The 57,262-nt window shown below is 58.6% G+C and carries 59 protein-coding genes (1 of these 59 cut by a window edge); 46 read left to right on the top strand and 13 right to left on the bottom strand.

Translation table 11 applies throughout. From position 1 onward, the window contains the following. From K341_RS12925 to K341_RS0104740, 13 genes are all read left to right on the top strand, one after another. A protein-coding gene (locus tag K341_RS12925; protein WP_248676874.1) for a radical SAM protein crosses the window boundary here: on the top strand, positions 1-474 show its 3' portion. 132 nt of this gene lie to the left of the window's left edge; 474 of the gene's 606 nt are visible here — the last part of the coding sequence; its start codon lies off the left edge, out of view; it ends in the stop codon at positions 472-474. Further along, positions 464-625 carry a hypothetical protein gene (locus K341_RS12920; RefSeq protein WP_248676873.1) on the top strand — a complete coding sequence of 54 codons (162 nt, stop codon included), beginning with the start codon at positions 464-466 and terminating at the stop codon, positions 623-625. The genes K341_RS12925 and K341_RS12920 overlap by 11 nt, the downstream gene beginning before the upstream one ends. 45 nt (positions 626-670) lie before the next feature. Beyond that, entirely contained in the window at positions 671-955 is a 285-nt protein-coding gene (locus tag K341_RS12915) for an SPASM domain-containing protein (protein ID WP_248676872.1), read from the top strand. Beyond that, positions 930-2,021 (top strand): NAD-dependent epimerase/dehydratase family protein, encoded by a 1,092-nt coding sequence (locus K341_RS0104780; protein ID WP_248676871.1) that lies wholly within the window; start codon positions 930-932, stop codon positions 2,019-2,021. The genes K341_RS12915 and K341_RS0104780 overlap by 26 nt, the downstream gene beginning before the upstream one ends. A gap of 47 nt (positions 2,022-2,068) precedes the next feature. Next, positions 2,069-3,127, top strand: coding sequence for an AroB-related putative sugar phosphate phospholyase (cyclizing) (locus K341_RS0104775; RefSeq protein ID WP_026762034.1), 1,059 nt, complete (start codon positions 2,069-2,071; stop codon positions 3,125-3,127). Between the two features lie 78 nt (positions 3,128-3,205). Further along, the gene (locus K341_RS13000) at positions 3,206-4,195 is read left to right on the top strand and encodes a CatB-related O-acetyltransferase (RefSeq protein ID WP_282705185.1); all 990 of its coding nucleotides are present in this window, start codon (positions 3,206-3,208) and stop codon (positions 4,193-4,195) included. Between the two features lie 140 nt (positions 4,196-4,335). Further along, on the top strand, positions 4,336-4,866 hold the full coding sequence (ilvN, locus tag K341_RS0104765; RefSeq protein ID WP_026762032.1) for an acetolactate synthase small subunit: 531 nt from the start codon (positions 4,336-4,338) through the stop codon (positions 4,864-4,866). Then, positions 4,847-5,863 carry a ketol-acid reductoisomerase gene (gene ilvC, locus K341_RS0104760; RefSeq protein WP_009439526.1) on the top strand — a complete coding sequence of 339 codons (1,017 nt, stop codon included), beginning with the start codon at positions 4,847-4,849 and terminating at the stop codon, positions 5,861-5,863. The genes ilvN and ilvC overlap by 20 nt, the downstream gene beginning before the upstream one ends. Positions 5,864-5,963: 100 nt before the next feature. After that, on the top strand, positions 5,964-7,226 hold the full coding sequence (leuC, locus tag K341_RS0104755) for a 3-isopropylmalate dehydratase large subunit (protein ID WP_026762031.1): 1,263 nt from the start codon (positions 5,964-5,966) through the stop codon (positions 7,224-7,226). Further along, positions 7,226-7,729, top strand: coding sequence for a 3-isopropylmalate dehydratase small subunit (locus K341_RS0104750; protein WP_009439384.1), 504 nt, complete (start codon positions 7,226-7,228; stop codon positions 7,727-7,729). Before leuC ends, K341_RS0104750 begins: the two co-directional genes overlap by 1 nt. Continuing rightward, positions 7,719-8,792 (top strand): 3-isopropylmalate dehydrogenase, encoded by a 1,074-nt coding sequence (gene leuB / locus K341_RS0104745; RefSeq protein ID WP_026762030.1) that lies wholly within the window; start codon positions 7,719-7,721, stop codon positions 8,790-8,792. The genes K341_RS0104750 and leuB overlap by 11 nt, the downstream gene beginning before the upstream one ends. Before the next feature lie 106 nt (positions 8,793-8,898). Next, a complete protein-coding gene (locus K341_RS12270) occupies positions 8,899-9,099 on the top strand; it encodes a type II toxin-antitoxin system HicA family toxin (RefSeq protein ID WP_071604397.1) in 201 nt (66 codons plus the stop codon). 20 nt (positions 9,100-9,119) lie between these two features. Then, entirely contained in the window at positions 9,120-9,539 is a 420-nt protein-coding gene (locus K341_RS0104740; RefSeq protein WP_009350340.1) for a type II toxin-antitoxin system HicB family antitoxin, read from the top strand. Positions 9,540-9,589: 50 nt separating this feature from the next. On the opposite strand, the gene K341_RS0104735 is transcribed toward K341_RS0104740, so the two are convergent. From K341_RS0104735 to K341_RS0104725, 3 genes are read right to left on the bottom strand one after another with little or no spacing between them, the layout of a single operon-like run. Continuing rightward, positions 9,590-10,873 (bottom strand): glucosaminidase domain-containing protein, encoded by a 1,284-nt coding sequence (locus K341_RS0104735; protein ID WP_026762029.1) that lies wholly within the window; start codon positions 10,871-10,873, stop codon positions 9,590-9,592. 31 nt (positions 10,874-10,904) lie between these two features. Then, the gene (locus K341_RS0104730; RefSeq protein WP_026762028.1) at positions 10,905-11,681 is read right to left on the bottom strand and encodes a class I SAM-dependent methyltransferase; all 777 of its coding nucleotides are present in this window, start codon (positions 11,679-11,681) and stop codon (positions 10,905-10,907) included. 14 nt (positions 11,682-11,695) lie between these two features. Further along, entirely contained in the window at positions 11,696-12,271 is a 576-nt protein-coding gene (locus K341_RS0104725; protein ID WP_026762027.1) for an HD domain-containing protein, read from the bottom strand. Between the two features lie 154 nt (positions 12,272-12,425). Between K341_RS0104725 and pheA the strand changes: the two genes are divergently transcribed. From pheA to hpf, 31 genes are all read left to right on the top strand, one after another. Then, on the top strand, positions 12,426-13,295 hold the full coding sequence (gene pheA, locus K341_RS0104720; protein WP_026762026.1) for a prephenate dehydratase: 870 nt from the start codon (positions 12,426-12,428) through the stop codon (positions 13,293-13,295). A gap of 301 nt (positions 13,296-13,596) precedes the next feature. Then, entirely contained in the window at positions 13,597-14,631 is a 1,035-nt protein-coding gene (aroF, locus tag K341_RS0104715; RefSeq protein WP_026762025.1) for a 3-deoxy-7-phosphoheptulonate synthase, read from the top strand. A 302-nt stretch (positions 14,632-14,933) separates the two neighbouring features. Continuing rightward, complete coding sequence (locus K341_RS0104710; RefSeq protein ID WP_009350333.1) at positions 14,934-15,134, top strand: Z-ring associated ZapG family protein; 201 nt, start codon at positions 14,934-14,936, stop codon at positions 15,132-15,134. Between the two features lie 80 nt (positions 15,135-15,214). Continuing rightward, complete coding sequence (locus tag K341_RS0104705) at positions 15,215-15,523, top strand: HMA2 domain-containing protein (RefSeq protein WP_009439465.1); 309 nt, start codon at positions 15,215-15,217, stop codon at positions 15,521-15,523. Next, on the top strand, positions 15,523-16,173 hold the full coding sequence (locus K341_RS0104700; RefSeq protein ID WP_026762024.1) for an HMA2 domain-containing protein: 651 nt from the start codon (positions 15,523-15,525) through the stop codon (positions 16,171-16,173). The genes K341_RS0104705 and K341_RS0104700 overlap by 1 nt, the downstream gene beginning before the upstream one ends. Next, entirely contained in the window at positions 16,170-18,278 is a 2,109-nt protein-coding gene (locus tag K341_RS0104695) for a heavy metal translocating P-type ATPase (protein WP_026762023.1), read from the top strand. The genes K341_RS0104700 and K341_RS0104695 overlap by 4 nt, the downstream gene beginning before the upstream one ends. A 111-nt stretch (positions 18,279-18,389) precedes the next feature. Further along, complete coding sequence (locus tag K341_RS0104690) at positions 18,390-18,803, top strand: flagellar protein (protein ID WP_009350328.1); 414 nt, start codon at positions 18,390-18,392, stop codon at positions 18,801-18,803. A 123-nt stretch (positions 18,804-18,926) separates the two neighbouring features. Continuing rightward, on the top strand, positions 18,927-19,208 hold the full coding sequence (locus tag K341_RS0104685) for a flagellar biosynthesis anti-sigma factor FlgM (RefSeq protein ID WP_026762022.1): 282 nt from the start codon (positions 18,927-18,929) through the stop codon (positions 19,206-19,208). Between the two features lie 16 nt (positions 19,209-19,224). Continuing rightward, positions 19,225-19,713: a flagellar protein FlgN gene (locus tag K341_RS0104680; protein WP_026762021.1), complete on the top strand. Its 489-nt coding sequence runs from the start codon at positions 19,225-19,227 to the stop codon at positions 19,711-19,713. A 6-nt stretch (positions 19,714-19,719) separates the two neighbouring features. Beyond that, positions 19,720-20,211 carry a flagellar export chaperone FlgN gene (flgN, locus tag K341_RS0104675; protein WP_026762020.1) on the top strand — a complete coding sequence of 164 codons (492 nt, stop codon included), beginning with the start codon at positions 19,720-19,722 and terminating at the stop codon, positions 20,209-20,211. A gap of 21 nt (positions 20,212-20,232) precedes the next feature. Then, complete coding sequence (gene flgK / locus K341_RS0104670; RefSeq protein ID WP_026762019.1) at positions 20,233-21,981, top strand: flagellar hook-associated protein FlgK; 1,749 nt, start codon at positions 20,233-20,235, stop codon at positions 21,979-21,981. 10 nt (positions 21,982-21,991) lie between these two features. Further along, the gene (locus K341_RS0104665) at positions 21,992-23,338 is read left to right on the top strand and encodes a flagellin N-terminal helical domain-containing protein (RefSeq protein ID WP_026762018.1); all 1,347 of its coding nucleotides are present in this window, start codon (positions 21,992-21,994) and stop codon (positions 23,336-23,338) included. A 39-nt stretch (positions 23,339-23,377) separates the two neighbouring features. Further along, on the top strand, positions 23,378-23,962 hold the full coding sequence (locus tag K341_RS0104660; RefSeq protein WP_026762017.1) for a DUF6470 family protein: 585 nt from the start codon (positions 23,378-23,380) through the stop codon (positions 23,960-23,962). A 12-nt stretch (positions 23,963-23,974) separates the two neighbouring features. Further along, positions 23,975-24,421 carry a flagellar assembly protein FliW gene (fliW, locus tag K341_RS0104655; protein ID WP_026762016.1) on the top strand — a complete coding sequence of 149 codons (447 nt, stop codon included), beginning with the start codon at positions 23,975-23,977 and terminating at the stop codon, positions 24,419-24,421. Further along, a complete protein-coding gene (gene csrA / locus K341_RS0104650; RefSeq protein WP_009350320.1) occupies positions 24,421-24,642 on the top strand; it encodes a carbon storage regulator CsrA in 222 nt (73 codons plus the stop codon). The genes fliW and csrA overlap by 1 nt, the downstream gene beginning before the upstream one ends. 72 nt (positions 24,643-24,714) lie before the next feature. Then, complete coding sequence (locus tag K341_RS0104645) at positions 24,715-25,137, top strand: flagellar protein FlaG (RefSeq protein WP_009350319.1); 423 nt, start codon at positions 24,715-24,717, stop codon at positions 25,135-25,137. 32 nt (positions 25,138-25,169) lie between these two features. Further along, positions 25,170-26,828 carry a flagellar filament capping protein FliD gene (gene fliD / locus K341_RS0104640; RefSeq protein ID WP_026762015.1) on the top strand — a complete coding sequence of 553 codons (1,659 nt, stop codon included), beginning with the start codon at positions 25,170-25,172 and terminating at the stop codon, positions 26,826-26,828. Between the two features lie 15 nt (positions 26,829-26,843). Then, entirely contained in the window at positions 26,844-27,260 is a 417-nt protein-coding gene (fliS, locus tag K341_RS0104635) for a flagellar export chaperone FliS (protein WP_026762014.1), read from the top strand. Then, complete coding sequence (locus tag K341_RS0104630; protein WP_009439372.1) at positions 27,250-27,594, top strand: hypothetical protein; 345 nt, start codon at positions 27,250-27,252, stop codon at positions 27,592-27,594. Before fliS ends, K341_RS0104630 begins: the two co-directional genes overlap by 11 nt. A 260-nt stretch (positions 27,595-27,854) precedes the next feature. Further along, entirely contained in the window at positions 27,855-29,186 is a 1,332-nt protein-coding gene (locus K341_RS0104625) for a flagellin N-terminal helical domain-containing protein (protein WP_026762013.1), read from the top strand. Positions 29,187-29,733: 547 nt separating this feature from the next. After that, complete coding sequence (locus K341_RS0104620) at positions 29,734-33,678, top strand: glycosyltransferase (protein WP_026762012.1); 3,945 nt, start codon at positions 29,734-29,736, stop codon at positions 33,676-33,678. Then, positions 33,675-35,153 carry a glycosyltransferase family 2 protein gene (locus tag K341_RS0104615; protein ID WP_026762011.1) on the top strand — a complete coding sequence of 493 codons (1,479 nt, stop codon included), beginning with the start codon at positions 33,675-33,677 and terminating at the stop codon, positions 35,151-35,153. The genes K341_RS0104620 and K341_RS0104615 overlap by 4 nt, the downstream gene beginning before the upstream one ends. Next, positions 35,150-36,817, top strand: coding sequence for an O-linked N-acetylglucosamine transferase, SPINDLY family protein (locus K341_RS0104610; RefSeq protein ID WP_026762010.1), 1,668 nt, complete (start codon positions 35,150-35,152; stop codon positions 36,815-36,817). Before K341_RS0104615 ends, K341_RS0104610 begins: the two co-directional genes overlap by 4 nt. 31 nt (positions 36,818-36,848) lie before the next feature. Continuing rightward, entirely contained in the window at positions 36,849-37,706 is an 858-nt protein-coding gene (locus tag K341_RS12905; protein WP_248676870.1) for an O-linked N-acetylglucosamine transferase family protein, read from the top strand. Next, a complete protein-coding gene (locus K341_RS12900; RefSeq protein WP_248676869.1) occupies positions 37,654-38,391 on the top strand; it encodes an O-linked N-acetylglucosamine transferase family protein in 738 nt (245 codons plus the stop codon). The genes K341_RS12905 and K341_RS12900 overlap by 53 nt, the downstream gene beginning before the upstream one ends. After that, positions 38,388-41,138, top strand: a complete 2,751-nt coding sequence (locus tag K341_RS0104600) for an O-linked N-acetylglucosamine transferase family protein (RefSeq protein WP_026762009.1) — start codon at positions 38,388-38,390, stop codon at positions 41,136-41,138. The genes K341_RS12900 and K341_RS0104600 overlap by 4 nt, the downstream gene beginning before the upstream one ends. Next, positions 41,095-42,588 (top strand): O-linked N-acetylglucosamine transferase, SPINDLY family protein, encoded by a 1,494-nt coding sequence (locus K341_RS0104595; RefSeq protein WP_026762008.1) that lies wholly within the window; start codon positions 41,095-41,097, stop codon positions 42,586-42,588. Before K341_RS0104600 ends, K341_RS0104595 begins: the two co-directional genes overlap by 44 nt. Further along, positions 42,575-43,525: a tetratricopeptide repeat protein gene (locus K341_RS0104590; protein ID WP_026762007.1), complete on the top strand. Its 951-nt coding sequence runs from the start codon at positions 42,575-42,577 to the stop codon at positions 43,523-43,525. The genes K341_RS0104595 and K341_RS0104590 overlap by 14 nt, the downstream gene beginning before the upstream one ends. A 29-nt stretch (positions 43,526-43,554) precedes the next feature. After that, positions 43,555-44,646, top strand: a complete 1,092-nt coding sequence (locus K341_RS0104585; RefSeq protein WP_026762006.1) for a glycosyltransferase family protein — start codon at positions 43,555-43,557, stop codon at positions 44,644-44,646. 173 nt (positions 44,647-44,819) lie between these two features. Then, on the top strand, positions 44,820-45,020 hold the full coding sequence (locus K341_RS0104580) for a cold shock domain-containing protein (RefSeq protein ID WP_009350303.1): 201 nt from the start codon (positions 44,820-44,822) through the stop codon (positions 45,018-45,020). Between the two features lie 194 nt (positions 45,021-45,214). Next, on the top strand, positions 45,215-45,760 hold the full coding sequence (hpf, locus tag K341_RS0104575; protein WP_009350302.1) for a ribosome hibernation-promoting factor, HPF/YfiA family: 546 nt from the start codon (positions 45,215-45,217) through the stop codon (positions 45,758-45,760). A gap of 105 nt (positions 45,761-45,865) precedes the next feature. Here hpf and K341_RS11615 read toward each other — a convergent pair whose 3' ends face one another. From K341_RS11615 to K341_RS0104550, 3 genes are all read right to left on the bottom strand, one after another. Continuing rightward, complete coding sequence (locus tag K341_RS11615; RefSeq protein ID WP_037349446.1) at positions 45,866-46,759, bottom strand: radical SAM protein; 894 nt, start codon at positions 46,757-46,759, stop codon at positions 45,866-45,868. 115 nt (positions 46,760-46,874) lie between these two features. After that, positions 46,875-47,642 (bottom strand): DeoR/GlpR family DNA-binding transcription regulator, encoded by a 768-nt coding sequence (locus tag K341_RS0104555; protein ID WP_026762003.1) that lies wholly within the window; start codon positions 47,640-47,642, stop codon positions 46,875-46,877. Between the two features lie 489 nt (positions 47,643-48,131). Continuing rightward, positions 48,132-48,524 (bottom strand): GtrA family protein, encoded by a 393-nt coding sequence (locus tag K341_RS0104550; protein WP_009658558.1) that lies wholly within the window; start codon positions 48,522-48,524, stop codon positions 48,132-48,134. Positions 48,525-48,592: 68 nt separating this feature from the next. Between K341_RS0104550 and K341_RS0104545 the strand changes: the two genes are divergently transcribed. Further along, complete coding sequence (locus K341_RS0104545; RefSeq protein ID WP_026762002.1) at positions 48,593-49,669, top strand: FAD:protein FMN transferase; 1,077 nt, start codon at positions 48,593-48,595, stop codon at positions 49,667-49,669. Positions 49,670-49,827: 158 nt separating this feature from the next. Here K341_RS0104545 and K341_RS0104540 read toward each other — a convergent pair whose 3' ends face one another. The 6 genes from K341_RS0104540 to K341_RS0104515 all read right to left on the bottom strand — a co-directional run bounded on the left by K341_RS0104540 (position 49,828) and on the right by K341_RS0104515 (position 55,179). Continuing rightward, positions 49,828-50,472 (bottom strand): CBS domain-containing protein, encoded by a 645-nt coding sequence (locus K341_RS0104540; RefSeq protein WP_026762001.1) that lies wholly within the window; start codon positions 50,470-50,472, stop codon positions 49,828-49,830. Between the two features lie 98 nt (positions 50,473-50,570). After that, the gene (locus K341_RS0104535) at positions 50,571-51,305 is read right to left on the bottom strand and encodes an ABC transporter ATP-binding protein (RefSeq protein WP_026762000.1); all 735 of its coding nucleotides are present in this window, start codon (positions 51,303-51,305) and stop codon (positions 50,571-50,573) included. 2 nt (positions 51,306-51,307) lie between these two features. Then, positions 51,308-52,078, bottom strand: a complete 771-nt coding sequence (locus K341_RS0104530; protein WP_026761999.1) for an ABC transporter ATP-binding protein — start codon at positions 52,076-52,078, stop codon at positions 51,308-51,310. Continuing rightward, positions 52,078-53,028 (bottom strand): branched-chain amino acid ABC transporter permease, encoded by a 951-nt coding sequence (locus K341_RS0104525; protein WP_026761998.1) that lies wholly within the window; start codon positions 53,026-53,028, stop codon positions 52,078-52,080. The genes K341_RS0104530 and K341_RS0104525 overlap by 1 nt, the downstream gene beginning before the upstream one ends. A 12-nt stretch (positions 53,029-53,040) precedes the next feature. Further along, positions 53,041-53,925 carry a branched-chain amino acid ABC transporter permease gene (locus tag K341_RS0104520; protein ID WP_026761997.1) on the bottom strand — a complete coding sequence of 295 codons (885 nt, stop codon included), beginning with the start codon at positions 53,923-53,925 and terminating at the stop codon, positions 53,041-53,043. Between the two features lie 81 nt (positions 53,926-54,006). Beyond that, on the bottom strand, positions 54,007-55,179 hold the full coding sequence (locus K341_RS0104515) for an ABC transporter substrate-binding protein (RefSeq protein ID WP_026761996.1): 1,173 nt from the start codon (positions 55,177-55,179) through the stop codon (positions 54,007-54,009). A gap of 146 nt (positions 55,180-55,325) precedes the next feature. On the opposite strand from K341_RS0104515, the gene K341_RS0104510 reads away from it, so the two are divergent. Next, positions 55,326-56,603: a diaminopimelate decarboxylase family protein gene (locus K341_RS0104510; RefSeq protein WP_026761995.1), complete on the top strand. Its 1,278-nt coding sequence runs from the start codon at positions 55,326-55,328 to the stop codon at positions 56,601-56,603. 92 nt (positions 56,604-56,695) lie between these two features. Here K341_RS0104510 and K341_RS12715 read toward each other — a convergent pair. Next, positions 56,696-57,262, bottom strand: a 567-nt coding sequence (locus tag K341_RS12715) for a hypothetical protein (RefSeq protein WP_037349445.1), incomplete at its 5' end; no start/stop codon positions are given.

Genomic DNA, 57,262 nt, shown 5'->3' with positions numbered 1-57,262 from the left:
ATGTGCTGGCAGAGTACAACGGAATATACAAAACACGGTGGGCCTTTCGGCAATATGACGGACGAACTCTTTGATAAGCTTTTGGAGGATATGAAGGAGTTTTGCCGACACCAAGGCAAGAAGATTAAGCTCATCAAACTCTATTCGACGGGAGAGCCGCTCCTGCATAAGGGCATTTGCCGCATGGTTCAAAAAATCAAGGGCGCGGATATTTGTCATGAGATGGAGATTACGACAAATGCCTCACTCCTCACGAAGGAGGTTGCGAAAGAACTGGTCGACCTCGAGCTGGACTACCTACGAGCATCGATATATTCCGTACGCGCAGATGGGCAGGCACGTATCACGCAGTCGCGCGTTGCGCCCCAGGAGATTCGGGAAAATATTGCATATCTGAAAGAGTATCGCGACAGAAAAGGGGCGAAAAAACCGTTTATCTGCGCGAAAATCATGGATACACACGGTGAGGAATAATGAAGAATTTTATCGTATATATAAGGATGTTTCCGACGAGCAGTTGATTGATACGCCGTGGATATTACCGAAGCTCGAGGAGAATGCGCTCGACCGCCTTTACGGCAGTGAGAAAAAAGGGGAAGAGGCGCAGGCAGCGTATTTGGCGTAGGCACTCTATAAGGAACGCAAGGTCTGCCGCTACCCGTTCACACACATGACGGTGCGCAGCAATGGCGACGTTGTCGTATGCTGTACCGACTGGTCGCGCGATACATTGGTCGGCAGTATCTGCGAAAACTCTCTTGAAGAGATATGGAATTCCAAGCGGCTCTATGCGTTTCGCTGCATGCAGCTCAAGACAAAGGGGGCACGGCATTCCCTTTGCGCGACATGTGAAATCCCGCTGAAGGATACAAGCGAGGACAATCTCGATGATTTCCCCGTGGAAAAGCTCCATTATTGGGGGGAGGACGATGAAAAAAAGTCCGTTTCTAAATAGCCGCATCATTGAAGAAGACATGCAGGATATTTACGGGCGCGGTATGGACTGGCAACGGCTCTATGGAAAGACGGTTCTTATCACCGGGGCAGCGGGGATGCTTGCCTCATATGTTGTATTCTTCCTGATATACTTAAATGAATATTATGGTGCAGATATACGGATGCTGCTTCATGTGCGCAGCGGGGAAAAGGCGCGTGCACGCTTTGACTCCTATTTGGAGAAATCATATACCTCGCTGATGTATCATGACCTATGCGAATCATGGAGAATAGAGGAGAACATTGACTTCATCATTCATACTGCGAGCCTTGCCAGTCCACAGTATTATGGAACAATTCCTGTGGAAGTGGCCGCGCCGAATGTACTCGGCACCTACTATCTCCTGCAGTTGGCACAGGAAAAAAATATAGAATCGTTCCTCTTCTTCAGCAGCGGAGATGTGTATGGCAAGCTGCAAGAGGGAATGGGGGAGATTCGTGAGAGCGATTTTGGTGCCTCTGACCCGATGGAACTGCATAGCTGCTATGGAGAGAGCAAGCGCATGGGAGAGACATGGTGCAAGCTTTTCTGCGCTGAATACAGTGTTCCTGCAAAGGTTGTGCGTATCGCACATACCTATGCGCCGACGATGGATATTGAGAGAGACCCGCGTGTATTCGCCTCCTTTATGCGGTGTGTACGGGATGGGACAGATATTTTGATGTATAGTGACGGCAGTGCATGCAGGCCTTTTTGCTATATCACGGATGCCGTTGCGGGTTTTTTCCTTGTCCTCTTTGCAGGGACAGCGGGGCAGGCTTACAACGTGTCGAATGACCAAGCATTCCTCAGCATCTATGAACTAGCTCAAACGCTGCTGAAATTGCGGCCGGAGCTTGACTGCAAGGTTATTGCAGAGAAACGGTCGAAAGATACTGCATATCTAGAAAACCGCCTTAATCGGGCAAATCTTCCCTCAGCAGATAAACTACGAACACTTGGCTGGCAGTGTCATTATGGTGTGGAAGAGGGGTTTAGTCGTGTTTGGCACTATTTGCAGGAGCTGCCGGTGCAGACGGGATAATTGTTCCGATGCGGGATTCGATGCATGAGGAGAAGAGGTGCTGATATATGGAAATCAAATCGCGGTTCAAAACATATCGTGTGGAGTTTGTTGAATCTCTCTCGCTGCTTGGGGAGCTTGCGGCGGAGGACGATACGTTTTTTGTCATAGATCGAGCGGTGTATGAGCGTTATCGGGAACAGCTGCCGGCGGGTTCGGCGGGGCGGCTCTTCCTTATGGAGGCGGCGGAGGAGCATAAGACGATTGCGACCGCGCTTGCCATCTGCGAGCAGATGACGGCGATGCCGGCGAAGCGCAATACGCATCTCGTGTCGATCGGCGGCGGCATCGTGCAGGATGTGACGGGCTTTGTCGCGACGAGCCTTTACCGCGGCATTCGCTGGACGTTCCTGCCGACGACGCTTCTCGCGGCGTGTGACAGCTGCATCGGCGGGAAATCGTCGCTCAACTACAAGGGCTTTAAGAATCTGCTCGGCTCGTTCTATCCGCCGGATCAGATTTATATTTATCAGCCGTTCTTTCGCAGTCTTTCTCCGCGCGACTACTGCAGCGGCTTGGGAGAAGTTGTGAAGTTCAACGTCATCGCAGGCAAGGAGGGGCTCGCGCATATCGAGGCGGATGTCGACGCGCTGCTCGCGCACGATTACGAAAAACTAGAACAATATATTCAATCATCACTCGAATTTAAGAAGAAATTTATCGAAGCGGACGAATTTGACCGCGGCGAGCGTATCCTGCTGAATTTTGCCCATACGTTTGGTCACGCCTATGAAACGGTGAGCCGGTACGCCGTCCCGCACGGGTCGGCGGTGGCGCTCGGTATGATGACTGCGAATGCGATCTCCGTGCGCCGCGGGATGATCCCGCAGGACTATGCGGATCGGATTGCCGCCGTTTGCAGGAAGATATTGACGCATGTCGAGATCAAGAAAGAGTATTTTGATTTGAAAGCAGTCGTGTCCGCCATTCGGAAGGATAAAAAGCAGACGGATCGGAATATCACGGCGGTGCTCATCAACGAAAAATACGAGCTGAGTGTTTTTAGGGATGTTGAGGAGGAAGAGATTGCTTTTGCGATCAATCACCTACTGAGCAGTATGGAATAAGCTGCATCTTGCAGAGAAAGACAGAGGGGATGAACTCTCTTGATTAAGGAATATAATTTTACGGAATTTTCACCGCGTGTGAAAAAACTCCACATGGATGATGAGCAGCGGCACACGGCGATGACGTTCGGCTCCGGTTCCTATATGGTGAACGGACGCTTCGAGTGTGGCGTATGGGAAGGGCATGTACTCGTGGGACGTTACTGTGCTCTGGGACATCGGCTGACCTTTGAGCTGGGGCTCAACCATGACTATCGGCAGGTGACTACCTATCCGTTTGAGGATTTGGCGGACGGCAAAGAGCCGCAGATAAATCATTACAATCATGTGAATCGCAAGCAGATCATCATCGGAAATGACGTTTGGATCGGATGTGACGTAACGATCCTCGGCGGTGTGCGTATCGGCAACGGTGCGGTGATCGGCGCGCGCTCCGTCGTTGCGAAGGACGTGCCGCCTTATGCCGTTGTGGTAGGTAATCCGGCGCGCGTCATTAAATATCGCTTTGATGAGGAGACGATCCGTGCGCTGCAGGAGATCAAGTGGTGGAACTGGCCGGAGAAGAAGATCAAAGCGAATCTGCCGCTGCTGAAAGATCCGGTGCGTTTTATTGCGGAATTTGCTGCACCGCGCGAAGACGAGCCGGCGGATGAGACGGTCGCTATGATGCGGGCGCTCCGGGCAGACAGATACAAGATCTATTATTTTGTTCCGGATTTTGACGCGGAGGAAGCCGTTTGGCAGCATGTGATTGATTCGTATATTGAGACGTACTGCGCTGCGGATAAAACGGCGCTGCTGCTCCATCGCGCGGCATCAATGTCACAGGGGACGGCGTGGGCGGCGATTGCAGCGCGGCTTGAGGAGCAGGGGGAGGAGACACCGCTCCTCCTTGCCCACGATGCCGAGGAGGCGTTTTCGATTCCTGTGTTGCGGGAGGCAGACGTATTCGTTACGACCAAAGAGGATATTTCCTCGCAGTGTGTGGACTATGCGGCGGATACGGGCGTTATCATTCGCTATGGGCTGGATCACTGCACGCTTTTATTTGATTCGTGCTGTGATTGAGAATATGAAAGAAAATTTGGTGATATCCGAATCTATATCGCGCCTAAAAAATCATTGACAAATGCCGGCGGCGGGGCGATAATGAAGGAGTTTTCCCAGGGGTGAAGGTCGATGCGGCAGGCAGGGAGGAATCCGGCGTGATGAAGCATATTCTGTCTGTTTTTGTAGAGAATCAGACGGGTGTTCTCGTGCGCGTAGCGAGCATGTTCTCGCGGCGCGAGTTCAACATCGACAGTCTGTCGGTGGGGGTCACGGAGTCGCCGGAATTCTCGCGCATCACGGTGGTGGTGCACGGGGATGAGAATCTCGTGGAGCAGATGATCAAGCAGCTCGAGAAGATGCCTGTCGTGCGCGCCGTTCAGCGGCTCGATGAAAAGAGCGCGGCGTGCCGCGGCATGACGATGATCAAGGTGCACGCGGACGATACGAACCGTCTCGACGTGCTGAAGATGGGGGAACTCTTCCGCGCGCACGTCGTGGATGTGGACGCGGGCTCGATCATCTTTGAGATCACGGGCGGCGACGACAAGGTGACGGCATTCTTGAAGGTGCTCCGTCCCTACGGCATCGTCGAGATCATCCGCACGGGCCTGATTGCGCTCGAGCGCGGGGAACACACAATTTACGAACACTGTGAGGAGCGTGAGTACTATGGCAAAAACTTACTATGATCAGGATGTCAACTGGAGCGTACTTGAGGGAAAGACGGTTGCGATCATCGGCTACGGCAGCCAGGGGCACGCGCACGCGCTGAACCTGAAGGACAGCGGCGTGAATGTCGTCGTCGGTCTCTACGCTGGGTCAAAATCGGCGAAGATCGCCGAGGAAGACGGGCTGAAGGTACTCCCCGTGGCGGATGCCGTGAAGTCGGCGGACGTCACGATGATCCTCATTCCGGATGAAAAGCAGGCGGCACTCTACCGCAGCGAGATCGCGCCGAATCTGAAGTCCGGCAGCGCGCTCGCGTTTGCGCACGGCTTCAATATCCATTTCAACCAGATTGTTCCGGCGGATGACATCGACGTGTTCATGGTCGCGCCGAAGGGCCCCGGGCATCTCGTGCGCCGCACGTTCCGCGAGGGCGGCGGCGTGCCGGATGTGTTCGCTGTGGGGCAGGATGCGACGGGGCGCTGCTTTGACCTCGCGCTCGCGTATGCGCGCGGCATCGGCGGCACGCGTGCGGGCGTCATTCAAACGACGTTCAAGGAGGAGACGGAGACCGATCTCTTCGGCGAGCAGGTCGTCCTTTGCGGCGGTGTGACGCACCTCATCCAGAAGGGCTTTGAGACGCTCTGCGAGGCAGGCTATCAGCCGGAGATTGCGTATTTCGAGTGTTTCCACGAGATGAAGCTCATCGTCGACCTCATGTATGAGGGCGGCATGGCGAAGATGCGCAAATCCATCTCCGACACGGCGGAGTACGGAGACTACACGCGCGGGCCGCGCATCATCACGGACGAGACGAAGGCGGAGATGAAGCGCGTCCTCGGCGAGATCCAGGACGGCACGTTCGCGCGTCAGTGGCTCACGGAGAACAACGCTGCGGGGCGTGCGAACTTCCTCGCGGAGCGCCGTATTCACGCGGAGCATCCGATCGAGACGGTTGGCAAGGAGCTGCGCGGCATGATGTCGTGGCTGAAGGATGGCGCCGATCTGCGCAAGGACTAAGGAAATCACCGAACCTCTTCTGCGAGGCAACACGGCGGTCATATCAGAGGGGACGGCTTTTGCCGCACCCCTCTTTCTGTATTATTTTTGGAGGTAATCCATGGGGATGAATATGAGCGAGAAGATTCTCGCACGCCATGCTGGGCTCGATGCGGTGGAGGGGGGACAGCTCGTCACCTGCCGGCTCGACATGGTGCTCGCAAACGATGTGACGGGGCCGCCGTCCATCAAGGAGTTTGAAAAGACGGGACGTCCCATCTTTGACCGGGAGAAAATCGCGCTGATTCCCGATCATTTCCAGCCCGCAAAGGACATCAAGTCCTCGGAGCTGGCGAAGATCATGCGCGATTTTGCGCGCAGGCACAACATTCTGCACTACTATGAGCAGGGGCGTGTCGGCATCGAGCATGTGCTCCTGCCGGAAAAGGGGATCGTGGGTCCCGGGATGCTCACGATCGGCGCGGACTCGCATACCTGTACCTACGGCGCGGTGAACGGGTTCTCGACGGGCGTCGGCACGACCGATCTCGCGGTTGGTATGGCGACGGGCGAGGCGTGGTTCAAGGTGCCCGAGGCGATCAATGTGCATCTGACGGGGAAAAAACCTGCGGACATCAGCGGCAAGGACGTGATTTTGACGCTCATCGGGATGATCGGCGTGGACGGCGCGCTCTATCGGAGTCTTGAGTTCACGGGCGGGGGCGTCGCGGCGCTCACGATGACCGACCGTCTGACGATTGCGAATATGGCGATCGAGGCGGGCGCGAAGAACGGCATTTTCCCGTATGACGATGTGTGCAGGGACTATGTGGCGGGGCGCATGACGGCGGACTTCACGCCTGCCGCAGCCGATCCCGACGCCGTGTATGCGCAGACGGTGGAGATTGATCTCGGTGTGCTGCGCCCCGTCGTTGCGTTCCCGCATCTGCCGGAGAATACGCGGCGCGTGATGGATCTCGCCGAACCCGTCGCGATCGATCAGGTCGTCATCGGCTCATGCACGAACGGACGGCTTGAGGACATGGAGATCGCGGCTGAGATTTTGAGGGGACATACGGTGCATCCGAATGTGCGGTGCATCGTCATCCCCGGGTCGCCGTGGGTCTATCAAGAGTCGATGAAACGCGGCTATCTTGAGATTTTCATGGATGCGGGCGCGGCGGTTTCGACGCCGACCTGCGGCCCCTGCCTCGGCGGCTATATGGGTATCCTCGCGGCGGGGGAACGCTGCGTCTCGACGACGAATCGGAATTTTCGCGGGCGCATGGGGCATGTGGACAGCGAGGTCTATCTCGCGGGCCCGCATGTCGCAGCGGCAAGCGCAATATTGGGGCGGATTGCCGCGCCCGAGGAGGTGCTCTGATGCAGGAGGGAAAGGTCTGGCGCTACGGCGACAACATCGACACGGACGTCATCATCCCGGCGCGCTATCTCAACACGTTCGAACCGAAGGCGCTCGCGGCGCACTGCATGGAGGACATCGACACGACGTTTGCGAAAAATGTCGCGGCGGGGGACATCATCGTCGGCGGGCGGAATTTTGGCTGCGGTTCCTCGCGCGAGCACGCGCCGATTGCGATTGCGGCATCGGGCGTTCCCGTCGTCATTGCGGCGAGCTTTGCGCGCATCTTCTACCGCAACGGCATCAACATCGGACTGCCCCTGCTCGAGATCGGTGACGACGTGGAGAAGATCCATGCGGGCGACCGCCTGAGCGTCGATACGGCGACGGGCGAGATCCGCGATCTCACGACGGGCGACACGTTCCGCGCGCATCCCCTTCCGGGCTTCGTGCAGGAGATTGCGGCGGCGGGCGGACTGCTGAACTATATCAAGGAGAACGGGGGATTCCGCCATGGCGTATAAAATTGCGGTTGTGCCGGGCGACGGCATCGGCGCCGAGATCACGGCGGCGGCGGTCGAGGTATTGAAGGCCGTCGACGCGAAGTTCGCGCTCGGTCTCTCCTACGAAGTGCGCGACGCGGGCGGAACGGCATACGATAAGTACGGCACGCCGCTCCCGGAGGAGACGCTCGCCGTATGCAAAGCGTCGGACGGCGTGCTTTTCGGCGCGGTCGGAGGCCCGAAATGGGACGATATTTCTCCGGAACTGCGCCCCGAGCGCGCGATCCTAGGGCTCAGAAAAGGGCTTGGACTGTACGCGAATCTGCGCCCGGTCAAGGTGGCTGACGCCCTCGTCGAACATTCGCCGCTAAAACCCGAACTCGTGCGCGGCGTCGATCTCGTGATCGTGCGCGAGCTGATCGGCGGAATCTATTTCGGTGAGAAATGCGAGTCGGAGCAGGTGGACGGCGCGGAGCGCGCGTGGGACATGGAGAACTACTCCGTCCCCGAGGTGGAGCGCATCGCGCGGCTCGCATTCGAGACGGCGCGTCTGCGGCGCGGCGCGGTCACGTCCGTGGACAAGGCAAATGTGCTCGCGACCTCGCGCCTTTGGCGGCGCACGGTGACGGCGCTCGCATCGGAATACGGCGACGTCGCGCTCTCGCATCTCTATGTGGACAACTGCGCGATGCAGCTTGCCGTGCGCCCGACGCAGTTTGACGTCATCGTGACAGGGAACCTCTTCGGCGATATTTTATCGGATGAGGCGGCGGTGATCGGCGGCTCGATCGGGCTCATGCCGTCGGCGTCCATCGGCACGGGGACGAGCCTCTTTGAACCGATCCACGGCAGCGCACCCGACATCGCCGGGCGCGGCATCGCCAACCCGCTCGGCACGATCCTCTCCGCGGCGATGCTCCTGCGCTACGCACTGCATGAGCAAGCCGCCGCAGCAGCGATCGAGACCGCCGTCGACGCCGCCCTCGCGGACGGACTGCGCACGGGCGACCTATACACCGAGGGCAACGACCTCAAAAAGGTCGGAACGGAGGAAATGACGGGCGCTGTGCTGGCACATATTTAACATGAAAAAGGGGGGCGGTGTCGACGTGTGAAAGCGTTGGCAGTGCATACTATTTACAAATGTTATAACATGTGTTAGAGTGAGTATGCTTGAGGGGACTATATTTATGAAATCCTATTCATCTAGAGAGCTGCTCGAAATACTCAAAAAAGACGGTTGGTATGAAGTACATTGCACGGGCGATCACCATCAGTACAAGCATCCTGTTAAGAAGGGACGTGTTACACTGACGCATCCAAGGAAGGATGTTCCGGAAGGGACTGCAAGAAATATTTTGAGGCAGGCAGGAATTGACGTCCGTGATTGATTTGCAAGGCGGTGTAGAATATGAAAGACCGATATATATATCCTGCCGTTTTTACGGAGGAAGAAGGCGGAATTTCCATCGTGTTTCCGGATCTGCCGGGGTGCTGCCCGTGCGCAGATACGCCGGAGGAAGCGTTTAAGAACGCGAAGGAAGCACTCCAACTGCATCTATACGGTATGGAGGAGGATGGCGAAGACATCCCGATCCCCTCGAAGGTCGCATCTCTTCGTACCAAAGAGGGGACATCCCTTGCGATGATCGATGCATGGATGCCGCCGTTTCGTGAGAAGATGCTCAATAAATCTACGAATAAAACGGTAACGATTCCGCGTTGGCTCGACATTGCGGCACGCAAGGAAAAGGTGAATTTGTCACATCTCCTGCAGGAATCACTCAAGCAGTATCTAGGGATTACGGATCACAGACCACAGTATCTATAAAACAAAAAAGGCTGCCGCACGAAGGTATTGACCTATGTGCGACAGCTTTTTTATTTACGCTTCTTTTTCTCCTTCTTTTCCGCCGCGTCTTTGCAGGAGGCGGCGAGGAGGATTTGGTTGATGAGGATGTCCGCGTTCTCGGGGGCGATGCGCGCGGCATCCGCCCATGTGTGCCATGCGCCCCGATAGTCTTTGCTGCGGAGCTGCGCGAGTCCGAGGGCGTTCATGGCATCGGCGTTCTGTGGATTTGCCGCGAGCGCTCCACGCAGGGCTGCGGCGGCTTTATCGTCTGCGCCTGTCTCGAGGAGGACGAGTCCATAGTTATAGCGTGCCGTGGCATCGTCGGGAGCGAGTTTTAGATAGCGTTCGTAGGCAGCGTGTGCCTCTTTGCTGTGTCCTGCCGCCGCATGTACGAGGGCGATTCCGAGGTAGGGGGCAGGGCGCTTCATATCGCGCTTTTGCGCGGCTGTAAAGTCGGCGAGGGCGTCATCGTAGGCGCTCCGATGCAGGTACACAAGTCCGCGATAGATGTAGGCGTCGGCATCTGCCGCCTGCATGAGCCGGAGGTTCGCGGCGTGCAGGGCGGCGTCGGAGCCGTCGGGGGCGCGTGCGGCGTCGCGGATGAGGAGGATTTCCTGTCCGTAGGTCTTGCCAGGGACAGCCCATACGCCGTTCAGATCCGTCCAGCGCGTGAGCCGTCCGTAGACGTCGGGGCGGTTCGTTCGGATGTGGCTGTAGCGCGGGTCGACGATGGGGACGGTCGGGAGGTCTTTGCTCGCGTAGGCGAGGAGGTGCTGGATGTGCGCGCGGACACCCGTGCGGATGTCGGGGAAGGAGAGACCCCTAACCCCGCCGCCCGTTGCGCCCAGTCCGCAGAAATTGTTCTGCCGCCAGTCTACGTCGCCGCCGTATGCGAAAAAGCCCGTTTCCTTGAACGCCTGTGCGAGCGCGACGTCGGGGCGGATGCCTTCGCGCTCGGCTTCTTCATAGTAGGCATGCACGAGCTCTGCGGGCGTGCCGGTGAGTTTTGGCTGCGGGTTGCGCCGCAGGAGGTAGGAAAGCATCTGCTCCTCGGTTGCCGCCGCGTCGCCCATGATGGTGATCTCTGTCGGATTTTGTACGGGCGTCTTGAGTGCGTCGGCGGGCGGCGGCACGGCAAAGCGCAGTCCCGCGATCAATTTCTCATCGACGGTGCGTCCCTCGGGGAGCTGCGCCGGGAATGCGGGACGGCGAACGAGGGGCAGCTGCTCGGTCGTAATGGGCGGCGCGGGTACTGCCGTCGCGGCGGGGGCGGCGAGGGAGAGACTGAGTGCGAGGAGGGCGGCGAGGCGCATAGGTGTCTTCATCTTCCTTTCGTCGGGGCTTTTATTTCCTGCCGTAGATGAGTCCGCAGTCGCGCAGCATGAACCGCACGAGGAATGGCATGGGGATGTGCCGCGCGATGTTCGGGACGTAGGTGATGTCGTCGATGTCGTCGTGCTCTTTGAGGTAGTCGAGGAACTCCTCCATTTTGCCGTAGCGATCCTTGTCGCCGAAGGTGTCCTGCAGGGCGAAGGAGCCGCCCTTTTTCAGCGTGCGCAGGGTCTCCTCGACGAGCATGAATTTATCCTTTTGCGTGCGGACTTCGTGATAGACAAAATTGCTGATGACGGCGTCAAAGGATCTGCTCGGAAAGTCGATCTTTGCGGCGTCTCCGGGCATGAATGTGCAGCGCGCGCCGACGCCCTCGATCTCTGCGTTGCGGTCGCACTGATCTTTGCTGTAGTCCCACATGGCGCCCCACGCGTCGATGCCCTGCACCTTTGCCGCAGGAAATTGTTTTGCGGCGGCGATGGAGAGTGCGCCCGATCCGCAGCCGACGTCGAGCAGCGTGCCTTTGCCGTTCCACGCGAGGTGTTCGAGGAGATAATTGTGGATGCGGCGCATGAGTCCGCCGCCGCCGAAGGAAAAGACATAGTGGCAGTAACTCATGTAGAGCGCGGCAGCTGTGGCAAAGGTACAGAGGATGCAGGCGACATAGTAATAGGTTTCCTTGCCAAGGGTGAAGGCGAGCGCCTGCGAGACGGCGAAAAGTCCGAAAGCGACGCCGAAGAAGGTTTTCAGCATGGAGTTCGAGATCCAGTTGCCATAGCTTGGTTTCATTTATCTTGCTCCTTTTATTCGGTCGATGCATTTTGCGCCGCGATGAGGGCGTCGACCTCGCGGGTGACGGCGGCGCGGATGTCTGCGAGGATGTCCGAGAACGCGGCTTCGGGTACGCCGTAGGTGCGCTGGAGGTCATATTCGAGAGGCAGCCATGTACACGGGTCACCCTCGTTGTGCGTGAGCACCGCCTCCATGCGGTCGAGGGCGCGGACGAGCCGGGCTTCTTCGGTTTCTCTTGCGTCCATCTCTCTAAAAAGTTCCTGCAGTTCCTCGGCATAGGGCGGCGGCAGCGCGTTGATCCAATCGTCGCGCAGTGCGTGCTCGCGTGCGCGGTCAGCGTCGGTTTTTTCAAACGTCGGGATGTCTCCGGTAAAGACTTCGCCGATGTCGTGCAGGAGGCACATGAGGAGGACGCGCGTGAGGTCGGTGCCCGGGAAGCGGTCGCGGAGGAAATATGCCATGAGCGCGAGCCGCCAGCTGTGCTCGGCGACGCTCTCCTGCCGTCCGTCCCGCGTCCATGCGTGGCGCGTGCGTTCCTTGAGTCCCGCGATGCAGCGGATGATGCCGAGATATTCATCTGTTGTCATAGGGCGTCCTTTTCAATTTGATTTATTCAGAAAACGTCCTCATTATAACACAGCGGCGGGGCAAGATAAATGAGGATGAAATGAAAGTCTTTCCGTCATCCTTGTCAACGGTATGTCCATATAGTATGATAGAATCTTACTAGGAGGAATGCGTGTGATCAGGAAAATGGGCATCCTTGGCCCCGTGGGGACGCACAGCGAGGCGGCGGCGCTCTATCTGAAGGTGTGGCGGCATCGCGCGGCGGAGCTCGTCCGGTTCGCGGACATCGGCGAGTGCATTCATGCGGTCGAGACGGGGGAGGTGGATACGGCGTTCGTGCCGGTGGAGAACTCGCTCGAGGGCGCGATCACTGTGACGCTTGACGTGCTCGCCCATGCGGATATGCTGCGCGTACGGCGCGAGGTGATCTGGCCGGTGCACAACTACCTGATGGCGCGTACAGCAGAGGGCGAGATTCGTGTGGTCTACTCTCACGCGCAGCCCATCGCCCAATGCCGTGATTTCCTCCTGAGGTATTGTCCGCGCGCGGAGATCATCAAGACGTCGAGCACGGCGCGCGCGGCCGAGATCGTCGGCACGGCGCCGCCGGATGCCGGACTTGCGGCGATCTGTACGCGGCGTGCGGGGGAGCTGAACGGGCTTGTTGAACGTGCAGGGAAAATAGAGGATCGCGGGTCGAACTGTACGCGGTTCTTTGAGATCGCCCGCGAAGGGACGATCCCGCCTCCTGCCGAGCCGCCCGATACCGTGCTCGTCATCTGTCGGATCGACGGCACGCGCCCTGGAGCGCTCTATGAGGTGCTCGGGGAGTTCGCTCGGCGCGGGGTGAATCTGACGCGGATCGAGTCGCGGCCGGCACGGACGGAGCTCGGGGCGTATATTTTCTATTTTGATCTCGACGCACACTGCGATCCCGATATGCTGCGCGATGCGATCGATGCGGTTGCGGAAAAAAGTGTGTGGTTGAAAATAGCGGGGGCGTTTCCTGTTCATAGAGACGTGACGCACGATCTTGGCGCATAGCTGTGTCACTGCGAAAAATCCTGCGGTCGACGTAGCTTTTAACTACGCCTTCCCTTGAATTTTTCTAGTTCCTTGCTCTGCATCCAAGCTTGTGCGTCACTCACTATACGGTATTTTATTTATCTGCACCGCTTTGGCATCCGCCTTGCCAAAAAGCGGGGCTTAAAAATGGCTGCGGCGGACGCCGACGCGGTACGAAGTGGCGCGTTAGCTCCGGGGGGAGTATCACACATACGGTATGAGGCGGGATTTTCACGCTTAGGGGCATCATATTTTATAAATTTACAAAGGAGAAAATACTATGGTTGTCATTATGAATGTGGATGCTTCGCAGGAGGATATCGAGGGCGTCATTCACGCCATTGAGGAAAAGGGGCTCGAAGCGAAGGTGATGGAGGGCGCGCGGCAGAAGATTGTCGGCGTCATCGGGGACAAGACGCTGCTCGCCGCGACGCCGCTTGATGCGATGCGCGGCGTGGAGACGACGGTCGCGATCTCAAAGAGCTATAAACTTGCGAGTCGTGAGTTCCATCCCGCGCCGAGCGTGATCGATGTCGCCGGAGTGCAGATCGGCGGCGGGAATCCTGTGGTGATGGCGGGTCCCTGCTCGGTCGAGTCGCGTTCACAGCTGCTCGAGACGGCGGAGATCATCAAGTCGGGCGGGGCGCAGTTCATCCGCGGCGGCGCGTACAAGCCGCGCACCTCGCCCTATGCGTTCCAAGGGCTTGAGGAGGAGGGGCTGAAATATCTCGCGGAGGCGCGCGAGCGCACCCGGCTGCGCGTCGTCACAGAGGTGACGGTCGTCGAGGCGGTGGACACGGTCGCCGCCTATGCCGATCTGCTCCAAATCGGCGCGCGCAACATGCAGAACTTTGGACTCCTCAAGGCAGTCGGGCGTACGGGCAAACCCGTCATGCTGAAACGCGGACTCGCGGCGACGATTGACGAGTGGCTGAATGCGGCAGAGTACATCATGAACGAGGGTAATCCGAACGTCATTCTCTGCGAGCGCGGTATCCGCACCTATGAGACGTACACGCGCAATACGTTTGACATCAGTGCGATTGCGGCGATCAAGCACCTCTCGCATCTGCCGATCATTGCCGATCCAAGTCACGGCACGGGTAAGTGGCGCATGATCAAACCGATGTCCCTTGCCTCCATCGCGGCGGGCGCGGATGGTCTCATCATCGAGGTGCACCCGAACCCTGCAAAGGCACTCTCCGATGGACCGCAGTCCCTGACGCCCGTGCATTACAGTGACCTCATGCGCGACGTCCGGAAACTCAGCGCGTTCATGAAGGAGTCGCATATCATCCCCATGGATTTAGGATGATCGTGTGCAGGTTGAGAATGGAAACGCGTATGATTCCTAATTACGCGGTTTCTATTGACAAGCGGGACTTTGTGCCTTATACTCAGGGCAATGGAACGGTTCCGGAGAGGGATGCGGCGCTGCCGCTGCCTCACGGCGCAGGAACCGTTGCCGCTCACGGGAATCCTTCAAGGCTGCCAACAGAGGCAGCCTTTATTTGTCGTAGGGATTGCGGTGGGGGGGATTCACTCAGTGGTGAGTCAAGGCGCCAAGGAGCGAACATGCCCTCATGCAAGGGGCGAAGTGGCAAAGGAGGAACTACTATGTTCTCGAAGACGGATTTTTGGATCGGGCTTGCGGTCGGCGCGGTGGCGGGCATTTTCGGCTATCGCTTCATGCAGGAGCGTTCGCAGCAGCTTGCGGCGCTTGAGTCCGGTCAGGCGGAGCTGTCAGTTGCGGAACTGCAGCGGCAGAAGGAGGAGCTTGAGGATCTGATCGCGGCACAGTCTGCGCTCGATAAGTAAGGCTCGGTGTTTTCCGGAGGGGCTGTCGCGCGGGTGTCGCGCGCAGCCCTTTTTTGAAAAGGAAAGGGGGCTGCCGGACTTTGGATATTTTTGAAGCCGTCCGGGCGGCGATTCCCGCATCCGCACTCGAGCTCTTCCTGCGCTCAACTGAGGTTGCGTCCTATATGCCGGGGCGCGTGCGCCTCTACAGCAGGCAGATGATCGGCAATCCGGCGCTGGAGGAAGAGGTGCGGCGGCGTCTCGGTGCGCTCGCAGAGCTGGAGTCCGTGACGACGAATACGGAGACGGGATCGATCCTAATCACCTATCTGCCGGAGCGGCTGCGCGCGAATGCGGAGCTGCGCCGCGCGGAGGAATATATTGTAAAGCACGCGAGGAGGCGGGCATAATGTCATATGTTTCGGGATTTATGCTGGGAGCGTCGCTCGCGAAGTATCTGCGGCAGTATATGAGCGGGGGGGGTACGGCGCCGACCTCCTTTTTCGCGGCGAGCCGGGGCGAGCGGGGCAAGCGTCCGCGCGGGCGTCTGCCGCGCACGGGTGATCTGCTCCTGCCGTTTTCCTGCGTACATGCGTCAGCGGGGCGGCGGCGGTATCGGACGCCGTATTTGACGGAGGAGACGGCACAGCTCCTCACGGCGGGCATCCGCACGCTTTCGTTTGTGCGTGAGATCGAGGTGAACGCGGACTCCGGGAGCATTCTGCTCATCTATCATCCGGAGGATGAGGCGCACATCCTCGTGCTCGCGGAGGAACTGGAAAAGATCTTTTCGAAAGGGCACGCTGCGCCGCATGTCGGGACGCTCGCGCAGAGCATCCGCAGCTCGGTGCACGCGTTCAGCGGGTGGATTCAGTCGCATTCGGGCGGCGCGCTCGATCTGAACTCGCTCGCGGCGGGCGTGTTCTTCCTCATCGGCATCCGCCAACTCGTGCTCGCCAATGCGGCGGGCGCCGCAGGGGCGGGGACACGCACGTCGCCCTCGGGATTCCAGATGCTGTGGTGGGGGCTGACGCTCATGAGAGGATGGCGGACGGTATGAGTACGTTGAAAAATACACGCATCCGTATGAAATGCGCGCTCCCGCGCGAAGAGGCGGCGCGCCTTGCGGCGCGTCTGCGCCGCTTTCCGGCGGTGGCGGCCGCCGAGGTGCGCGAGGATCATGTGAATCTCTGGCATGAAGGGCGTCTCCCGGCGGATCGTGTTCTTGCGGCGGCCTCACGCGCGGTACGCACGGCGGAGGAGGCGTCGGTGACTCCCGCACAGCGGCTCGCAGAGTTCCGCCGGGACGCGCTGATTTCTCTCGCGAGCTTTGCGGCGATGGAGATATTGAAACGCACCGCGCCCGAGATGTTCGCGTCGATGAAGGTTCTGCGCGCCCTGCTTGTCGTCGCCATCTCGCGCAAATTCATCAAGACGGGCGTCGAAGGTCTCGTCCGCGACCGCGAACCGAATGCGGATACGCTCACGACGACGGCGGTCATCGCTTCCGTGCTCGCGGGCAAGCCCGAGTCGAGCCTCATGCTCCTCGTCCTCAGCAACGGTGCGGAGATGCTGACGAACTACGCGGCGGAGAAGGCGCGCGCGCAGATCTCGGGACTCCTCTCACTCGATCAGCGCTATGTCTGGCTTGTCGAGGGCGCGGGCGAAAACGAGGTCGAGCGCAAAGTTCCCGTGGAGGAGATTCGCCCCGGCAACATCATCGCGGCGCACGCGGGGGAGAAGATCGTCATCGACGGTCACGTCCTGCGCGGCGATGCGGCGGTGACGCAGGCGTCCATCACGGGCGAATCCAGCCCCGCGATGAAGCAGGCGGGCTCACCCGTCTACGCGGGCAGTGTCGTCGAGGCGGGCGAGATCGTGATCGCTGTGGAGAAGGTCGGCAGCGACACCTCCCTTGCACACATCGTTCACCTCGTCGAGGAGGCACAGACGCGCCGCGCGCCCGTGCAGAACTTCGCCGATCAGATGGCGAACTACCTCGTTCCCGTGTCCTTCCTCGGCGCGGCGATCGTCTACGGGGCGACGCGCGACTGGCAGCGCGTGCTGAACCTGCTCTTCATCGATTTCTCCTGCGGGCTGAAGCTCTCTACGGCAACCGCCATGTCCGCCTCCATCGCGGCGGCTGCAAAACGCGGCATCCTCGTCAAGGGCGGCAACTACATCGAGGCGCTTGCGCGCACCGATACCGTCGTCTTTGACAAGACGGGGACGCTCACGATCGGCGTGCCGGAGATCTCGTTCATCCGCACGGCGGACGGGGTCTCGGAGAAGGAGATGATCCTCCTCGCGGCGTCTGCCGAGGAGCACTCTGTGCATCCGCTCGCCGTCGCGATTCAAAAATATGTCGATGCAAAGGGGTGGAAAGCACCGCAGCACCGCTCCTCCGAGACCATCGTCGCGCGCGGCATGTGCGCCGAGGTGCCGGATTTCGACGGCTATACGGGCGGCACAGTGCGTGTCGGCAGCAAGCGGTTCCTCGCCGAGAACGGCATCGAGGATACGGAGCATCTCGGCGCGGGCGTCACGCGGAAGAATCTGCTCTATATCGCGCGCGATCGGAGGCTCATAGGAATCATTGGCATCGAGGATCCGATCCGCCCCAAGATGAAGAAGACGCTCAACCAGCTCCGCCGCTGCGGCGTGGACGAGATCGTTATGCTGACGGGCGATGCGAAGGCGGTCGCGGCGGACGCGGCGCGCGAGATGGACGTCGACTCGTACCATGCGGAGATTCTGCCCGAGGATAAGTCGTACTATGTCAACACGCTCAAGCAGCGCGGCACGGTCATGATGGTCGGCGACGGCATCAACGACGCGCCAGCGCTCGCCTTTGCGGACGTCGGCGTCTCGCTCGGCGGGCGCCAGACGGACATCGCGGCGGAGTCCTCGGCGGTGACGATCCACTCCGAGGATCCGACGCGGCTTGTCGAGGCGCTGCGGCTCGGACAGCGCACGATGCACCTCGTGGGGCAGAACTTCAAAGCGACCATCCTCGTCAACTCGGCGGCGATGATCCTCGGCGCGCTCGGGCGCATCAGCCCGCTTGCGGCGGCGGCGATCCACAACTCGGCCACGCTCATCGTTGTGCTCAACAGCTGCCGCATTTTAACGCGCGAGGGCGGACTCTTCGCACGACAGCGTTGAAGTATTGATTTTTCTCCCATGTTGTTGTAAAATACGATAGTATTATGACATGAAGATAGATTCGGATCATGAGAGTATGCCGATCCGCTATTTTGGGAGGAGCGTTTGTCGATGGCAGGGAAGATGAAGAACTGCTCAAGCTGCGGGAAGGTATTTGTCTCAATTAATAATGCCCGCATTTGTATGGATTGCCGCGCAAAGGAAGAAGAGTGGGAAAAGGCGATTGTTGAGTTCGTCCGTGATCATCCGAAGTCGCAGATCGGCGAGATCGTCGAGGCGACGGGCGTACAGGAACCGGTCATCCGCCGCATGATCCGGGAGGGGCGCTTTGTCTCCTCAGGCGCAGATCTCTACTATCCGTGTGAGAAATGCGGCTCGCCCATCCAAAAGGGACAGTATTGTGACAAGTGCCAAAGGGAGATCCGAGACGAATTGACCGCGCACATCGCGCAAAAGAGCGCGTCCGGGATGCGCACGACGGGGGACAAGTCCGGCGGGCGTAAGGGATATGTGACACTCGGCTAAAATTAAAAAATACGGGACGCACGCTGGGGAATGCCCTTAAGTGTGCGTCTTTTTTTTTCGATAAAGAAAATGAAGGAGCTCCGTGCATTCAAGTCGGAGCAGAACATTAGGTGGTGAATGAAGATGTTGATCAGCAATCATACGGTGTCGGCAGTGAGCAGGCTCTACGCCGGCAGCCAGACAACAAGCACGCGCCGCGTGGATGCGGTGCGCGCCGTGCAGCAGCCGGACGCGCTCGAACTCTCGGGCGAGGCGCAGAGCTTTGGCGACATCCTGCAAAAACTGCGTGCAGGCGACGGCGTGCGTGCGGATCGTGTGTCGTCTCTTTCGGCGCGCACGGATGCGGGGACGTATGCACCCGCTCCCGACGAAATCGCGGCGAAGATGCTCGCGATGCGTTATTGATATAGAGACCGGCAGCATGTGGAATGCCCTGACGGAGACGCTGCATGGCCTTTCGGCGCAGTATGAGAAAATCGGCGCGCTTCAGAAGAAGAAGCGCGGTATTCTTGTTGCGCTCGATATGGCTGCGCTCGAAAAACTAACGGCGGAAGAGAGCGCCTGCGCGCGCACAGTCGAGCGCTTGGAGAAGGAGCGCCTGACACAGCTTGCGCAGATTGCGAAGGAGACACCGGGAGTGACTGTCGATACGACGATGGAGGAGCTCGCGCTTCTCGCGCCGAACGATGCCATACACCGTGCCGTGCTGGGTGCGAGCCGCAAGCTGAGCATCCTCGTCAAGGAGACGAAGGAAGCGAGCGAAGCGAACGCACTTCTCATCGAGGGCGCGCTCATGGCGGTCAACCGCACGCTCGGTCGTATCGGCGGCGCGGTCGTCGATCCCGTCTACGGGCAGGGCGGCACAGAGCAGGTGCGGCATTTGAAGAAAAATTTGGATTTTAAGGCGTGAACGGTCATGACAAATGAGACCCGTGAGGTACTGCTCCTGCTCAAAGAGCAGCTCGGCACATGCGAGGCGGCTGCACGCTGCTTCGCCGCGCTGAAAGAGGCTCTCCGACACGGGGGCGCTGCGGGGGGCGTGAGCACTGCGACCGCTGCGGCGGAACGCAGCCTTACTGAGTTGCGGGCGGCGGAGAAAGCGCTTGCGGCGTTCCTGGAGCGTACGGGGCGCGGCACGCTCGCTGCAGTCATCGACGCAGAGCCGAACCTCAGCGAGCGGCTGACTGCGCATCGTGCCGCCCGCAGCGCGGCGGCTCGGCAAAGCGCACTGCGCGAAGAGGTGCAGACCTGCAAAGCGTTACTCGATCGGAACATGGACTTTATCAATTATCAGCTCAACGTCGTTTCCGGCACCTCCGCCGACGATACCTACGGGTGTTCGCAGCCCGTCGCGGGTCCCGGCGCGGGGCTGCGGCGCGAGATCGCCATGTTTGACGCGGACGTATAGTAATAGAAGGAATGAGGGAATATGCGGTCAACATTTGCCGGCCTCAATACGATGGTCAAGGGCATTCAGAACAACCAGCTCTCGCTGGATACTACGGGGCACAACATTACGAACGCCTCGACGCCCGGCTATTCGCGTCAGAGCGTCAACTCGGCGGCGACGAACTACCAGGAGCGTTCCTCGCTCTACGGGGACGTCCTCGTCGGCGGCGGCGTCGACGCGATGTCACTCACGCGTGCACGCAATATCTACGCGGATAAGCAGTTCTGGTCGGAGACGTCGGCACAGAACTTTTACAAGACGAATAAGACAAACTACGACAAGGTCGAGACGATCTTCAACGATTCCAAGAACACGGGCATCCTTAACGCGATGAAGCAGTTCTATGACGCGTGGGTGAATCTCTCGAACTACGCGAGCGATGCGGCGTCGCGCACGGCAGTTCTGACAAAGGGCAACAACCTCGTCGATCGCCTCCGGACAAATGCGAACCAGCTGCAGGATCAGATCGCGTCGCAGTACGACGAGATGCGCATTCAGGTGCAGAAGGTCAACAGCATCACGGAGCAGATCTCACGACTGAACAAGAACATCATGTACGCGGAGACGAACGGGGCAAAAGCAAACGACCTGCGCGATCAGCGCGACCTCCTCGTCGACCAGCTCTCGGAGATCACGAACGTCAACGTCTATGAGGAAGCGAACGGTATGTATACCGTCGTCTCGAACGGCATGACGCTCGTCAATCGCGAAGGCCGGCTGACGCTCGAGATGAGTGAGCCGATGAACAACGAGGAGTACGGCATCACCGACTACACCATCCGCATCAAGGAGGCGGGCGGCATCGGCTATGTCCCGCAGAGCGGCGTCCTCAAGGCACTACAGGATACCATCGTGCAGGATAAGGGATATATTGACAACCTCGCGGATATTGCCGCAACATTGCTCACAACGTTTAACGACGTACACAAGCAGGGCGCGGGCATTGATGCAGATGCGACAACATGGCTTAATTTCTTTGGGGACAACGGCAATAAAAGCACCGCGACCGGCGGCAGCTACACAGGTACACACTACACATGGCACGTCGATGCGGCGACGGGCGAGCGCTGGATGGAGCAGACTGCCGCGAGTGTCAATAAAACGGTTTCCGGCACGACGACAACGATTACGATGACAGATTCTGTAGTCGCTTCAGATAAGAAAAAACTTAAATCCATGCAGATCATCAATGCCCTGAAGGTCGCAAGCGAACTGACTGCGCCGGGCGGTCAGAACCTTGTCGCGGCACGACAGATCTACGATCCGACCGTCGATCCGCTGACCAGCAAGCCTAAGGGGATGGTCAAGCCGACCATCTCGGCGGGATCCTCGACCTACACCTACGACAACAGCTGGATTAACGGAACAGGCGACGGTACGATGGCAGTCGAACTGAGCAAGCTCTTCAATACCGATCAGGGAAGCTCGATGAATCCCGCGGGAACGGAGCGTCCGGTGAGCACGATTTCCATCAATCAGTATTACAACGGCATCATGAGCAAGCTCGGCGCGAACGCCGAGACCGTGGACAAAAAGCTCAAGCAGCAGGACGATCTCATCACACAGATCACCCAGTGGCGGCAGTCCACCGCGGGCGTCAACTGGAACGAGGAGCTGACGAATATGCTGAAGTTCCAAACGGGATACGGCGCATGCTCGCGCGTCCTTACCTCGATGGACGAGATGCTTGACAAGCTCATCAATAGTACCGGCACGGTTGGAAGGTAAGGTGTGACCCATGGCAATCCGCGTCAGCAGCGATTACTCGGTACAGCGCTATCAAAAAGATCTCAACGAACTGGAATACAATAAAGCCAAACTCATGGAGCAGGGCGACGGCAGCAAACTGCACCGCCCCTCCGACAACTCCGTGGACTATTCGCGTTACCTGCGCTACGACATCTCTGAGGGTGAGAACGAGCGGTATCAGAGCAGCGTGAAGGCAGGGCTTTCGTGGATGAACGCCACGCAGAACGCACTCTCCGGTATGGAGGATATTCAAAAGACCTTCAAGGCAAAGACCATTCAAGCGGCAAACGACGACAAGGATGAAAAGGGCGGCGACTGGCCTGCCATCGCACGCGAGATGATGGCAGGCATCCAGCAGATCGTCTCCCTCGGCAACACGCAGCTCGGTGACCGCTATATTTTCTCCGGGCAGGCGGATCTTACGCAGCCCTTCTCCATGACGGATTCGTCGCATAAGGTTGACCGCGGTCTTACCAAGACGCTCGATGATCGGCAGACAGCGTTCTTCAACGGTGTCAGCAATGAGAAAAGCGGTGATTTCCTGCATCAGATGCTTGCGCTTCAGGGGGACGACGGCAAAGACTACTATATGAATACCCTCACGGGCGACATCTATACGAAGGAATTTGTGCAGGAAGGGTATAAGGACGTCATCGCCAAAGGGCGCTCGACGGTGGATCCCGCGACGGATCGTGTTGGAAACATCGGCGGTGCGCTCAATATCAGCCAACATTTCAAGAATACGGGCGAAATCAAAACGGATGCAGGCGCCGGGACGAACTGGACGACATCCGCAATGGTCGGCGGTTCAACCGTCAATATGAAGTTTGCCACGATCAAACAGCAGATCGCTACCTATAACGGCGATATGCGCTACATCTCCATGGTCAAGCAGAACGGTTCAACCGAGCCAACGGCGGATACGGTGAATAAGACGGGGCGCGACCTCTTCGGACGCGATCTTTTCGACGATGGGAACTCGGGCAACAGTGCTTCCGGCACTGCGATGCTCAACAACATGCTCACCGTGTACGAGCAGACGAACCACTCCAACCCGCACTGGATCAGCTCCGACGGCGTAACGCTCGCGGATGCTGCGAACCAGGTGACGCTGCAGGCACACACGGAGACGGGCGCGCGCTCGCGCCTCTACACCGATATGACGGATATTTTGACGAATCACAAGGAAAACATCACAAAGGATATCACCGATGTCTCCTCGACCGATGTCGCGGCACTCGCGACCAAGATGATGCAGCAGCAGACTCTCATGAGCATGTCGCTCTCTATGGGGGCACGCATCCTACCGCTCTCGCTCGTCGATTATCTGCGCTGATTTTCACTAGCATTTTCATAACGGGAAAGGATGCCCACGATGTCTATGCTTTATCTCAACGTGCGCCACACACTCCCGATGATCGGGATGCGGTCGCAGAAGAACACCCTCGACGCGGGCATCAATCAGCCGAGCTACGATCAGACGTCGCAGCAGGCACGCTCGAACAAAGGAAAGACACAGCCCAAAATCGATATCGACAGCTATCCGAGCCGTCACAGCTACGGCTATACAAACCATACCGACTTTGCCCGCGAAAACGAGCAGGAAGGACTCTCGGGCGTGCAGCAGGGAACGTCCAAGCACACGCAGATGGCATGGGCGCTCGCCGAGGATGGGCCGAAACCCGGACGCATGGTTCCCATCGAGCAGGTGCAGAGCGAGGTGCAGAGCATCGCCGATCAGAACCGCGTGCTCGTCGCGGCGGCGATTCCAAAGCCCGAGATCAGCTTCGACGTCGGCGAGGTCGTCGGCGAGACCGAGGTCGGTACCGTTTTGCCGCAGTGGCAGATCGAGCCGCGCGCCAGCATTGAGTACAACCGCGGCAGCATCGAGACCTATCTCGAGCGCAAGGGTGACATTCACGGCTGGGTCAGCGAGGGACACTACGATATACTGGCATAACAGGAGTTTTTGATGAAAAAATTCATGACAACCCGTTTCGGCGAGATCGAAGCGGAAGAAGACGCAATCATCACTTTCGAATCGGGTATTCCGGCCTTTGAGGAGGAACGGGAATTCCTCATCATCCCCTACGAGGAGGGGAGTCCCTATGTGTTCCTCCAATCGCTCAAGACACCGGATCTTGCGTTCCTCATGACGATGCCGCTCGTATTCTTTCCGGAGTATGAAGTTGTCATCGACGACGACGTGGAGCGTGCGCTCGGACTGACGTCGCCCGATGAAGTCCTGATCTACACGATTCTCACTCTTTCGGGCACGGAGATCCGCGATCTCACGGCGAATCTCATGGCGCCGATTGTCGTCAACGCCAAGACGCGCCGCGCCAAGCAGATTGTGCTGGATCGCAGCCCATACACGACGAAGCACCGCTTGTTCCAGGATACAAAGGAGGACAAGTAATGCTCGTACTCACGCGCAAACCCCGACAGCAGATTATGATCGGCGACAACATCGTCGTGAACATCGTGGAGGTACAGGGCGACAACGTGCGCATCGCTATCGACGCGCCGCGCAGCGTCAAGATCTACCGCGGTGAAATCTACCGGGCAATCCAGGAGGAGAACCAAAGAGCTGCAGAAAGTCCGCAGAACTTTGACCTCAGCAGCTTGCCCAAAGGGTAAAATATATAGTCATCATGGAAGAATTCAGCGGAAACGCAGGGAGCGTTTCCCGGTATACACGGAGGGATACCTATGGCAGTAGGAAGCGTTCAGGATGTTATGCTCGCGGCGGTTGCCGTGAGCAGTATGCAGGACGGGCAGAGCGGCCCGCAGGCCGCAGGGAGCGATCCGGCACAGGAAAGTGCGGTGCCCGCATCGAGCAATGCGAACAGCGTGCAGTATGATGCGGCGCAGAAAGCAAACGAGAAATCGGCGCATCATGAAAAACTGACCGAAGATCAGACGGCATACATCACCAAAAAGCTCAACGAAATCATGCGCAGCATCAACGTCAATCTTGAGTTCCAGTACCACAAGGAAGTCAACGTGATGTCGGTGCGTATGCTGGATAAGAAAACAGGCGAAGTGCTGCGCGAAGTGCCGCCCGAGGCGATGGTCGAGCACATGATCAAGGTACACGACTGGATCGGCGCATTCTTGGATAAGACCGCCTAAGCCGGCAGAATGAAAGGCAAGGAGGAGTTACTATGGCAGGAGCAACAGGAGCCACGGGGTCAAAGGGAATCTACGGACTCTCAGGATCCGGCATCGACGTCGAATCGCTCGTCAAGGTCGGAATGCTCTCTCAGCAAAAGAGATATGACCGTATCTATAAAAAGGAAGTCGAGACGGAATGGCGCAAGGAAGCCTATGCGAATGTGTATGAAAAACTCAGCACGTTCCAAAACAGTACGCTTTCAAACTATAAGCTGAGCGCAACGACGAAGCCGATGACGGCGACGAGCTCGAATACGGACGCCGTAACGGCGGTCGCAAACGCAAGCGCGGGGCTCATGACACATAATGTCGAGGTTTCGGAGACGGCGAAGAACGCCTATCTGATGACGGCGACGGGCGCCCATGTGGAGCGTGCCAATACGGCGGCATCTGCCGCAAAGAGCATGATGCTCAAGGACATTGCCTATGCAGGCGGAACGAAACCGGCGAGCATGGCAAACACGGATGTCGCGCTTCGGTTCAAGGTCTCCGACGGAACAAATACGACGACGGTTGAGTTTACAGCCGAAGAGGTTTTCGATAAGAACCTCACGCTGAACGACCTTGCAACCCGCATCAACAATGCGCGCTATAAGGATACCGCCGGGAAGAACGCAGCACGCAGCCTCAGCGCATCCTATGACACCGTATCGGATGCCTTTTCCATCGTCAATACCAAGACAGGGGCGGAGAACAAAATCGAACTCTCCGTTGAAAGCGGTACGGGAGATATGCAGAATGCGTCTGCGCAGCTGCTCACAAACCTTAAGCTGGGCGATGTGAATAATAACCCCGGCACCGCGCAGACATACTCTGCCGGAACCACAAATGCCGTGACCGGCGTCAACGGCAAGGTCAAGATTGACGGACGCGAATACGATAATTTGCAGGAGAACAAGCTTACCGTCGGCGGCGTCACCTATACCTTTAAGCAGAAAACGACAGCACCGGCGCAGGTCGGGATCGCTCAGGATCAGGATAAGCTGCTCGAGAATGTGAAGAAGTTCGTGGAGGAGTACAACAAGCTCCTTGACGATCTCAACAAGCAGTACAGCGAAGGTAAGTACAGAGACTACGGCGTGCTCACGAAGACCCAAGAGGACGGCATGACGAAGGAGCAGGTCGAAAAGTGGAACGAGAAGGCAAAATCTGGGCTTCTGTACCGCGACGAATACCTCCGCTCCATCATCAGCGACATGCGCGATGCCGTGACCAACCGTGTCGGCTCCGTTCCCGGGCGCTATAATTCGCTCGCATCCATCGGCATCACGTCGAAGGATCAGAAGGGGCATCTGCAGATCGACGAGACGAAGCTCAAAAACGCTATCGCCGCAGAACCGGATGCCGTGAACCGTTTGATGTCGTATGACGATCCGGACAACGACTACAACAACAGCGGCGTTGCGAACCGCCTTTACAACAAGGTGACGAGCCGGCTCAAATCGCTTGAGAGCCATGCAGGCAGGACGGCGGACAAGACGGACGTTACGAGTGAGCTCGGCAAGCTCATCCAGAACTATCAGAAACAGATGAGCGACTTCAAACAGCTCATGACCTCCTTTGAGAACAATCTTTACAAGAAGTACAACGCGATGGAGGTTGCAATCTCGCGTCTCTCTGCACAGTTCAACTTCTTTGCCGCAAAGTAACAGGGGGATTCCCACATGGTAAATACCGCTGCGGACGCCTATAAGAGACAGCAGGTCATGACGGCGACACCCGAGGCACTCACGCTCATGCTCTACAACGGGTGCCTCAAGTTCATCAAGGAGGGCGTCGAGGCGCTCGCGGAGAAGCATTATGAAACCGCGAACGAGTCTCTTCAAAAAGCACAGAATATCATCAGCGAGTTCCGCGTAACCCTCAACATGGATTATGAGATCTCCCATCAGCTCCTGCCGCTTTATAACTACGCCTACGACCGTCTCGTCGAGGGGAATATGAAGAGCGATCCCACGATCATTGCCGAGGCATCGGATATCATGACGGAACTCCGCGACGCATGGGCACAGGCCATGAAGAAAGCGCGTGAGGAGAAAGGCTCGCAGGGCACAGAGGGGAGCGGCGTCTATGCCGGATGAACAATATGTGGCAGCCGCGGAACTCTGGGAGAAATATCGCGTCCTTACGCACGAGTTGATCAAATTCATCGACGGAGAGGAAATCGACACCTTCATCAACCTTGTTGATCAGCGGGAGCAAATCGTTGATTTGATCCGTGCGCTGCCCGCCGATCCCTATAAGGAGAGCGCGGCATGGGAAGCCTTCGATGCGGAGGTTCGTCCGCTCGAGATGCAGATCGGGTACAAGGCGCGCGCATGGCTGAACAAATCGCGCCGGCAGAATGCCGCCGTTCACAGCTATGATCTCTCCGAGGCGAGCCCGCTCGGGAGCGTACTCAACAAGCGTTACTGAGCGTGCGGACGACACCCGGTCTGCATCTTGACAAAACACAGGAAAAAAGTAAAATATTTTCAGCATAATGCTTAAGTATATCGTCCTTGTGACGATATACATTATGTAAAGCTAATAAGCAAGCGGTGCGGCTGTTCTTGACGGTCAGCTAGCAGCCGGACGGAATAGACGCGCACTTGCCTATTACAGCGGGCACGGATGTCCGCACATACATTTAACTTCCGGCACAGCCGGAACTATACCAGGGAGGAATTTACACCATGGCTATGATAGTCAAAAACAACATGTCGGCAGTCAACACGCTGAACATCCTGAACAAGAACCAGTCGGCGCTTTCGAAGAGCCTCCAGAAGGTCTCCTCGGGCATGAAGATCAACGATGCCGGCGACGATGCTTCCGGCTATGCCATCTCCGAGCGTATGCGCGTCCAGATCCGTTCGCTGAATCAGGACAACCAGAACACCCAGAACGGCAACAGCATGATGAAGACCGCCGAGGGCGCTGTCTCCAGCACGGTCGAGATCCTCAAGACCCTGAAGGAGAAGGCAATCAACGCGGCGAACGACACGAACACCGACGAAGACCGCCGTACGATCCAGAAAGAGATCAACCAGATGGTTGACCAGATCGACGACAACGCGCTTGCTACCTACAACGGCAAGTACCTCGTTGACGGTTCGCGCAACAGCATCGGCACGGCGACGTGCACGACGCTCACGAACAGCTCGCTCAGCACCGCATCGAAGTGGGGATCCAAGCTGACGGAGCTCCAGAGCCGCACGGACGAAGGTCTCAACATCCAGTCGACGGATAAGGTCACCGTTTCCTACGTCCGCGAGGGAAAGACCTACACCACGACATTCCAGGTCAGCACGTACACGATGTCAGACCTCCTCACCGCGAAGGCATTCAATGGCTCGGAGGGCGTTGAGGGGACCGCATTCGTCGATTCGGGGAAAGTTACGGCCGGCGCTTGGATTGGTCTTGATAAGGCCGGCAACAGCGTTTACACGGCGGACAACAAGAGCGCTCTGTCGATCGGCGCGAAGGGTGCGGGCACGACCTACCAGGTCTCCTCGTTCACGCTCTCGATCTCGGACAACACGGGCGCGATTCGCAAGACTGCGAACACAGCGCTTGACGGCTTCAACGAGCGTATCCGCGCAGAGAACAAGTCGGAGGACAACGCTCTCGTTCTCCAGACGGGCACGAAGGCAAACCAGGCGATCAAGGTCAGCATGACCGATATGCGTTCGCTCGCACTTGGCATGAAGGGCACGGACGGTACGGTTATCAGCGTTCAGACGCAGGACAAGGCAAACGCTGCAATCAACGCCATCGAGTCGGCGCTCCAGAAGGCGCTCGACGAGCAGGCGAACATCGGCGCCGTTCAGACGCGTCTCGCCTACACGAGCTCCAACCTCACCACGGCAGCCGAGAATGTCCAGAACTCCGAATCCACCATCCGCGACGCGGACATGGCGAAGGAGATGACGGAGTACACGAAGAACAACGTTCTGCTCCAGGCTGCGCAGTCCATGCTCGCACAGGCGAACCAGAACAGCTCCGCTGTCCTCTCGCTCCTCAAGTAATTTTCGCCTCGGCGTTTACTTACGGACAACTAAAGAAGAGTCTCTTCCCTTCGGGGAAGGGGCTTTTTTTGTGGCGTGACAGCCGATCTTGGCGCACGGCGGTGTCACTGCGGAAAATACTGCGGTTGACGTAGGTCTTAACTACGCCTGCCCTTGTATTTTCCTTGTTCCTAGCCGTGCATCCAAGCTTACGCGTCACTTAGGTTAGGGTATGACGTGCGATCTTGGCGCATAGCTGTGTCACTTAGGTTACGGTATGAAACGGGATATACAATACAATATCATCGTGAGGAAACGCAGCATATTATGCCGCCTTGTAACGACACATAGCGGCGTTGGTTGATAGCTTTTCGTAAAGGCGGCGCCTTCCCTTGTGTCCTCCTCATTCCTTGCGCTGACTCCAAACTTCTGGTTCACTCCGGTTACGGCATGACATGATGCGGGATATACAATACAATATCATCGTGACACATAACCGCATCACTAATGCTTTTCATTTCTTCTGCGATGCCGTATAATGATTACAATGATTGAAAGGATGTGCGCCATGAAGATCTCCGCCTGCTATATTGTGAAGGACGAAGCGGATGAGCTGCGCCGGTCTCTGGCGAGTGTCTCAGCGGCGGCGGATGAGATCGTCGTCGTCTCTACGGCGGGAGATGTGTACATTGCCGCTGCGGCGGCGGAATATCATGCGGCGCTCTATGAATTTCCATGGCGGGATGATTTCGCGGCGGCGCGGAATTTTGCACTGGCTCATGTGACGGGAGATTATATCATTTTCCTTGATGCAGACGAATACTTCCTGCATCCGGCGCAGGTACGCCCTGCGATAGAATCCTATACCGCCCGAATGCCGGCATGGGATCTTCTGATGGTGCGTATGGAGCATTATGTCTTGCCGGGTGACCGGAATCATATGATGACGGATATTCTGCCGCGTGTTCTGCGCGGCGGCGATGCGCTGTGTTATGAGGGAACAATTCATGAGCAGGCGGTGCGGCGTGACGGCGGCGAGCGCATCCTGTGCTATGCGGATGAACGCCTTGTCTGCGGGCATACGGGATATATGCCTGTGCGGAGTGCGGAGAAGGTACGCCGTAATATCGCGATGCTAGAAGCGGATGCCGCAGAGCACGGGCGGAAACCATGGCACGCGGCATACCTCGCCGACTGCTATTTTTGGCTGAAGGACTACCGGCGCGTGATCGAACTCTCGGCAGAAGTCTTATCGAGCGATTTGGAGATTATTGGTGGTCGGAGCAAAATCTATCATCAGGTGATCGAGTCCATGCGCGCTCTGCATGATTCGGATGCGGAAATGCTGAAATACGTCAACGCCGCCATTGTCGGCTATCCCGATCTGCCGGATTTCTACGCGGAGCGAGGGATGGTTCTCTGCGGTCTGGAGCAATACGAGCCGGCACTCGCGAGTTTTACGGCGGCAATAGACCGGTACGAGGGCGACGCCGGCATTCGGCGGGACGATTCTTTTTTTAACCGTGATGTGGCGGCGCGGGTCGCGGAGCGCATGGTTCTGATTTATACACATTTGGGAGATGCTCAGAGTGCCGAGATTTGGGCGGAAAAAGAGCGGAGATACCGCATGGAGGAAGTGAGGCTCGCAGCGGATACGCAGCCGCATATGCGCCTGACGGCATGTTATATCGTACGCGACGACGCTGTGCATTTGAAAAAATCCATTGAGAGTCTGCGCGCGTATGTAGACGAGCTGATCGTTGTGGACACAGGATCGGCGGACGGGTCGGCGGATACTGCCGCCGTGCTTGGCGCGCGGGTCTATCATTTTGCGTGGAACGACGACTTCGCGGCGGCACGAAATGCCGCCCTTTCGCATGTTCGGGGCGACTGGGTCGTGTTCCTCGATGCGGACGAGTATTTCACGCCGGAGACGGCGGGGCATCTGCGGGACGTCGCTGCCGCGGCGGAGGAATCCGGCGCGCAGGTTCTGCTTGTTCCGTGGAGGAACATCGACGAGGACACGGGAGAGCTGCTGCTTGACTCGTTTGCGCCGCGCATTTTCAAATATGCGGAGGAGCGCCGCTATGTGGGGCGCATCCACGAGGAACTGCGGGATCGAGGAGTCGTTATAAAGCCTGTCGAAACGGTATCGCCGCAACGCCTGCGGCTGATTCATACGGGGTATTCGGCGACGCTGACGCGCGCTAAGGGAGAGCGCAACCTGCGGATGCTGCTGGCGGAGATGGAGACGGGGGAATATCCGGAGCGTTGCCTGCGCTATCTTGCGGAGACCTATGATCGGCTCGGTGATGCACGCATGGCGGAGCATTATGCGCTGCGCGATATTGAGCGCGGGCGACAGGCTGCGGTCTATGCGAGCTCTTCGTACCGCATCCTGCTCCATCTCTATGGGACGCATCCGCAGATGCGGGATCGGCGGCGAAAGATCGCGGGACGTGCCGCTGCAGATTTCCCGGAGCTGCCGGAGATGCACGCGGAATATGCTGAGGCGTGTGCCGCATGCTATGACTATGCGGCGGCGATCCGCGCGGCAGAGACTGCGCTCGATATCCCGCCGACGCAGGGAGGGCTTGAGCCGTCGGATTTCACGGAGGAAGGGGCGGCGCAGCTGCGGCTGCGGATGGGCATTTGGGAAAAAATACATATGCATGAACGAGACGTTCGTATTTCCGCCTGCGTATTTGTGCGCAACGATGCGCGCGATATGGAGACGTGGCTGGGGAATGCAGCGGCGTATGCGGATGAGCGCATCGTGCTCGACACGGGATCGACGGATGGGACGCGGGAGCTTGCCGTGCGCGCGGGTGCGGATGTTTATGAATTTGCATGGACGGATGACTTTGCTGCTGCGCGCAATACGGTGCTCTCCCGTGCGTCCGGCACATGGGCGGCGATTCTCGATGTGGACGAGGCGTTCTTTGATCCCCGCGAGGTGCGGCCCTATCTCGCGATGATGGACGTATTGATGCCGGAAGCGGATGCCGTTCTCCTGCCGATCGTGCATGTGGATGAGGATGCCGGCGCGCGTGAAATCGGGCGTGCGCCGCATGTGCGGCTCCTGCGTCTTGGCCGCGGGCTGTTCTATGAGGGACGCGTGCATGAACGGCTCCAAAAGGCGGAGGGAGAGCCCCTGCTCTATCAAGAGACGACAGCACTCTCCATTCGGCATGTCGGTTATTCTGCAAGGCGCATGTACGAGAAGCATGTGCGCAATCTCGCCCTGCTCGCGGCGGAAATAGAGCAAAACGGCATCCGCCCGGGAGATTATCGCTATCTCGCCGATACCTATTATGGACTCGGACAGTGCGCCGCCGCGCTTCTCTATGTGCAGGAGGCGATTGCGGAAAATGCAGTGTCTTTCGGCGCGCAGTCGCATCTGTATCATGTCCTGCTCGATTGTATGGAGCGTGAGGAACTGGCGCTCACGGAGCAGATCGTGGCGGCGGAGCGGGCGTGCCGCGCATTTCCGCTCCTGCCGGATTTCCATGGGCGGCTCGGTCTGCTCTATGAAGCGGCAGGGGATGGACGCGCGATCGCCGAACTCACGCGGGCGTCGAAGCTCTATGAAATGCCGGAGGATGAGAGCGGGGAAAGCTCCGAGTTCACGGCGTGGGCGGGGGAGATCTCGGCGGCGCGGGCGCGTCTCTTGCTAGCGGCAGGAGACCGTGCGGGGGCGGAAGCGGCACTTGCGGATGCCTTTGACGCGGGAACGGCGCGCGAAGCGGCGGTTGACGTCTATGCGGCGCTGCATGAGGATGAATCGTCGCAGCGCGTTCTTGACGGACTGCGTGCGCAGATCGGTACGGATGCGGAGAGCCTTTTCTATCTCTACCGCACGGCGGAGGGGAGCGGGCGGATGCCGCTTGCGCGCGCGGCGCTCTATGCACTGCACGCGGAGACGGGACGTGCGCCGGAGATCCCGCCGATCTATGCTGCGTTGCGCAGTCAATCGCCCGAGGAGTGTGCGGCATATCTGACGGGACTGCTCTCGGGCGATGTGCGGGAGACGGCGGAGATTCTTCTGCGCGTGGAACGCGTGCATATGCCGGACGGGCGGCATCTCTATCGCCGCCTGCGGGCGCTCCTGCCGGATGTGCTGCGAGCCTTTTGGCGGTATTATGACGAACCCGATGCCGCGGCGTGCCCCGATACCGCCGAGGGCTATGAGCTCGTGCGGGAGGCCTTTGTCCGCACGGCGGATGAGATGCAGGCGGAGCGCGTGATCCACTGTGCGGGGGCATTTGGCATCGTGCATGTACGCCGACTTGCGGATGATTTTGCGGCTGCGGGGCGCCCCGCGGCGGCGCTTGCAGCCTTGCTCTTCTACGGCGAAGCGGGCGGCACGGCGGACGCGGCATATCTCTATGAGACGGGGCGCGCCTGTCTTGCGCTCGGCAAACGGGACGAGGGAGGCGCGTATCTCAGCCGTGCGCTTGCGGCGGAGCCGGACACTCGGAAGGTGCGGGAACTGATGGAGCTGATACAATGAAAATTTCTGCCTGCGTCATCACCAAGAACGAGGAGCAGAATCTGCCGTACTGGATCACCTCCATGCGCATCTTTGCCGACGAGATGATCGTCGTCGATACGGGATCGACCGATGCGACGGTCGAGATCGCGCGCGCGGGCGGGGCGGTGGTTTACTACTTTGACTGGATCAACGACTTTGCCGCCGCGAAAAATTTTGCGCTCGACCGCGCATCGGGGGACTGGGTGGTCTTTACTGATGCGGACGAATATTTCACGGACGAGAGCGCGCCGCGCGTGCGCCCGCTCGTTGAGGCGCATGACGCGGAGGAACGAATCGACGGGTTCATCGTGCGTCTCGTCAATATCGATATGGAGACGGGCGCCCTGCTCGGCACGACGGCGCAGGTACAGCGCATTTTCCGCCGCCTGCCGCATCTGCGCTTTGTGGGAAGCATCCACGAGCATGTGGAGAACCTGAGCGGCGACCCAGCGCGCACAATGCTGTATGCCGAGGAGCTCGTTCTCTATCATACGGGATACTCTCCGCAGATCATGCGGCAAAAATCGGAGCGCGATTTGGAACTCCTGTCAGCGCGGCGTGCGGCGGGGCATCATGATAAAATGGACGCCTATCATCTGATGGACTGCTACTATACGCTCGAGGATTATGAAAAGGCGGCGGCATATGCACGGGAGGCAATGGATCTGCCGGAGCAGCCCGTTGGCGGGGAGAAGCGTCCGCATACCGTCCTCCTGCAGTCGCTCATTCTGATGAATGCCGCCGATGCGGAGATCGATGCCGCCTATCACGCCGCCCTCGGCAGGTTTCCTGAGACGGCGGATTTTCCCTTTATTTACGGCACATATGCGTGGGAACGCGGTTATCTTGCGGCGGCGCGCCGTGCCTATGCGGAGGGCGTGCGTCTCTATGAGGAGCATTACCGTCCCGGCGATCTCTCCGGCGTGTTCGCTCCGCTCGCCTATGAGCGGCTCGGTGCGGCGGCGGAGCTGTGCGGGGAAAAGGAAGCCGCGGCGGCGTTCTATATCCGGTCTCTGCGCGCGCAAAAGCGGCATCTGCTGTCCCTCAAGGCGCTCCTGCGTCTGCTCGCCGAGACCGGCGCGGAGACGGCGGATGTCGTGGCGGCGCTGAACGAACTCTATGACGAACAGGCGGATGCGGGGCTATTGGCGCAGGCGCTCGTGGATACGCCTTTCCCGCTCGCCGCCCTTTATTATGAGAAGCGCGCTGGGGGAAAATTCTCCGCGCGCAGACGACTGCTCCTGACGGGGGAAGTGTGTGCGGCGGCGGCATCCCTTATCGAGGATCGAGAGCGGACGGCGGCGGTCGCGGCGGCGCATATGGGGGAGTTTCCCGCACAGGCGCAGGGGAACATTGCGATTCTTCTGCCGCGATCGTGCAGGGAGCTTTCCGCCGCGCCCGAGGACATGCGGATGCGGCGGCGCATCGCGCGGCTTTCCGGAGAGCGGATATGACGGCGCGGATACCGGCAGACATCGAGCGTCTGCGCACGCGCATTTATGACGCGCTCGATCGCGGCGATGCGCTGCGCGCCAAGGCGGATATTGAGCTGCTCCGCCGGGATGAGCCGGGAGAGGCGGCGGGGCTTTTGACCGCGCTTGCTATTGAGTCCGGATCGCCGGAGGACGCGCTTGCGGCATGGAAGGAGTGCGCGCGCTGTCGACCGGACGATCCCTATACGATCTTTCTGCGGGCGCGGATTCATTTGATGCAGGGGGAGCGATGCGCAGCGCTGTCGCTCCTGTCGCCGCTGATGGGGTGTGCCATGCCCGGCGCGATCACGGAAAAGGTGTTCAATCTCGCGGGCGGGTGCGCGCGATTCATGGGGCGTGCGGAGGACGCCGTGACGTTCTATACGCATGCACGGGATGCGGCGCAGGAGCGGGAACTGCGCCTGCTCAATGCGAGCAATGTGCTCTTTAACCGGCATTATCTTGCACAGACACCTCTTGAGGAGCGTGCAGCGGCGGAGGAATACGGGGCTCTGCTCGAGGGTGTTGTGCCGTTCACCCATGCGCCGGGAGCGCAGCGCAGGCGGCTGCGCATCGGCTATCTCTCGCCCGATGTCCGGGAGCACGTGGTGCTCTCCTTTTCGTATGCACTCTTTACCGCGCTTGATACCGCACGATTTGAGGTCTATGTCTATGCGATGAACAGGGAGGATGCGTTCACGGACGGGATTCGCCGCCGCGTGGCTTGCTTTCGGAATCTCATGGGGTGTACGGCGGAGGAAGCGGCGCGTCTCGTCTATGAGGATCGGATTGATATCCTCGTCGATCTCGCGGGGCATACGGCGGGCGGGACACTGCCCGTCCTCGCCTATCGTCCCGCACCGGTGCAGATGTCGGGGATCGGCTACTTTGCCTCAACGGGGCTAAAGACCGTGGATTATTTTCTCGCGGATCCCATACTTGCGGCGGGACATGCGCAGGAGGGCTTTGTCGAGCGTCTGCTCGTGCTGCCGCGGACGCATTTTTGTTGGCAGCCGCTGCGTCCCGCGCCTCCGGCGACACACCTGCCGGCGGAGGGGCGTCCTATTGTATTTGGCAGTCTAAATAATTTTACGAAGATCAACGATCGGGTGCTGCAGGTATGGGCGGAGATTCTGCGGCGCGTGCCGACGGCGCGGTTGTTGCTCAAGACGGAGATCTTCTCCGTGTCGGACGGCGCCGCCGAAGCGCGGCGGCGGATTGCGGCGGCAGGCATCCCTCCGGAGCGTGTGGAGACGGAGGGGGCGTCGGCAGATTATCTCGCGGCATACGGGCGCATCGACATTGCGCTTGATACGTTCCCTTATCCGGGCGGCGGAACAACCTGTGACGCGCTCTATATGGGTGTGCCTGTCGTGACGCTCGAGGGGGAGACACTTGGGAGCAGGTTCGGGGCGTCTTTGCTCCAAAATATCGGCGCGGAGGCGCTCATTGCACATACGGAGGAAGAATACATCGAGCGCGCCGTTTTCCTCGCGCAGGATACGCAGACGCTCGATGCGCTCCACGCAGGGCTGCGCAATATGACGGCGGCGTCTCCCGTGATGGATGCAGCCGCCTATGGAGCAGCCGTTGGTGCGGCGTATGAAGCTGTATGGGCGGAATATACCGCACGGATATGCGGATGAGGTAAAGGTTCGCGCGGGGGACAACGATAGAATGAGTAGGACGGATGCGGCGTTGAGAGATCGCGTATTTGATGCGCTTTCATCGGAGCGTTATGCCGAGGCGCGCAGGATTGCTGAGCACGCGATTCGGGCAGGTACGGCAGACGATATGATCCGCTATCTTCATACCTATGCGGCGGAGCGTATGGGCGACCTGCCGCGTGCGATGCGGGAAACGGTGGACTATCTCGCGGCGGGACGTACGGAGATGCGCCGTGAATACATGCGTCTGCGTGCGGCGGTTGCGTATCGGATCGGGGATCCGCAGGCGGCGGAATTTTGTTATGATGCCTACAGAGAAGAACCGGGGAATGCGGGACTATACAGCTCGTTCCTGCTCGCACAGAATGCCCGGGAGATCGATGAGGCGGAACTGTATGCGGCGCATTGCGAATACGGTAGGCTCTTTGCGGATGTGCCGCGGTACACATTTCCTGTGCCGTATCGGCACGAGAAGATCCGCATCGGCTACATTTCGCCGGATTTTCGCCGGAATGTCATGCAGAACTTTATTCAGCCGCTCCTCACGACATATGACCGCACGGAGTTCAAGGTCTATGTATATAGTACGGCGACGGAGCCGGATGATGTGACGGAGGCGCTGCGCTCCTATGCGGACGTATGGCGGGATGTCGGAGATGCGCCTGCGGCGGAGATAGCGGCGCACATTCGTGCGGATGAGATCGATGTGCTGGTCGATCTCGCGGGACATGCGGCAGGCGGCGCTCTGCCCGTGCTTGCCCGACGCCCTGCACCGGTGCAGATTAGGGTATACGGCGACGTCGGGGGTGCGCGCAGTGGATGCGTTCCTGACGGATGCCGTCTGCGATCCGCCGGGCGCGGGGCATGAGCGCTATTTTACCGAGGAGCTTGTGCGCCTGCCGAGTCAGTTCTGCTATGTGCCGCCCGCGCATTTGCCAGCGTCGGAGGGAACGCCCGCGCGGCGGCGCGGATACATCGTGTTCGGCGTGTTCAATCAGTATCGGAAGTTTACGGACGAGATGCTTTCCGTCTGGCGGGAGATCATGGATCGCGTGCCGGCGTCGCGGCTTCTGCTCAAATCGCAGGTGTTCTTTGCCGGAGAGATGCGGGCGGCGGCAGAAGAGCGGCTGCGGCGGCTCGGGTTTGACCTCGAGCGCGTCCTCCTCGAGCCTGCGGATACGGGCTATATGCGCCGTTATCTCGATGTTGACATCGCACTCGATACGTTCCCGTGGCCGGGCGGGGGGACGACCTGCGATGCACTCTATATGGGTGTCCCTATGGTGACGCGCTATGCGGCGCGGCGCAGTACGCGCTTTGGCTGTGCGTTCCTCTCGCACATCGGGCTCGCAGAGCTTGCGGCAATGGGCACGGAGGACTATATCGCTCTCGCCGCCGCACTTGCGGGCGATCTCGATACGCTTGACGACCTGCATAGAGGTCTGCGCGGGATGATGGAGCGCTCGCCCCTGATGGATCAAAAGGGATATATGCGCGCTTTGGAGGACGCCTATCGGCGTTTTGCAGCAGTGGGATCGGAAAGGACCATATGATGAAGAAAAGGGCGAAGAAGCATCGTGGAGCATCTGTCGGGCATCGGCGTGACACGGAGAAGAAAATACGCGTCGGGTATCTTTCCGATTCTTTTGGCGGCGGCGCAGAACGGGATTTTCTGCCTGCGTTTTTTGCGGCGGCGAATCCGCTGCGTTTTGAGGTCTATGCCTATCATACGGGGACGGGGGGCGATACGGCGCTGTTTGCAGAGTCGGCGGCGGCATTTCGTACACTCGGTGCATGTACGGCGCAGGAGGCGGCAGAGGTTATACGGCGGGATGAGATCGACCTGCTGGTTGACCTTTCTTTTGATGCATCGTCTGCCTTCATTCGAGATGTTTTTGTCCGGTATCCCGCACGCCGGCTCCTCTCACTCGCAGAGCAATGCCCTGCGGAGGGGGCGGAGACACTGCCCCCTGTGGATGGAGAGACAGATTTTGTACCGCTATGCTATACGCCGATTGAGCGGCGGGATTCGTATGCATATCGCACGCCGCTGCTCGACGGCACTACACCGTTGATCGGCTTGATCGGCAGGGCGGATGAGGGGCGGCGGGAAGAGATCGTCACGCTCCTCTGCGCACTGCTCGCGCGCATTCCCCGCGTACGGCTGATTTTGCCGGTGTCGATCGGTAGCGTGCTGACAGATGCGGATGTTGCGCACATTTCAGAGATAGGCACGGATACCGCGGAGCTGATTCTCGTAGATGAGGTCGCCGATGAGGAGCTTGACATTGCGATTGGTGTCAATGCCGATCCTATGAAAATTTGCCGCACCGTGGAATATTCCGTGCCGATCCTTACGGCGGATGCCTTTGTTGGAAGGTATGCCGCCGGTATTCTCCGTGCGGCGGGGCTTGGGCTGGAGATTGCGCCGGACACCGCAGAACTAGCGGCGTGTGCCGCGTCGCTGCTGCACGATGTGGAGCGGCTCTCGTATTTGCACGAAACGCTGCGGTGGAATTTGCTCGACAGTCCGGTTTCCGAGGCCTCCGCTTATATGTTTACGATGGAGCGCGCCTATGACCGTGTGCTCTTCGGCGTGGAGGAATCGATGTGCGCGGAGGAACATACGGCGGCGCTTGCGCGTGCGGAGGCGGCAAAGGACTGGACGCGGGTACTGCGAGAGGGGCATATTCTCGACGGCTGCGGGGCGCTTCTGCCGGCGCAGCGCATGTCGATTGCATGGGCGTATTATTTTTTGAATCAGCGGGAGCGCGCGGGAAGATGGGCGCTTTCCGCAGAAGGCATTGAACGGGAAAGAGAAGGCGCGCGTCTCTATTTGTCCGTATCGGGGGTATCTGCCGAGGGATCTGCGGCGGACACGGTGCGGCGCGCCCGGGAGGGGATTGCCGCGATTGAGGAAGGGCGGCTGCCGGCGACGCCCGAGGTGTATGAAACTCTGATCAAAGTCTGTGCGGCTCATGCGCAGACTGTCCTCGGCGCTGCTGTCGCTATGCAGTATGCCATGAAATATGCTTCGTGTGTCTCTGATCCGCTGATGCGCCGCTCCTATCACTCCGGGGCTCTTTTGATGGCGAATGCCGTCGACGTATCTCCGGCGGAGGTCTATCGGCGCAGTTTGGCGTACGAGCGGCTGTTCGCGGATGTTCGCCCTTATACGCACGAGGGACGGCGAAAAAAGGATAAAATTCGCATCGGATATATCTCGGGTGATTTCCGCGAGCACGTCATGCAGTATTTCATCTGGCCGTTTCTCGCGGGATTTGACCGCGACGATTTTGAGGTCTATTGCTATAGTCTTGGCAGGACGGATCAGTATACGGAGTTCTTCAAGACACTTGTCACCGCATGGCGAGATGTTTCAAAGCAGGCGAATGCGCCGGAGAAGATCGCCGCTCGGATCTATGCGGATGAGGTGGATATCCTCTTTGATCTCGCGGGACATACGGCGCGCAGCGGCCTGCCTGCACTTGCGTGGAAGCCTGCACCCGTGCAGCTCTCGGGACTCGGTTATATGGCGACGACGGGGCTTTCCGCCGTCGACTACTTTGTCACGGATCGGTACTGCGATCCACCGGGGAGTGTCGGCGACGCATATTTTGTTGAAAAATTACTGCGCCTGACGAGTCAATTCTGCTATAATGGATATACACAGCTCCCGGTGTCCGAGGGAGCACCTGCTCGGCGGCGCGGATACGTTCAATTCGCTTCGTTCAATCAATATCTAAAGATGACCGATGAGATGCTCCGTGTGTGGGCAGAGATTCTGCGCCGGCTGCCGACGGCGCGGCTGCTGCTTAAAAATTCCGCCTATGAGAAGAAAGGCGTGGTAAGAGCGGCGCACGAGCGGATGAAGCGGGTCGGGCTCGATATGAGCCGCGTGCAGTTCGAGCGGGCGACGCGGGACTATATGCTGCGGTATCTCGATGTGGACATCGCGCTCGATACGTTCCCGTGGCCGGGCGGCGGGACGACGTGCGATGCGCTCTATATGGGCGTCCCGGTCGTCTCCTATTATACAGAGCGGCACAGTACACGCTTCACCTATAGTCTACTCGCCAATATTGGACTTAGCGATCTTGCCTCGGAGACCCTTTCGGATTATGTGGAGACAGCTGTGATGCTCGCAGAGAATGTTGATCTCCTCGATGCCCTGCATAGGGAGCTGCGGGATCGGATGAAGAACTCTCCCGTGATGGATCAGGTCGGCTATATCCGCGAAATGGAGGGATGCTATCGTGACATCTGGGCGCGGTACCGAGCAGCGCATGGAGAAGTTTGACGCCGCTTTTTCCCGCGTGCAAAAAGATCTCGCGGCGCAGCGTTTTGCGGCGGCGCACGCGCGCCTACGGCGGATGAACGAGGCGCATCTGTTCCCGGAATCGCGTCGGTGGCAGTATCATGCGATGGAAGGGCATTTGCTTCATATGCTGGGGGAACTCGATGCTGCGCTGCCGCATCTGCGCGCCTCTTGGAACATTGAGGGCGCGCCGCACGCTGTGCGCGTCGAGCTCCTCAGCAATTATCTGATGACACTCCACTATGCGGCGGATGTCTCCGATGCATTCCTGCGGGAGGAACACGGCGCGTGGGGACGCATCTTTGGTGATGTGCCGCAGTTCTCTCATGAAAAGCGGCGGCGGGCGAAAATCCGCATCGGCTATCTCTCGCCCTCGCTTTCCGAGCATGTGGTGCTGAACTTCGCCGTCCCGCTCTTTTCGGGATATGACCGGACGGGCTTTGACGTACGCATCTACAGCGCCGGAGGTGCGGACGACGATGTGACGGACTGGATTGCGGGCATGGTGGACGGATACCGCAATCTTGCGGGGATGCCGGAGACTGCGGCTGCGGCGGCGATTCATGCGGATGAGATCGACATCCTCTTTGACCTCGCGGGTCATACGGCGGGCGGGCGAACCCTGCGCATCGCGGCGTATAAGCCCGCGCCCGTGCAGATCACGGGCATCGGCTATTTCGATACGACGGGCGTGCCCGCGATCGACTATGTGCTCGGCGATCCCGTCTGCGACCCGCCGGGGATGGAGGAACTTTTTTTCGAAAAGATCCTTCGGCTGCCGCATACGCACCTCTGCTTCACGCCGCCGGAGCGGTTTGCCCCGTACGAAAATATCGTGCGCAGACCGCATATGCCCGTCGTCTTTGGGAGTTTTAACAATTTCTCCAAAATTACGGACGACACGCTCCGCCTGTGGGCGGAGATTCTGCACGCGGTGCCGGAGGCGCGGCTCGTGCTCAAGAATGTGAATGCCGACGCGGCGGCGCCGGAGCTGATGCGTGCTCGCGCTGCACGTGCCGACATCGACCTACGGCGGATCGACGTGCGCTCCGGCACGCGTGATTATTTGAGGGACTATCTCGATGTCGACATCATTCTCGACACATATCCCTATCAGGGCGGCGGAACGACATGCGAAGCCCTCCTGATGGGACTGCCCGTTGTTACGCGCGCAGGGACGCGCCACGGTGCGCGGTTCGGCACGAGCATCCTGTACAATGCGGGACTCGGTGAACTCGTTGCGGATACGGCGGACGCCTATGTCGAACGGGCGGCGCTGCTCGCGCGGGACGGCGAACTCCTCGCGGCACTCCACGGTGCGGTGCGGCGGATGATGCGCGCCTCTCCCCTGATGGACGGCGCACAGTATGTACGGGATATGGAGGAGGCATACAGGATGATATGGGAGCGGTATCTCAATGAAGAAGCGTAAGAAAAATCATGCCGAGCGAGCGCGGCAAAAACAGCAGCGCCACAAAGAAGCGAGAAAGCGGAAAGGGAAAGGAACAACGACTATGACACAGGACAGCAATGCGGCACGCATCCGCGGCTATATGGAGAAGAAGGCGTATGCCGACGCGGTCAATGCATTCGCGGATATGGCGGGGGCGGGGACGGCGCCCGAGGAATGCTTCGGCGATATTGCACGCGCCTATTTTGAGACGGGCGATACGGCGCGCGCGGCGGACTGGGTGACGACGACGCTGACACGCGATCCCGCGAACATGGACGTCCGCATTCTCCTTGGACGCATTTGTCTCAAGGAAAAGCGTACGCAGGACGCTTTCAAAATCTATGAAAATCTGCTCGCGTCCCATGGGAACGCACTGAGCGACGCGCAGCGCGCGGAGATCGACCGTTATGCGGGACTCGAGGCGCGGCTGAGCCCCGCCGAGGTGCGAGAGAATTATCCCCACCTCGCCGCATTCTTTGGACTCGTGTCCGCTCCCGTCGGCGTCCCCGCCCCGTCGGCGGTCAAGAAACCGGCAGTTCCCGCGCCGAAGGGCGTAGCCGTACCGCCCACAAAGGACGTCGCCGTTCCCGCATCGAAATCAGTCGCCGTGCCGTCCGAGAAAGCTCTTGCAGGGAGCGCCGCACAGACAGCCGCCAAAATCCTCGGCGAGAACATCCGCCCGCGGGACAAGGTATGCACGCTGAATGCGTTCGCGGGCGCCGCATATGTTGAGGGCGACTATGAGAGCGCACGGATTTTATTGACGGAATCGCTGCGTCTGGATCCCGGCTGTGACGAGACCATTAAGAACATGGCGGTGCTCCTGCACGATATGGGGGATAACGACCGAGCGATTCGCATGGCGTCGGAGATGAAGCACACGGATTTTTTATTACTCCGCCTGCTCAAAGCATAACCCCCGGCGGCGGAGCACATTCCGGCACTGTGGGACGGGATAATCTATGCGATCCTCCCATTCCCGTTGTCCTGCTCAATCGGATTGATGTCTGTGCACATGTGCGCCTCGATACACCGCTTCAGGCAATGCAGGCCGTAGGGGCGGTCACTCTGCATGGCTGTACCGGGGGGACCGGTGACCGCCTGCCCATTATCACGCTGGGGAAGGAAGAAAACAGCCTCATCCTAATTCAGCGGCAGGTGTATCTCAATACGTCGGGGCAGGCGGAACTCTTCGCGCTGTCGACGGCACGCGGGAATGTCCTCCTGCATGAGATGGACGATCATCCGTCGGTGGTGCGGGAACTCGAGGAGACGAATTATTTTTCGTTCCGCGCCGTCTCCGCCATACAGACGTCGACGCCGCCGCTTGCAGACATCCTGCGTGAGTTTAATCCACATGTCCTCTTACTGGAGAATCAGCTTGCGGCGCTGCCGGCGCAGCGGAGCTATGTGCGCGCTGCTGATCATGTGACGGTATTCTTTGGTGCACTAAACCGCGGGGCGGATTGGGCGCTGCTCATGGGTGCGCTGAATGAGGTGATTCGCGCCCATGGGGAACGACTTTCCTTCCTTGTGACGGGGGATCGAGCCTTCTATGATGAACTGCGAACACCACGGAAAGAGTTCATATGGGGAGAAAAAGACGGCGACCCCGTTGCCTCTTACGCGGACTATACGGCGGCACTGCATCGCGCCGACATCGCCCTCCTCCCGCTCGGCGATACGGCGTTCAATCGTACAAAATCGGATTTGAAGTTCATTGAGGCTGCGGGACACGGTGCAGCGGCGCTCGCCTCGCCCACGGTGTACGCGCGGACACTGTGTGACGGAGAGACGGGGCTGATCTATGGGGATGTGCGGGACTTCGTGGAGAAGCTGACTCTGCTCGTCACGAACGATGACCTACGCATCCGCTTGGCGGAGAATGCATATCGCTATGTTGCGGCGCATCGTCTCATCACACAACATGTGGAGTCTTATATCGCTGCATACCGTGACCTCTTTGCACGACGCGAAGAACTCGAGCGTGACCGGTGGGCGCGCATGGAACGATATTTCACTGATCTTTTGCCATGATTTCGGCTACTTTGACCGTACTTAAACTGTACGAATAATCGTTTTTCTTTTCCTTTCAGATATGCCATTGACAGCGGCTTAAGTGAATCTTATAATAAAGGTTAGCTTATGTGCCGCATCAGGGTAAACCTATCGCATAGGCAAGTTTGATCAAGGAAAGGAGCGCCGATGCTATGACAGGAAAAGTGAAATGGTTCAGCGCGGACAAAGGGTATGGATTCATCTCTCGCGATGACGGCGACGATGTATTTGTCCATTTTTCCTCCATTCAAGGAGAAGGGTACAAAACACTCAGCGAGGGACAGGAAGTTGAGTTCGACATCGTCGAGGGGGCGCGCGGTCCGCAGGCGGACAACGTCGTCAAAAAAGAATAACAGCATCTTTTCGAAAAGCCCGGCTTACACAGCGGGCTTTTTCATTTGCATAAATATAGCATCTCAATGAATTACGAAACAATCAGAATTTAGAGAACTTGGCAGGGGATTTCGCATCCGTGTCGAACTAATAAAGTATAAGGGGGGCGGTGTAAAGAAGAACGCTCCCTGTGGATAGAAAGGGGCTGTGTTTCATGGCTGCATTCACGATTCGGGGAAAAAATGTCGAGGTTACGCCCGCACTGCGCGACTATGTGGAAAAGCGCGTCGGCAAGATCACGAAGTATTTCGAAAACGTGGGCGAGATTTCGGTCCTGCTCTCCGTTGAGGGGAAACATCACAAGGTAGAAGTGACTGCTCCCATCGTCCGCGGCGTCCTGCTGCGCGGTGAGGAGCATTCGGAGGATATGTACAGCTCGATCGATCTTGTCATTGAGAAGCTCGAGCGCCAGATTCGAAAGCAAAAGACGAAGCTCGAGCGCAGGTTCCGTCACGGCGGGTTCAAGGCGGAGGCGGTGGAGACGTTTGCGGCACCCGTCCCCGAGGAGGACGACATCTATCCGGTCGTCAAGCGCAAGAGCTTTGCACTCCAGCCGATGGACGTGCAGGAAGCCATCATGCAGATGAATCTGCTCAATCATCATTTCTTTGTATTCCGCAATGCGGAGACGAACGAGGTTAACGTGGTCTACAGCCGCAACGATGGGAAATACGCCCTGATCGAGGTTGAAGAGGGCTGATAACGAGACCGTAAAACTGCATCAAAAGAGCCGCTTGCCGTGCGCTGATATATCAAACACCGGCGGGCGGCTTTTCCGTTGGGCAGGTTTATGAGCGAATGTTCGTTAGAAGTCCGGTATATAATGCGCAGAGGAGGCGGCGGCATCCTGCACATAGACGCGCGTCATGCCGAGATCGCGCGCCGCGTCGACGACGGACTCGTATTCGAATGTCGTGAGTTTTCGGTGAAGCGGCGGGAACTCTGTGGCTCGGTAGGTCGGCGTATACTGACGCATGAGGCTGAGCTGGATCGTGTCGCCGAAAGTCTCCCATAGGCGGCACACGATGGCGATGCTCTCACGGCGGTGTCCCGGGAGAACGAGATGGCGGACGAGCACGCCGGAGAGCAGACGCCCGTCTGGCGCAAATCGAACGGCACCGACCTGGGCGACCATGGCAGAGAGGGCGGCGTATGCGGCGGCGGCATAGCCCGGTGCGGTGGAGAAGCGGCGGGCGCTCTCCTCGGTATCGTATTTGAGATCGGGGAGGTAAATGTCGACATGCCCCTTGAGGAGTGAAATCGTCTCTACAGTCTCATAGCCGCTCGTATTCCAGACCACCGGACGGGAGAATCCTGCGGTACGGGCGAGTTCAAGCGCCGCGAGGATCTGCGGCGTGTAGTGGGTCGGGGTAACGAGATCGAGCGTCGCCGCACCCTGCGATTCAAGTGTGAGGAAACGTGCGGCAAGTTCCTCCACACTGAGGAGGTCGCCGCGCTCACCGCGGCTGATTTCGTGATTTTGACAGTATACACAGCGCAGTGTGCAGTGGGAGAAGAATACGGCGCCTGCACCGTGCGCGCCGATAAGACACGGCTCCTCCCAGCGGTGGAGCATCGTACGGGCAACGCGTACGAGGGCGCCCGCCCCGCAGAACCCGCGCTTTCCCGCCGTGCGGTCGATGCCGCAGGCGCGCGGGCAGATGCGGCATTCCCTGAGCGGCGCTTTCCAATCGATCATCCCTGTTCCTCCTTTTGCGTTATTATCCCACCCCAACCGGGATATTTTATGAATAACACACAACAAAGCCGCCTCCCGACCGGGAAGCGGCTTTGTTTATAGAGCAAAGGAAAATCTAGGGAAGAACGATGTCCACGCCGAGCTCAGCGGCGGCAGCGCGAATATCGGGCGACGGCTCGGTATCGGTGATGAGACCGGCGAGCGCGTCGAGGCTTGTGAAGTCGTAGTTGCCGTCCGTCGAAAGCTTGCGCGCCTCGGCGACGACATAGGCACGTTTGCTGTGCGCGATAATCGCGGCCTTGTTCAGTCCGTCGTCAATGTCGTAGGTGGAGACGCTGTTGGCCTTGACATCGACGCCGACGGCGCCGACAAAGGCGATGTCGGGTTTCAGACGCTTGATGAACTCCTGGGTCATACCGCCCCAGAATCCGTCACGTCCGCGGTTGATCTGTCCTCCGGCGAAGATGAGATCGATGCGCGGGTTGCGTGCGAGCACGCCGAGCACGTCGACCATATTCGTCACGACGGTGAGATCGCGGTCGCTCTTCATAAGAAGTTCTGCAAGCGCGAGGTTACTCGTCGATATGTCGAGGAAGACCATGTCCTTGTCCTGGATGAGTGAGACTGCCGCCTGTGCGATGCGGCGTTTTGCGTCCACATCCATGTGGCGGTGACGGCTCACTTCGATCATGTGGACGCTCTGCGTCAGCTTAACGGCGCCGCCGTATGTACGTTTCAGACGCCCTTGCCGCTCCAGCGAACCCAGATCTTTGCGGATACAGTCCTCGGTGACTTTAAACTTTGCACTGAGCTCTTTGACCTTGACCTTTCCGTCACGTTCCACCATACGGACGATGAGCTCTTGGCGTTCCTCTAAAAACATGATATTCACTTCCTTTAGCAGGTATACGTTAAAACGCTCACGCACCTGCATCAATGAGACGTCCCTTTCTTTGCCATTAGTGTAACGCAAATCATGAGAAATAGCAAGACAATTTTATCTATTATACAATATTCCGTTTATGTCGTTTTATTGATATATTCTGTTATGATAGATAATACCGCCTATTTAGAGGAAAGGTGAGTGACAACGTGTAGGTGGATGCGATACTTTTGTGTGTAAAATACGCAGTAATAAAGATATTCGTTATTGCAGAGACGCTTAAATATTTGAAAAAAACTTTTATATACATGAAAAAATCTATTGAAAACATGAGAAATTACGCGTATTTAGAGCGGGAATAGTCGTATTTCGTGAAAAACTTGCATAGAGGTCGGGGGAACTGTTACAATGCGGTAAGGGAAAACGCTCTGAAAAAAATGTATTCCGATATGCGGGTTCCCGTATTGCCGGAACGACTGCATGGGTATTTTAGGTTTTACCGAGGACGGCGCGGCGTTTGAGGACGTAATTCCACAGCATGACAATACCCGCCGCTATGAGTTTTGCAATCATATAATGGATGTGCAGGAGATCGACAAGAGACCACATGAGCAGCTGATTCAGTCCGAGCCCCGCGATACTCGAGCCGAAAAAGAGCATCTTTGCGCGGTGTGTCTGCGCAGCTGCGCCGCGAAAGACGCAGACGAGGCACAGCCAATAGTTGAGAAAGACGGAGACGGTGAAGGAGATCCCGGCGGAGACGAGGTAGTAGACACCCAGATGCGCCGTGAGAACGTAGAGGAGTCCGTAGTCGAGGAGAAAACACGCACCGCCGACGAGGACGAAGCGGAGTACTTCATAAAGTCTGGTACGCTGCGGCATGGATCGCCTCCTCCTTTTGCACTAAAAATTTGTAAATGGCCGCACGATGATTATGAAAGGAACGTCACATGCTTTTTAGATTCGCCGCACATTGCGGGATTCCTGCCAAGCGGGTATTTTGCGCCGCAGTGCTCATGGCTGCGGCAAGTATTTTGTTCACGGGGTGCCTGACGGAAAAGGATTCGAAAGAGACAACGGCGGAGGATACGCATCTCGTGCTTGGGACGGTGGCACGTATTCAGGCGCGCGGTACGGAGAAAGCGGCGCGCATGGCGGTGGAAGAGGCATATGACCTGCTTTCGGATATGGATACGAATCCGGATCGCACTGCGATACTTGAGATGGAAGCCGCCGCAGGATCAGGGGAGTGGACGAAGATTCCCGCGGAGCTTTATGAGATGCTTTCCCTTGCGCAGGCGATTTCACGGCGGTCGGACGGCGCGTTTGATGTGACCATGGGGACACTCACTACGTTGTGGTCGGAGGCACGTACGCGCGGAGAGCCGCCGACGGAGGCAGAGATCAGGGAGGCGCGTGCACATGTGGGCTATCAGTATCTCGAATTGCGTGAGGGAAATATGGATGGCGTGCCGATCTATGAGGGGCGCCTGATGAAACCGGGGATGCAAATCGACCGCGGAGGGCTGATCAAGGGATATGCGCTTGATGAGATCTTGGAGCACTGGGATGGGGCGCACCTGAAGGGAGCACTCGCAGATCTTGGGGCAAGCTCGATGCTCGGAATTGGGACGAATTCCGAGGGGGAGCCGTGGCAGGTAGGAATTCGCAATCCACGCGGCACGTCGTCTGTGGATATGCTGCTCGTGATGCCGCTTTCGGACGAGGTTCTCTCGGCATCGGGGGACGATGAGCGCTATTTCATGTACGAGGGGAAGCGCTTCCACCATCTGATTGATCCTCGCACGGGCTATCCGGCGGATACGGGGCTTGCCTCTGTGACGGTGATTCTGCCGCTCTCGATTGACAGTCCGGCATGGGAAGGACATGCCGGCATACTCTCAGATATGCTGTCTACGGCGATCTTTGTGCTCGGCCCTGAGAAGAGCCGTCCGCTGCTTTCAGATTTCCCAACGGCACTCGTGATTCTCATCGGACCGGATGGAAAGGTTATCGGAGGGTGGTGAATATAAACCGTTATTCGTTTTATTAGGATGCGGCGCAGGAAAAGTAATTTTCATTCTTGTAAAAACCGATGCATCTCTATCCAAGGGCAAGGTTGCTCCATCAAATAAAAATCCGGGAGTGCCGTCGGCAATCCCGGGTATCGTTTCAAGAATAAAGCTCATCCCAACTGTGTCACGTTCGTCACGCGGAATCCCTTGGCGAAAAGCCGCTCTTTCACGGTGTCGACGTTCGGGATGTCGGCGCGGATGATGATCTCGTAGGTGCCGTCCGGCTGCGGCATCGTGACCATGCTGTCGATGCTGATGTCCATCTCGGCGAGGATGGTCGAAATGTCGCGCAGGACGCCCTTGCGGTCGGCAACGTGGATCGTCAGGCGCGCCTTGCCGGTATCGAGTCCCATGACGGCGATGAACGCCTTGAAGATGTCCGTGGAGGAGATGATGCCGACGAGCTTGCCCGCGGACGAGAGTACGGGCATACCGCCGATCTTTTCGCGCGACATGACGAGTGCCGCCTCCTCGATGGTCATGCTGTCCGTGACCGTGATGACGCTCTTCTGCATGACGTCCGCGACCTTGATCTTTGAGAGCAGGGTGCGCTCCTCGAACCGGTCGAGCGTCGTTGCCGCCGACGGGGAGGCGCGCAGGAGATCGCGGTTCGTGAAGAACCCGACGAGCCGGCCGTGCTCCACGACGGGCAGACGGCGGAATCCGCCCTTCTCCATGACTTTTGCAGCTTCGCCGAGCCCCGCGTCCGGTGCGATGGTCACGGGATTCTTCGTCATACAGTTTTCAACAAACATAAACGCCCTCCTTACCCATGCGTATGGTAACGTCTTTTTTTCTAATATTCGAGGTTTACGGCGGCTTTTCCTTCTTTATTAATTGAAAATGCGGCGCATTATCCGCCCAAATACGCTTTGCGGACGTCCTCGCTCGCGGCGAGTTCTTTTGCGTCGCCCGCGAGGGTGATGCGCCCCGTTTCGAGGACGTAGGCGCGGTGCGCGATGGAGAGCGCCATGTTCGCGTTCTGCTCTACGAGGAGGATGGTTGTCCCCGCGGCGTTGATGTCGACGATGATGGAGAAAATCTCCTTGATCAGGAGAGGCGCAAGCCCCATCGACGGCTCGTCGAGCAGGAGCAGGCGCGGGCGGCTCATGAGGGCGCGCCCCATCGCGAGCATCTGCTGTTCGCCACCCGAGAGCGTGCCCGCGAGCTGCGTGCGGCGTTCCTTCAGGCGCGGGAACCTGCCGAAAACCGTCTCCATGTCGGCGGCGATGCCGTCCGCGTCGCTGCGCGTGAACGCGCCGAGCTCGAGGTTCTCCATGACGGTCATGTCGGCGAAGACGCGCCGTCCCTCGGGCACCTGCGAGATGCCGCGGCGGACGATCTCATGCGCCTTGTGCCCCGCGATGGAGCTGCCCTCGAATGTGATGTCGCCGCCGCGCGGCACGATCAGCCCCGAGATGGTGCGCAGTGTCGTGGATTTGCCCGCACCGTTCGCGCCGATGAGGGTGACGATCTCCCCCTGATTCACCGTCAGGGACAGTCCCTTGAGCGCGTGGATCGCGCCGTAGTAGACGTGGAGATCGGTGACGCTGAGCATGGGCGCAGTTGCTTTTTGTTCGTTTGTCATGATTATTCCTCCGCCCCGAGATATGCGCGGATGACCTCGGGATTCGATCGAATCTCCGCGGGCGTGCCGGCCGCGATGACCGTGCCGTACTCAAGCACATAGATGCGTTCGCAGATGCCCATGACGAGCGACATGTCGTGCTCGATGAGGAGGATCGTGATGCCGAATGCGCGCCGCACCCAGCGGATCATCTCCATGAGCTCCTGCGTTTCCTGCGGGTTCATGCCCGCCGCCGGCTCGTCGAGGAGCAGGAGCGCGGGCTGTGCGGCAAGCGCGCGCGCGATCTCAAGCCGCCGCTGCGCGCCGTAGGGGAGGTTCTTTGCCTTTTCCGCCGCGCTGTCCGCGAGCCGGAAGATCTCAAGGAGACGCATCGCTTCCTCTTCGAGCTTTTCCTCCTCGGCGCGATAGCGTCCGACGCGCAGCATCGCTTCGAGGAGACCGTAGTTCATGTGACTGTGGTACGCGATTTTTACATTGTCGAGGACGGAGAGCTCGCCGAAGAGCCGGATGTTCTGGAACGTGCGCGCGATGCCGCGTGCCGTGATTTCGTACGGCGCAAGCCCCACGATGCTCTTGCCGCGCAGGGTGATCTCGCCCGTCGTGGGGCGGTAGACGCCCGTGAAGAGGTTGAACGCCGTGGTCTTGCCCGCGCCGTTCGGTCCGATGAGCCCGAGCAGCTCGCCCTCACGGATGTGGAGGTTCAGGTCGGAGACGGCGGACAGTCCGCCGAATACCATGGAGACGTCCGTCGCCTTGAGCAGATTCTGTGCCATCATGCCTTACCCCCTTTCCGGAAGAAACGGTTGAGCGGACGCATCGTCGTGACCTCAACGTAGCCGAAGAGCCCCTGCGGGCGGTAGAACATCATGAGGATGAGCGCGAGCGCGTAGACGATCATCCGTGCGTTCGGGAAGCTCGCGAGCGCCGCCGAGAGGAACGTCACGACGAGCGCGCCCGCGATCGAGCCGGTCATCGAGCCGAGCCCGCCCATGACGACCATGATGAGGATGTTGAACGACTGCATGAACGTAAAAGATGCGGGGCTGAGGATATACATATTGTGTCCGAAGAGTACGCCCGCGACGCCCGCCAGTGCCGCGCCAATGGTAAAGGCGAGCACCTTGTACCGCGTCGTATTGATGCCCATCGCTTCGGCGGCGATCTCGTTCTCGCGGATGGCGAGACAGGCACGCCCGTGGCGGGAATTGACAAAATTTTTGATGATGAAGAGCGTGGCGAGCATGATGAAGAACACCCATGTGAAGTTCGTCAGGTGGGGGATGCCCTTAAAGCCCGCCGCGCCGCCGACATACGGCACGTTGATGATGAAGATGCGGACGATCTCGCCGAGCCCGAGGGTCGCGATGGCGAGGTAGTCGCCGCGCAGGCGCAGGGTCGGCAGTCCGATGAGCGCGCCGAGCAGTCCTGCCGCCGCGCCGCCCGCGAGGAGCGCGGCGATGAAGGGGAGGTGAAAATTCGTCGTCAGGATGACGCCGACGTACGCGCCGATCGCCATGAACCCCGCGTGTCCGAGCGAGAACTGCCCCGTATAGCCGTTGATGAGGTTCAGGCTCGCCGCGAGCATGATATTCAGCCCAGCAAAGATGAGGTTGAGCTGCCAGAACGCGCTGAGCACGCCCGCGCCCGTCAGCCCCATGATGACGCCGTAAATAGCGAGGGCGAAGAGGAGCATTTTGAGGTCGCCGTTTTGCAGGATTTTCATATGCGCACCTCCTTAGACCTTTTCCTTGATATTTTTGCCGAAAATGCCCGCGGGCCTCAGGAGCAGCACGAGGATGAGGATCGCAAATGCCGCCGCGTCGCGGAACATCGAGAAGCCGAATCCCGAGATGAACGCCTCCACGATGCCGAGGACGATGCCGCCGACGACCGCGCCCGGCAGGATGCCGATGCCGCCGAAGACCGCCGCGACGAACGCCTTAATGCCCGGCATGAGCCCCATCAGCGGGTCGATGGAGTTGTAGTAGATGCCGATGAGGACGCCCGCGACCGCCGCGAGCGCCGAGCCGATGGCGAACGTGATGGAGATGATGCGGTCGGCGTTGATGCCCATGAGCTGTGCCGCTTCGGTGTCGTAGGACGCGGCGCGCATCGCCTTGCCGATCTTCGTCGCGCGCACGATGTAGGTCAGGATGATCATAAGGACAAAGGTCACGCCCATGATGAGGAGCTGCTGCCCGCTGATGACGAGCCCTTCGAATGTCCACGAGATGTCGCTGATCGTTGCGGGGAACGTGCGCGGCGTCGGCGAGACGAGCGCCATCATGACGTACTCAAGGAGGAACGACACGCCGATCGCCGTGATGAGCACCGAGATGCGCGGCGCGTGGCGGAGCGGGCGGTACGCGAACCGCTCGACCGCGATACCGAGCAGGGAGGTCACCGCCATGGAGATGAGGATCGCGGGCACGACGGGGATGCCGAGCGTGATGGCATAGAATCCGAGGTACGCGCCGACCATGTAGATGTCGCCGTGCGCGAAGTTGATGAGCTTGATGATGCCGTAGATCATCGTATAGCCGAGCGCGATGAGCGCGTAGATGCTGCCGAGGGATACTCCGTTAATCAATTGCTGGAGAATCTGCTGCATGAACTCCATAGAACCGCCTCCTGTGGGCTGTGTTATTGATGAAAAAGAGCCGCGCATTTGCGGCTCTTTGACCCTATTCGTACCGACGAATCACATGCTCGGCATAATCTTCGCCACGACCGTGCGGTCGCCGTCCTTGTTCTCGAGGATGACCGCCTGCTTGATCGGGTTGTGCTCGGCATCCATCGTGATCGTGCCGGTGCCGACCGTGAGATTCTTCGTCTCCTCGATTGCCTTGCGGAGCGCCTCGGGATCGTCCGAACCCGCGCGCTTCAGCGCGTCGACGAGGAGTTTGCCCGCATCGTAGCCGAGCGCGGCAAAGACGTTCGGTGCATGTCCATACTCTTTCTGATAGGCGTCGATGAAGGGGCGTACCGACTCGTCCTTATCCGAGTAATGCGTGCTGAAATACGTGACGTTCAGTGCCGCCGCGCCCGCGAGCTCCGCGACCTTTGCATCGTCCCAGCCGTCCGTGCCGATGATGGGGGCGGAGATGCCGATTTCGCGCGCCTGCTTGACGATCTTGCCGACCTCCTCGTAGTACGCGGGGACGAAGATGACGTCGGCATTCGCGCCGCGCAGACGCGTCAGCGTCGCCTTGAAATCCTGATCCTTTGCGAGGAACGCCTCAGTCATGACGACCTGCCCGCCGCCCGCTGTAAAGACCTTTTCAAAGACCTGTGCGAGACTCTTGGAGTAGTCCGTCGAATTGTCGAGGTAGATAACCGCCGTCTTTGCCTTCAGCGTGTCGAGTGCGAACTTCGCCATGACGTCGCCCTGCTGGGGGTCGATGAAGCAGCTGCGGAAAATCCACGGCTTCACCGTGCCGTTCTCGACCGTTACGTCAACCGCCGTCGCGTCTGGCGCGATGACGGGAACCTTGTTGTCCGAGGCGACCTGCGACTCTGCGATGACGTTTGCCGTCGTTGCGGGACCCACAATCGCGCGGACATGATCGTCGGAGATGAGCTTCGTCGCCGCATTCACGGACTCCGCCGCCTCGGACTTGTTGTCCGCCTCGATGAGGACGATCTTCTTCCCATTGACGCCGCCCGCATCGTTCGCTTCCTTAATCGCGAGCTTTAGCCCCTCGAGCGTCGAGATGCCGTAGTTCGCCGTGTTGCCCGTCATTTCAAAATTCGCGCCGATCTTGATCTCATCCGACGACGCCCCGTTATCTCCGCAGCCTGCAAGAGCTGTGCCGAGCAGTGCCGTGCAGGCGAATACCGCCGCAAGGCGCTGCACCTTTCCTCCGAACTTCATGCGGAACCCTCCTTTGACAGTTCTCATTATCATATAAAAAGATAGCCCTCATTATAGGGGAGGGCGCGCCGTTCGTCAAGGTATACAATTTGACACCCTTCGCCCGCGTTGCTATAATGGGGCACATTCACATGGGGGAGGATAATATGAACGAAAAGAACTTTCCGCTCGAGCGCGAACAGACCATAGAACTCATTAAAAAATTCCCGACGCCGTTTCACATCTACGACGAGGAGAAGATCCGCGCGAACTGCCGCCGCCTGTGCGATGCGTTCGCGTGGGCACCCGGCTTTCGTGAGCATTTCGCGGTGAAGGCACTGCCGAATCCGCGCATTGTCGAGATTCTGCACGAGGAGGGCGCGGGGACGGACTGCAGCAGCATCGCCGAGCTCCTTATCTCGGAAGTGGCGGGCGTTGTTGGCGAGGAGATCATGCTCACGTCGAACGATACGCCGTTCGACGAGTTCCAAAAGGCGATCGCACTCGGCGCCGTGATCAATCTCGACGACATCACGCACCTTGATTATATGGCGAAGCACGCGGGACTGCCCGAGGTGCTTTCGTTCCGCTACAATCCGGGGGACACGATCGAGGGCAACGATATTATCGGGAAACCCGTTGAGGCAAAATACGGACTGACCCACACGCAGATGCTTGAGGGCTATGCGCGGGCGCGCGAGATGGGCGTGCGGCGGTTCGGACTGCACACGATGGTCATCTCCGCCGAGCTGCGCACGGAGGCGTTCCTCCTCACGGCGCGCATCATGTTCGAGCTCGCCGTGGAGCTGAAGGAAAAACTCGGTATTCACGTCGAGTTCGTCAACCTCGGCGGCGGCTTCGGCATCCCGTACCGTCCGGAGGAAGATCCCGTGGACTTCGCGGCGGTCGGTGCGGGCATTGAGCGGCTTTATAACGAAATCATGTGTCCCGCGGGACTTGGGGATGTCGCCATCCGCACGGAGAGCGGGCGCGCGATCACGGGGGATGCGGGCTGGCTCGTCTCGATGGTTCTGCATAAGAAGGACACCTACAAGCACTACGTCGGGCTCGACTCCTGCATGGCGAATCTCATGCGCCCCGCGCTCTACGGTGCGTATCATCACATCACCGTTCTCGGCAAGGAGCACGCGCCCGCGGATCATGTCTATGATGTCACCGGCTCGCTCTGCGAGAACAATGATAAATTCGCCATAGACCGTGCGTTGCCACAGATCGGCATCGGCGACATCATCGTCATTCACGACACGGGGGCGCACGGCAGCGCGATGGGGTTCAACTACAACGGCAAGCTCCACTGCGCCGAACTCCTCCTGCGCGAGGACGGCACTGTCGAGCTCATCCGCCGCGCACAGACGCTGGACGATTATTTTGCGACGCTGCATTATGAAGGATCGCTGATGAAATCAACGAACGCAATAAAATAAATACAGGAAAACAGCCCCGCTGTCTCTGCGAAAAATCGCATCAATACAGCGGGGCTGTTTTCGTTGTCGTTGATTTTTGGAACGCAGATCAGTCAGCGTACTCCTTCGAGGAGTTCCCGATAGATCGGACGCTCATCAGTTGGGACTTCAAGAAGATCCATTGCCTGCTCAGCAGAAAGTTTTAGTTTTGTAATAAGAGAGCGAAGACTTGCCGCCCGATCTTGTTGTACACCTTCCTTTATGCCTTCCTTGCGCCCTTCCTTTATGCCCTCTTTGCGTCCTTCCTTTCGCCCTTCCTTTATGCCTTCCTTGCGTCCTTCTTTCCGCCCCTCCATACGCCCTTCGGACATACCGGCCTTCCACTCGTCTCTCATCTTCATAGCAAATGTCATATACTCCACCCTCTCTCCTTCTTCCGTTTTCACTTTTCGAATCTCATCTTCAATTTCCTGTACGAGCGCGTCGCCGCTCAGTACGCCGTCCACATACGAGAGAAATGCCTTGAGTGCGTTACTGACGTCACCCGCTGTGCCCTTTGTGTTGAGGAAAATCTTCTGCGCGCCGTCCCGCAGCAAAAGAGACGTATCTTCTCTGCATAGATTTTCAAACGTGTAGATGAACCGATCTTTACCAAAGGGATCAAAGGGACAGATAAAGAT

The sequence above is a fragment of the Centipeda artemidis DSM 19719 genome (assembly GCF_000426665.1).
Lineage (GTDB): Bacteria > Bacillota > Negativicutes > Selenomonadales > Selenomonadaceae > Centipeda > Centipeda artemidis.
This window is presented reverse-complemented; position numbering and strand designations above follow the sequence as displayed.

Excerpts from the sequence above, each read along its gene's own strand:
- K341_RS0104620 (WP_026762012.1), top strand. The coding sequence starts at position 29,734 with ATGAAGATCTCCGCCTGCTATATTGTGAAGGACGAAGCGGATGAGCTG.
- K341_RS0104580 (WP_009350303.1), top strand. The coding sequence starts at position 44,820 with ATGACAGGAAAAGTGAAATGGTTCAGCGCGGACAAAGGGTATGGATTC.
- K341_RS0104590 (WP_026762007.1), top strand. The coding sequence starts at position 42,575 with ATGAAGAAGCGTAAGAAAAATCATGCCGAGCGAGCGCGGCAAAAACAG.
- csrA (WP_009350320.1), top strand. The coding sequence starts at position 24,421 with ATGCTCGTACTCACGCGCAAACCCCGACAGCAGATTATGATCGGCGAC.
- K341_RS0104530 (WP_026761999.1), bottom strand. The coding sequence starts at position 52,078 with ATGGCACAGAATCTGCTCAAGGCGACGGACGTCTCCATGGTATTCGGC.
- K341_RS0104510 (WP_026761995.1), top strand. The coding sequence starts at position 55,326 with ATGAACGAAAAGAACTTTCCGCTCGAGCGCGAACAGACCATAGAACTC.
- K341_RS0104700 (WP_026762024.1), top strand. The coding sequence starts at position 15,523 with ATGTCATATGTTTCGGGATTTATGCTGGGAGCGTCGCTCGCGAAGTAT.
- flgN (WP_026762020.1), top strand. The coding sequence starts at position 19,720 with ATGACAAATGAGACCCGTGAGGTACTGCTCCTGCTCAAAGAGCAGCTC.
- fliS (WP_026762014.1), top strand. The coding sequence starts at position 26,844 with ATGGTAAATACCGCTGCGGACGCCTATAAGAGACAGCAGGTCATGACG.
- K341_RS0104690 (WP_009350328.1), top strand. The coding sequence starts at position 18,390 with ATGGCAGGGAAGATGAAGAACTGCTCAAGCTGCGGGAAGGTATTTGTC.
- fliD (WP_026762015.1), top strand. The coding sequence starts at position 25,170 with ATGGCAGGAGCAACAGGAGCCACGGGGTCAAAGGGAATCTACGGACTC.
- K341_RS0104685 (WP_026762022.1), top strand. The coding sequence starts at position 18,927 with ATGTTGATCAGCAATCATACGGTGTCGGCAGTGAGCAGGCTCTACGCC.
- K341_RS0104630 (WP_009439372.1), top strand. The coding sequence starts at position 27,250 with ATGCCGGATGAACAATATGTGGCAGCCGCGGAACTCTGGGAGAAATAT.
- K341_RS0104725 (WP_026762027.1), bottom strand. The coding sequence starts at position 12,271 with ATGACAACAGATGAATATCTCGGCATCATCCGCTGCATCGCGGGACTC.
- K341_RS0104550 (WP_009658558.1), bottom strand. The coding sequence starts at position 48,524 with ATGCCGCAGCGTACCAGACTTTATGAAGTACTCCGCTTCGTCCTCGTC.
- K341_RS0104615 (WP_026762011.1), top strand. The coding sequence starts at position 33,675 with ATGAAAATTTCTGCCTGCGTCATCACCAAGAACGAGGAGCAGAATCTG.
- K341_RS0104740 (WP_009350340.1), top strand. The coding sequence starts at position 9,120 with ATGAAAGACCGATATATATATCCTGCCGTTTTTACGGAGGAAGAAGGC.
- K341_RS0104660 (WP_026762017.1), top strand. The coding sequence starts at position 23,378 with ATGTCTATGCTTTATCTCAACGTGCGCCACACACTCCCGATGATCGGG.
- K341_RS0104625 (WP_026762013.1), top strand. The coding sequence starts at position 27,855 with ATGGCTATGATAGTCAAAAACAACATGTCGGCAGTCAACACGCTGAAC.
- K341_RS0104600 (WP_026762009.1), top strand. The coding sequence starts at position 38,388 with ATGATGAAGAAAAGGGCGAAGAAGCATCGTGGAGCATCTGTCGGGCAT.
- K341_RS0104555 (WP_026762003.1), bottom strand. The coding sequence starts at position 47,642 with ATGTTTTTAGAGGAACGCCAAGAGCTCATCGTCCGTATGGTGGAACGT.
- K341_RS0104665 (WP_026762018.1), top strand. The coding sequence starts at position 21,992 with ATGGCAATCCGCGTCAGCAGCGATTACTCGGTACAGCGCTATCAAAAA.
- flgK (WP_026762019.1), top strand. The coding sequence starts at position 20,233 with ATGCGGTCAACATTTGCCGGCCTCAATACGATGGTCAAGGGCATTCAG.
- leuC (WP_026762031.1), top strand. The coding sequence starts at position 5,964 with ATGGGGATGAATATGAGCGAGAAGATTCTCGCACGCCATGCTGGGCTC.
- K341_RS0104515 (WP_026761996.1), bottom strand. The coding sequence starts at position 55,179 with ATGAAGTTCGGAGGAAAGGTGCAGCGCCTTGCGGCGGTATTCGCCTGC.
- K341_RS0104775 (WP_026762034.1), top strand. The coding sequence starts at position 2,069 with ATGGAAATCAAATCGCGGTTCAAAACATATCGTGTGGAGTTTGTTGAA.
- K341_RS0104525 (WP_026761998.1), bottom strand. The coding sequence starts at position 53,028 with ATGAAAATCCTGCAAAACGGCGACCTCAAAATGCTCCTCTTCGCCCTC.
- aroF (WP_026762025.1), top strand. The coding sequence starts at position 13,597 with ATGGTTGTCATTATGAATGTGGATGCTTCGCAGGAGGATATCGAGGGC.
- K341_RS0104540 (WP_026762001.1), bottom strand. The coding sequence starts at position 50,472 with ATGTTTGTTGAAAACTGTATGACGAAGAATCCCGTGACCATCGCACCG.
- K341_RS0104780 (WP_248676871.1), top strand. The coding sequence starts at position 930 with ATGAAAAAAAGTCCGTTTCTAAATAGCCGCATCATTGAAGAAGACATG.
- K341_RS12270 (WP_071604397.1), top strand. The coding sequence starts at position 8,899 with ATGAAATCCTATTCATCTAGAGAGCTGCTCGAAATACTCAAAAAAGAC.
- K341_RS0104610 (WP_026762010.1), top strand. The coding sequence starts at position 35,150 with ATGACGGCGCGGATACCGGCAGACATCGAGCGTCTGCGCACGCGCATT.
- fliW (WP_026762016.1), top strand. The coding sequence starts at position 23,975 with ATGAAAAAATTCATGACAACCCGTTTCGGCGAGATCGAAGCGGAAGAA.
- ilvN (WP_026762032.1), top strand. The coding sequence starts at position 4,336 with ATGAAGCATATTCTGTCTGTTTTTGTAGAGAATCAGACGGGTGTTCTC.
- K341_RS0104535 (WP_026762000.1), bottom strand. The coding sequence starts at position 51,305 with ATGACAAACGAACAAAAAGCAACTGCGCCCATGCTCAGCGTCACCGAT.
- ilvC (WP_009439526.1), top strand. The coding sequence starts at position 4,847 with ATGGCAAAAACTTACTATGATCAGGATGTCAACTGGAGCGTACTTGAG.
- K341_RS11615 (WP_037349446.1), bottom strand. The coding sequence starts at position 46,759 with ATGATCGATTGGAAAGCGCCGCTCAGGGAATGCCGCATCTGCCCGCGC.
- K341_RS0104735 (WP_026762029.1), bottom strand. The coding sequence starts at position 10,873 with ATGCGCCTCGCCGCCCTCCTCGCACTCAGTCTCTCCCTCGCCGCCCCC.
- K341_RS0104680 (WP_026762021.1), top strand. The coding sequence starts at position 19,225 with ATGTGGAATGCCCTGACGGAGACGCTGCATGGCCTTTCGGCGCAGTAT.
- K341_RS0104710 (WP_009350333.1), top strand. The coding sequence starts at position 14,934 with ATGTTCTCGAAGACGGATTTTTGGATCGGGCTTGCGGTCGGCGCGGTG.
- K341_RS0104520 (WP_026761997.1), bottom strand. The coding sequence starts at position 53,925 with ATGGAGTTCATGCAGCAGATTCTCCAGCAATTGATTAACGGAGTATCC.
- K341_RS12915 (WP_248676872.1), top strand. The coding sequence starts at position 671 with ATGACGGTGCGCAGCAATGGCGACGTTGTCGTATGCTGTACCGACTGG.
- K341_RS0104695 (WP_026762023.1), top strand. The coding sequence starts at position 16,170 with ATGAGTACGTTGAAAAATACACGCATCCGTATGAAATGCGCGCTCCCG.
- K341_RS0104545 (WP_026762002.1), top strand. The coding sequence starts at position 48,593 with ATGCTTTTTAGATTCGCCGCACATTGCGGGATTCCTGCCAAGCGGGTA.
- K341_RS0104730 (WP_026762028.1), bottom strand. The coding sequence starts at position 11,681 with ATGAAACCAAGCTATGGCAACTGGATCTCGAACTCCATGCTGAAAACC.
- K341_RS0104750 (WP_009439384.1), top strand. The coding sequence starts at position 7,226 with ATGCAGGAGGGAAAGGTCTGGCGCTACGGCGACAACATCGACACGGAC.
- K341_RS12905 (WP_248676870.1), top strand. The coding sequence starts at position 36,849 with ATGAGTAGGACGGATGCGGCGTTGAGAGATCGCGTATTTGATGCGCTT.
- hpf (WP_009350302.1), top strand. The coding sequence starts at position 45,215 with ATGGCTGCATTCACGATTCGGGGAAAAAATGTCGAGGTTACGCCCGCA.
- leuB (WP_026762030.1), top strand. The coding sequence starts at position 7,719 with ATGGCGTATAAAATTGCGGTTGTGCCGGGCGACGGCATCGGCGCCGAG.
- K341_RS0104645 (WP_009350319.1), top strand. The coding sequence starts at position 24,715 with ATGGCAGTAGGAAGCGTTCAGGATGTTATGCTCGCGGCGGTTGCCGTG.